The following is a 42631-nucleotide window of genomic DNA, read 5'->3' on the forward strand; positions in this document are numbered from 1 at the left end:
GGGCAACGGCCGCAAGTCGATGCGGGCCTGGCTGCTGTCCGCGCATCTCGGCTAGCGGCGAGGTTTCGGAGCGCGGGATTCGGGAGACCCTGACTGGAGCGACATCACCGGTCAGAGGAGCTCACGTGGACCAGCAAGTCAATCTCGACCCGCCGCCCGCGCCCGACGACGCCCGACAGGCGACCGAAGAACAGCGCAAGCTGCAGGAACAACTCGAGCATCAGAACGATGACCCCGACGCGCCCGGGTTGCAGCAGTCCCGCCATGACACGGCCGATGAAAGCACGCGCTAGGTTGCGCAACGCCTGGCAAGTTGGCGGATCGGCGCTCGGCCGGTCAGCTATCGTGCGCGACTCGACGGCGACCCGCACGACGCGGGAGTTGACTGGGCACGATCGACGGCACCCGCACCGCCCGATCGGGTTCAATAGTCACCCCCGCCGCCCGGCGTGAGCGGGAAGCCCCGCTGTTGAGCCAGCAAGCGAATCCGCCCAGGACGAGGCCGACCCCGACACCGAGGTCGGGACGCTGGCCCAGGATGAGCCACGCCAGTACCGCGGCGACCGCGGGGATGACGGCGAACAGCATCGCGACCGCAGCCGCGCCGTGGGTGTTGATGGCCCGGACGTAGAGGCTCACCGCGAGCGTCGCGTTCAACAGCACCATGCCGGCGATCGCGATCGCGGCCTGCCGGACGTCGTGCACGGTGAACGGCGTGAGGAGCGCCAGCGCCGCGGCGGGAACGAGCGCGACCGCGTTCTGCAGCGCGCTCATCGTGCGAAAGTCGACGCCGGTGCAGAACCGTTGCTGGTAGACGCCGCCTGCTGAAAGCCCGAGCAGGGCAACGCCAAGCAGCACGATGACCGGGTCCACGCCGTGGGTGGTCGCCAACCGTTTGGCGCACGCGGCGAGCACCGCGAGGACACCGAGGGCGAGCGCGAGCAGTCGCTGGGGGCCGAGCGGCTCGCGCAGGAACAGCGAGGCCAGGATGGCCGTGGCGACGGGGTTCATCGCGACCACCACCGCGCACAGCACCGCGGGCGATCCGCGCTGAACGGCCTCGTAGAGGCAGCAGAACTGCACGGCCTGGATCAGCAGGCCGACCACCACGACATGACCGAACTGCGCGCCCCGCGGCCAGGGCGCCTTGGCCAGCACGGCCCATATCGCCAAAACCATTGCGGCCAAACCGAAGCGGAACACCAGCGCGGCCATGGGCGTCATGGCCGTCACCGCCAGCACCCCGATGGGATAACCGAGGGCGTAGAAGAACGTCACCGCCGACGCGGTGGTCAGCGGCATGCGCGGCAGGTCCATACGACCCATGCTGGCCTAGGCCCACCCGCGCAGTCCAACGATTATTGCTGATCGGGACTGATCGCGGTTGCTTATCAGTCCAGTGGGGCAGCGGCCGAGATTCGACTCAAGTAACTGGACTATTGATTAGCGGTACTGATCGGAATATGGTCGCTGCTATGCCCCAGGTGCTGGACATCGCGCCGTTGCGCAGCCTCGTCGCGGTGGCCGACTGTGGTGGATTTCACCGCGCCGCCGCCGCGCTGCACCTGAGCCAGTCCGCGGTCAGCCAACACCTGCGCCGGGTCGAGGCGGTCGTCGGCGAGCCGCTGATCCAGCGGTCCGGCCGCGGCATTGTGTTCACCGAGATCGGGCTGAGGGTGCTGCGGCATGCCCGCACGATCTTGGCCGCACATGACACGGCGCTCGACGACCTCGGCGCCACCGAGCCCAGGCTCCTGACGATCGGGGCCACCGAGCACGGCGCGGACGTGATGCTGGCGGGGCTCACCAGCCTGCTGCGTGAGCGGCTTCCCGACCGGCGCGTGCGCTTCCGGCTGGACCGCAACGTGTCGCTGGCCGACTCGATCGAACGCGGGCTCGTTGACTTGGCGATCATGCTCGACGGCGCCGGCCTGGACCGTGCCAACGCGTCCGGGTTGGTTCGCCTGCAATGGATTTCGGCGCGCTCGTTGGCGCTCCCGGCGCGCGAACCACTCCCTCTGGTGATCTTCTCCGAGCCGTGCACGTTGCGGGAACCCGCGTTCGCCATCCTCGAAAACCACGGCATCGACTATGAGATCGCCGCCGAATGCGGCGACCTGTCCGGGCTGTATGCGGCGGTACGGTCGGGGCTCGGGGTGGCGTTGCTGCCGATGATCGGCACGCTGCCCGACGGCGTGTGCCCGGCCGAGGGCCTACCGCCCACCAACCTCGCATCCATCCTGGTTCGCGGCCGTGCCGGCATCGACCCCGGGTTGCTGGGCACCGTGGACGAGGCGGTGCGTGAGGTGCTCGCCGCCGCGGACTAACGGCTGCCACCAGATAGTGCCGCCCAGTCGCGTTTTTCGCGTTCCGTCATGTCGTTTGACGTGATGGCGCCGAATCGCGCGGCCTCGCGCGCGAACCGATCCGGCGCGTCGGGCAGCGCATCGGGCCCCTCCAGCCGAAAGCAGCTCGGCGCCAGCGGGCCGAACAGCAGGGCGCGGCGCAGCTGCGGCCAGTTTTCCAGGCGCGGTTCCACGCCAGCGGCTCGGGCGAACGTGATGGCGGCGAGGTTCAATCGCGTTTTCTGGGACAACCCCCGACGAGCGCGGTAGGCATCGATTGCCGTTCGCTGGTCCGCTTCAGGTACATCGGGTATGACGCCGCCCCACGTGTAGGCGATCCACCTGGCCTGAAGTTCCAGCGGCACAAAGTATCCGCCCGCCTGGTCCCACATGCCCATGAGCGCAAGCCCCGGGAGGTCCGGATGAAAGGTAAACCGATCGGCGTCCAGGTGCATCGCGTCAAGGTCCAGAATCTGCTGGATTTCGTCGCTCAGGAACGGTAGACGCACATCGAAACCGGTACCGAACAGCATCCCGTCGAACTCCTCCGCTCGGTCGTCGGCGAAGGTGACCGTCGCGCCCGACACCGCTTTCATCCACGGCCGCACCGATATCCGGCCTTCGGCGACCAACGGAAGATAATGCTGGCTCAACGTCACCCCGGCCGCGAAGAGCGACGGGTCGGGCGCTGGGGCGCCATATTGCTCGGGGCTTCCCGCCGCGCCGACCACGATCTCTTTCAACTGGCGATCGATGTCTTCTGCTGGCAGGGTTTCTTCGGCTAACGCGCCGTAGCGCGTGTAGAGCAAGTGGTCGGTGGGGACGCCGCCAATGAACTTCGGGACGACGTATCGTTGTCGCCGCTGCGTCACGACGACGCGCGCCGCCCCGAGTTGCGCGAGTTCCGAAGCGATTTCGAGCGCACTGATTGCGCAACCGGCGACCAGAACGCGTTTGCCGCGATACGCTGCGGCATCTCGGTAGCCGAATGTGGGCCTGGCACCCGCGCATCCGGAGAACGTTTCCAGTCCGGCGACAGCGGGCACCGCCGGCGCAGTGAACCTGCCGCTGGCCACCACCACGCGCTCGAAGCGGTCGGTCCCATCGGAATGACTCACGAGCCACCCGGGCCCGTCGTCCCGGCTGACCAGCTCCACCCGGTTGCGGAGCCGGAGACGTGGCATCAACCCGAATTTGGCGGCGTAGCGACGCAGGTAGTCGAGAATCTCGTGGTTCGGTAGGTAGACAAGGTCGGTGTCGTGCTCGAGGTCGCTGAAGGCAGTCATCGTGCGACTGCTGTTGGTGTACATGCCCGGCCATACGCCACTCGACCCGGCCGACGCCGCCCACTGGCCGCCCAGCGCCGGACCCTGCTCGAAGAGCGTGGGCTCGAATCCTTGCGACAACAGCCAGCGGGCCGCCACCAGCCCGCCCGGTCCGGCGCCGATCACGGCGACGCTTGTCATCCGGTAACTCTCGCACGCCCGTGCCCGCGTGGGTGGCGGTTCACAGCGCGGCGGTAAGTCTCCATAATGCTGCGCGGTCCACAGACGCTGAGCGGTCGATCGGGCTGATCACCACGTCGGTGGCACCCGCATCGCGATAACGGCGTAGCTGACGCACGACACTTTCCTCGGGTCCGATGGCGGCGAGCTCGGTGACGCTGGCGACTTCTTCCCTGGCGATCACGTTGCGATAAGAGGGGATGCTCTCGTAGAAACTCAGATGTTGCGCGGCGATGGCCTGGGCGCCTTCGACATCTTCGGACAACAGCACCGGAACCGCGGCGATGATGCGCGGCGCAGGACGACCCGCATCGGCCGCCGCCTTGGTGATCTCCGGCACGATGAATTCGCCGATGGTCCGGGGCCCGGCCAGGTAGGGCAACGTCCCGTCCGCCAGTTCGCCGGTGACCCGCAGCGCCTTTGGGCCCATCGCCGCCACATACACCGGGACGGGCGTCCCGCCCGCGACCTGTACCGGCCAGGTGGGGCTCGCACTGAGTTCGCTGCCGTGGAAGTCGACGCCGCCGGTGTTGAACACGGACCCGAGGATCGTCAGATGTTCCCGTAACCGGGTGATCCCGTTGGACCAGTCGGTGCCGAAAGCCTGGCGCTCGATCTGGCGGGCGCCCAGACCGAGGCCGAGGCTGAAGTTGCCGTGCGCGGCGGCCTGTGCCGTCTGCGCCAGCGACGCGACGATCAGCGGGTGGCGCGGATTGATCGGCACCACGGACGTCCCGACGCCGAGTCCGGGCACCGCGGCGCCGACGAGGGCCGCCAGCGCGATCGCGTCATAGTTCTGCTGTTGGGGAAGCCACACCTGGGCCACGCCGTGCTCGTGAGCGTCTCGGGCTTGCGCGATCACGTCGTCGACAAGGTTGGCGGCATCGGGTCGCGCCATCAGGATGATTCCGGTAGCCATACCGACAAGCAACGGCGCCGTCCGCGCGAGCATTCCTGTCGCAATCAGCCTGATCGAAAGGTCACGCATGATGATGGCTCGCGGAGCGAACCGTTGACCACCTTGGATACGTACCGCGCCTGTTTCGTCAATCGCACTACGACACCGCCTATCCTGCCCGCCCAGTTCCCGCCCCCAAGTGGGATTTGAAGGTCTGAGGGGCCCTCCGGGCAGGTGCGGCTCTCAGCCTGATGTTTAGCCGGCCGGCGTCGGCTCAAGAAACGGCCGGTTAAAAATTGCTGCCCGGCTGACTAATTCAGGTTGATGTCAGATTCCCTTTTTATCGTCACGGCGTCCGTCCAGTTCGAGACCATCAAGGAGGAAAGCCATGCCGTTCACGGCGAGCCGGCCAGTGGCATCGGCGGCAGCATCCGGCAGCCTGCAGCAGGATGGGGCGACGCCGGCCGTGCACAACGCCCTCGCGGTCGACCCGGCTCAGCGGGTCGACCCGGCTGGCGGCGACGTGGTATCAGCCTTGGTCGCAATGCATTTCAACAACCACGTGAATACGTATCACACTGCGGCGGCCCAAACAGCGGTTGTCCTGGACATGCTGGCACGAATCTTCAACACCAATGCCGCTTCCCGCTTGCGGAACGGCGGCATCGACGCGTCCGTTGCGGAATAAGGGGGATCACGATGGTGGACTATGGTTCGCTCTCGCCGGAGATCAATTCAGCGCGAATGTATTCCGGCCCAGGCTCGACATCGCTGACCACGGCCGCCTCCGCGTGGAATGCGCTTGCCGCCGAGTTGAATGCGGCTGCTCTGAGCTATCAGAACGTAGTGACCCAGTTGTCCAGCGAGGACTGGCTGGGTTCCGCGTCATCGGCAATGGCCGATGCGGCCGGCCCGTACGTCGAATGGATGAGCACGACCGCCACCCAGGCGGAGCAGGCTGCCAGCCAGGCCAGTGCGGCTGCGGCGGCATACGAGGCGGCCTTTGCCTCGACGGTGCCACCAACCTCGATTGCCGCAAATCGCGCCCTGCTGGCACAGTTGGTGTCGACCAACGTGGTGGGTCAAAACACGGCCGCTATTGCGGCCAATGAAGCCGAATACAGCGAGATGTGGGCGCAGGACGCGAGCGCGATGTATTCCTACGCAGCACAATCGGCGTCTGCGACCAAAGTGACCGCATTCACCGATGCGCCCCAGACGACGAGCTCCAGCGGCCAGGCCACCCAGAGTGCAGCGGTCACTTCGGGGACGGCCAGCTCGACGAGCAGCTCAACGCAGTCGACGCTGTCGCAGGTGCCCAGCACGCTGCAAAGTCTTGCCTCCCCGGCGTCTTCGGCCACCTCATCAGGAACATCATCGAGCAGCTCCTCGACCACGTCGTCAAGCAGCTCCTCGTCGACCACGTCCTCAACCAGCTCCTCAAGCAGCTCCTCAAGCAGCTCCTCGTCGAGTTTGGCCAGTGAGATCTGGTACCTGCTGACCGGGCAGAGCACCCTGCCCACCAACCTCGGGACGTTCCTCAACGGCTATAGCCCCTACGCCAGCTTCCTTTACAACACCGAGGGTTTGCCGTATTTCAGTGTCGGTATGGGCAACTTCGGGGTGCAAATGGCCAAGACCCTGGGGGTGATCGGCGGAACGGCCGCTGCCGCGGCCAAGGCACTGCCAGGGCTCGGTGGGCTGGGCGGCCTCCTGGGTGGCGGTGCGCACGTCGCGGCGAGTTTCGGCAACGCCGCTGCGGTCGGCCCACTTTCGGTGCCGCCCGTATGGGCTGGGGCCGGGACGGCGCCGGCGATCACCCACGCCGTACCCGTCAGCAGCATCAGCGCGGCGCCCGAGGCTGCTCCCGGCAACCTGCTCGGTGGCCTGCCCCTTGCCGGTACGGGCGCCGAGGCAGCCGGTCGCGGTCCCCGCTACGGCTTCCGCCCCACTGTCATGGCCCGCCCACCCTTCGGCGGGTGACCGGCCGAGGGCGCGTTTCTGGCGCCGGCGGTGGTACGGCATCTCCGCCCGCGCTGAAGAGCATCGGGCTCGCTCATGTCGCATCAGGGTGCAGCGGCAGTGTGAGTTTGAAGCGCGCCCCGGGGTGGTGGGGAACGCACGTGAGCTCCCCATCGTGGGCGCGCGCCAGTGCGCGAGCGATGGGCAAGCCGAGTCCCGCGCCCCCCTGGTCCTGGTCTCGGGCGGTATCGAGGCGGACTAGCCGGTCGAAAATCCGCTCGCGTTCGGTGTCTGGGATGCCCGGGCCTGAATCGGTGACGGTGAGCTCCGCGTGGGCTGCGGAGCCGCCCCGTGGATCGCTGCGTGGGCTGCGGCGCACGTCGATCACAATGTGGCCACCGTCTGGGGTGTGCCGACGGGCGTTGTCGACAAGATTGGACACGACCTGCTCGATACGCGCTCGGTCGGCGCGGATGAGCACCGCCGGCTCGCCAACGCGGGTGACGGTGATTCCCGGTGAAAGCAAAGTCGCTCGTTCACATTGGCCTTGGGCGATCTCTACCAGGTCAGCATCTGAAAGATCCAGCGCCACACCGGAATCGATGCGACTGAGATCGAGCATATCGGAGACCAGTCGAGCGGCTCGGCGTGATTCATCCAGCAGCAGCGCGGCGCGCCGGTGCTGGGAATATACACTTGCCTCGCCATTCTGTTCAGTTGGCGCACAGAGGATTTGTTCTGCAGCGGCACTGATACCGGTGATCGGTGTGCGAAGTTCGTGCGCGGCATCGGCAAGAAATTGGCGAATGCGTTGTTCGGAGGCTTCCAAGGCGTCGAGCATGTCATCGAACGCCGCCGCCGCGCGCCCCAGTTCGGTCCCAGAACGATCAGGCCGTAACCGCTGGCCGCGGTCGCCGACGGCGATCGATCGCGCCAGGGCGGTAAGCCGATCCAGCGGGTGCAATGCAGTGCGGGTAGCGACGGTCAGCAGCAACGCCGCGACGGCCAGGGTGACCACACCGCACGCGACCATGACTTCGCGCAACCGCCGGATCAACGTTGTGGTTGGGGTGGTGTCGGCGACCAGAATCACGCGCCCGCCCGACATCAGCGGGTGCACCACCACGGTGGCGGTGCCCTCCGCCGATCCCGGCGGTGGCGGTGGGGGCCACCCCGGCGGTATCGGCGGAGGTGACGGCCAACCAGGCGGAGGCGACGGCAGGGGCGGCGGGACCGTAGGTCCGGTTACCGTCTCGGGGCGGATGGCTTGGTCACCGTGGGTGGTCCCGTCCGCCGCAACGAGCAGCGCACGGATTCCGGCGCCGCCCAACAGCGCCGCAAGCTGATCAGAGGGGGTCTTCGCGGCGGCCAACGCGTCGGCGCGTCCGGCGGTGACCATCAGCCGACTGTGGACATCGCGATACGTCTGCGCGCGTAACAGCGCATCAATCGTGATGCCCAGCACCACCAGAAGGACGGTCAGCATCCCGAGGACCATGAGGACCACCCGTCGATGCAACGAAGGGGTGGCGGTAGCCGGCACAGCCGCCGTGCGACGACGGCTCACGACCGGATCGGCTGCAGCCGGTAACCGATGCCACGCACCGTGTGGAGAATCCGGGGCCCGTGTGCTTCCAGTTTGCGGCGCAGCCTCTTGATGTGAACGTGGACCACGTTGACGTTGTAGGAGCTGTAACCCCACACGACGCGCAGGATCTGCGCTGAACTGACGATGCGGCCGCGCTGCTCGACCAAGAACGCAAGGAGGCGAAGTTCGGTGCCAGTCAGGTCCAACGGCGATCCGGCCCGGGCGACCACCCCGGCCTCGAGGTCCAACGTCAGGTCACCGTATTGGACCACCGCCGGCAACCGCCCGCGACGGCGAAGCACAGCCCCGACCCGAGAGATCAGCTCGGCCAGTTCGAAAGGCTTCACCACATAGTCGTCAGCACCGCCGTCCAAGCCACGCACCCGGTCGGGCAACCCGTCGCGAGCGGTCAACACCACGATTCCGGCTTCACCCCAATCGCGCACCACATCGATCAACTCGAACCCATTACGTCCGGGCAGCATGACGTCCAAGATCACCAAATCGGGCCGGAAGCCCTCCAGCACCTCTTCCAACCGCGTCCCATCCGTACGCACGGCGGTCAGATACCCGACCCCGGTCAGGGCTTCGCCGAGCATGTCACGGATCGCTTTGGTGTCCTCCACCACCAAGATCCGCGCCCCACCCGCGGTGACGGTTCCCCGCCGACCCAAGGGCCGCACGTGCCGCGGGCGCTCGAGTTTCGAGCCGATCACCTGAGTAGTTGTTGGACGACAAACGGCGGCAATGGTCCCCATCCACCACGCGACCTTCGCGGACGACTTATGTGTTTCGTTCCAACTCGGGGTTCGGTGATGGTGGGCACGGCGTCCTCCGTTCCGGGATATCCCAAGCGCCTAGCGGGTTCCGGCCCCAGCGCTGGCGCCGGCGAACCCGAAAGCCGATTGGCTCATCATACGAACGAACTAGTACGTCTGTCTAGCCGTAGCGTCCCAGGCCCGCGGCGTCTTCCAGAAGATCGGCAGCATTCGCTACGCTCTCGGCGGGTTGGATCATCTGACCGGCCACCTCACGAGCTGCCGTAGCGTAGTGGGGACTCAAGACGCGCCGCAGATCCGTCACCAGCAATTGCTGGCTGATGTCCGAGAATCGGCGCGCTGTGCCCACTTTGAGTCGCTCCACCACCTCCCCCCAAATCGGCTGGTCGACCCAAAGCCACAGGATCAGTGCGGGAATTCCGGCGCGCAGGCCTGCGGCTGTGGTGCCGGCACCACCATGGTGGACTAGCGCGCGGCACGCCGGGAACACCACCGAGTGGTTGACCGCGGGGACAACCTTCACGTTGTCGAACTGGGGGACGCTGGTGAAATCATTTGTCCCGGAACACACCAGTGCCCGGAGGCCAACTTGAGCGCAGGCGGCGCTGATCAGGGCGACCGTTTGAGCGGCAAACCCGATCCGTACGTTACTGCCGAAACCGAAGTAGATGGGCGGGCTGTCCTCGGCAATCCACGCCAAGACGTCGCCATCCGCAGCCGTCGGCAAGCCCAGCGTCAGCGCCCCGATGAAAGGCCGGGTGACGCCGCACCTCGCCCATTCGTCTGCCAATCCCGGAAAACACATCTGGTCATAGGCCTGGATTTCCAGCGCTCCATGTGCAGCAGACCCAACCGCGTGCGGTAGACCCAGCACACGACGCTGAGCATCCTCCGCCTCCCGGATCGCTTGCCCCACCACGCCGCCGGGCTCGCCCACAGGGCTAGGGAAGAAGTTGAGGGTCGCCCGTGGAACCTCATGACGCTCCGCAACGTTGGCGGCCAGTCCCTGCGCGCTCGCGTCCGTCAGGAGCAGGTCCGCTCCGTCGGTCAGCGACGTCAGCGTCTCACTCAGGTGGGGCCAGAACCGGTTGATCCGGTAGATCACTTCGCATACCACGTTCAACGGATGCGGTGCGCCGCTCAAGAAGTTGCGGACGTGGTCTGCGGTTTGCAGCTCTCGGCTGCTCGGGCCGTATTCGACGGCCGCGAGGCCGGCCGACCTCACGAAGGCAACCAGATTGGGCGGAACGGCGATGTGGACCTCATGGCCCCGCCGCACCAGTTCGCGGCCAACAGCGGTAAAGGGCTCGACATCGCCCCGACTTCCCAGGGTCGCCAACGCAAACTTCATCGGAGGAACCTCATTCGGCCGTAGCCCCTCGCCCGACCGGCGCGAGCCGCCGTGCAACGACACTCGAGCGATTCAGACCGCATTTTTCGAAGTTCCGAGCTCAACCCGAAAGGCTCGTTGCGCAGACCGGTAGCCCAGCCGGTAGGACTCCCCGACGCGCGTCTTCCATGTCAGAAGTGCGCGTGTCCTTCGTGAAATTGCCGGCCGAGAAACAGTGCGGATGAGCGCTCTGCCGAAGCGACCGTCGAAGTCCTGGAACAGCGCGCGGAAGTCCTGCGCGCTGGCCCGGTATGCCTCGAACACCTGATCCAGTGCAGTCTCCGCCACCGGCTCGTCGCGCGCTGCCGAGCCCAGTTCTTCATATACGGACGACATCCAGTCCGTGCCGAAGAGGTCGGTCACCGGACCACAGTGCTGCTGGCGCCGCAGACTGTGGGTGAGGAATTCGTCTATGACGCGCTGGTCCGGTATGTCGAAATCGATTGCAAGCGCGGTGGAAACACGCGCGATTTCCCAGCGCCAGTCACTCAGAAGGTTCGCGTAGTCGACGAATACGCGTGGGACACCACGGGTATTCCGCTCGGCCAGCAGGTTGTATTTGAGCCACAAGGCGCTCGCCAGGTGAGGCGAGACTCGACCGTGCTTCACCAGTGACGCGACGACCTCCTGCGGGTGACGCAGGGCCACCACGACAGCGACGTCGAGTCCGACCGAGCGAGCCGCTTTGAACCAGAGGCCGGATACGATCGTTATTCGCGGTTCCTTGATGATCAGCAGAGGTGCGGCGGGGAGCCCGGCAAGAAAATTCCCGATCTGGGCGGTGTAGGTGGCGCTCTGATCAGGGTCGAACGCCGGTTGATCTTGCAGGCGCAGTGTGGGATCGGCCCATCCACTGCCGAGGCGGTACAGGATTGCTTCGTTGAGATCGATCGCCTCGCGTGGCTCCCAATAACCGGCAGGATTGGACTGGTCGGCGCCCAACAACGCGCCCGGGAGCGTACCGCCACACAGCGCAAGGGTGCGGGCCGTCGCCGATGTTCCAGACCGCTGCGCCCCCAGCACAAATAGCGCGAGTGGACGCTTCACCATCGCCCCCCGTCCGGCTGTTCCGCGCAGTGGCGCCGGGTCCATCGGTGTCCGCGCGCTATCTGGGCTGACCCGACCCGTGACCATCCGACGCGCGCGCACCCACGAGTGATTGCCGTCATGGCGACTGAGTTCCGCCATTGGCTGCTGTTCCTCCAAGGACGTCCTCCGTCTGCACCACTGCTGCTTCCATGCCGTCGGCGCTGGCGACATTAGGCCGCATATCTGACATCGACCTGACCGCCGGATCGAACGGCGACATTCCGACAGAATCTACCAGACGAACTCGTTCGTTTTGGTAGTATGAGACTGTGCGAAATACCACCGAGCTGCGCCAGGAGATCCTCGCTGCGGCTAGAAGCGAGTTCGCGGCATACGGGCTCGCGGGTGCCCGTATCGACCGGATCGCCCGAACCGCGCAGGCCAGTAAGGAACGGCTCTACGCCCATTTCGGTGACAAAGAGACGCTGTTTCGCGAAGTCGTCGTCACCGACGCCGCCGAATTCTTTCGCTCGTTTCAGCTGCGCCCGGAGGCCATTCCCGAGTTCGTCGGTGATGTCTACGACGTGGCATGCAGCCATCCCGAATTCCACCGCATGATCACGTGGTCGCGACTGGAAGGCGTCACACTCGAAGAACCACCCGTCCTCGAAAATGATCTGGCGACGATCGCAGCCGCCCAGGCGGGTGGCCACGTGGATCCCGCATGGCAACCCATGGATCTCATGGTGCTGCTTTTCGGCATCGCCCTCGCGTGGGCTAATTCGCCACTTGCCAACGTGCCAGAAGGCGCCCGCGTCATTGCGCGCCGCCGCGCCGCCGCCGTGGAAGCCGCCGCGCGTTTGATCGCTCCCCGCGCCACCTAGGCCGCCCTCGCATCTGTACGGCCACGCAGTCACCTGAATGCCCTGGGGTGGTTGGCATTCGAACTCCGACCGGATCGGTTCGCCGATCGCACGAACCCCGAGCCCACCGCACGCCACTCGCGTCGTCGCACCTCACCGCTTCGACGGCGATACGCGCAAGAGGCGCCGCAATAACCCGACGATCAACAGGACGGCGCCGAGCAGCGGACCGATCGTCATCAACACGTCCCTGGCACAGTACATCAGCCACACGTTGACGCTGGACCATAGCGTTGCCGAAACCAGCGCGACGACAACGAAATTGCGGAACGGGAACTGCAGCGCGCCGACCACCGCAGGAACAAGTCCCCGGGCTGGGGGAAACCATCGTTGCATGACCATCGAAGACATACCGCGCCGGCGTACGGCACCCAGAGTCGTGACCAGCCTTGCACGGTGCCTACGTAACGGTCTGTACCTCAAGATATCTGGACCCCATAAGCGGCCGACGAGATAGCTCAAGACGTCACCGAGCGTCGCACCCGCGGTGGAAAGAGCGATCAGAATCCACAGCGAGATTCGACCGGCGGAGACCAACATAGTCGCCACCATGAGCACCGGCTCTGCCGCGATGACTACTGCCACGATCGGCATACCAGACAGCACGACAACAACGGATAAGACGACATACACCAGTGCCGAAGGCAGTTCTGCGAGGTGATGGACTACAGCCTCCATCGGCCGATTGTGCGCCTCATGCCGACGGGTTCAGGTGGGCGGGGTCCGCCCATCACATCTCCTTCGCTTGGGCACGACACGCCTTTCCGCTTCACCGGCCCCTGCCCGACGCCGACCGTCAGCGAAATTCGGTTGTCCAGAATGACTGTCGGCATCAAACGATGAGCTGCTTTGGCATGACGACCGGCTTGAACCCGTACCGCGGCGCAGCACCGTAGGCGCCCGCGCCCTTCCCCGCCGCCGCCATCCCCGGCATCCCGGGCATAGCCGCGACGGGCTCCTCCGCACCTACGGTCCATCCCGACCCTTCAAGCGGCGCGGCGGCAGAAGCCAATGTCGTAGCTGGAGCGGCAGCAGACCAGCTACCCGGGACGGACAGACCGCCGACCGCGGATGCCTCACCAAGCGTCGCCGATGCCGCCGCGCCAGACACCGACCCAACCATCGTCCCCGGCGTTACGGCAGCCGCACCGGCAACGGGGGCAACCGAGTCGGTGAGAGCGAAGGGGACCGCCGGCACGGCACCCAGGGTGTGACCCAGTGATACCGCTGTCGGGATGGTATTCATGACAAACCAAGCCGCTGTGTTCACCGCACCGTTGACGCCGTTCTCCACAAAGCCCGTGCCCAGCAAGTCGTTGAGGGCGCTCAAGATTGTCGTCGAACTTGAGGTCGAACTACTGCTCGCGGAAGTGGTTGCCGACGACACCGAGCTCGACAGGTTGGACAGCGTGTTGTTCAGGGTTGAGGTCGTCGAATTGCTCGCGACCGCCGCGGAAACGGCGGATCCCTGCGCGCTGACGCCGCTAGCATTGGTGGTCTCGGTGGGAGACGTCAGCCCCGCCAGCTGTGTCGAGGCCATCGACGCGGCGGCGTACGTGTACATCGCGGTGGAGTCTTGTGCCCACATCTCCCCGTATTGCGTCTCGGTGGCCGCGATCGCCGCGGTGTTGACGCCCAGGACGTTCGTGGCTACGAGCGTCGCCAGCTGCGCACGGTTGGCGGCAACCTCCGCCGGGGGTACTGTCGCCGCGAAAGCCGCTTCGTAAGCGGCAGCCGATGCAGTGGCCTGAGACGCGGCCTCCTGCAGCTCGGTGGAGGTGGTGCTGAGCCAAGAGATGAAGGGCTCAACCGCTGCGGACATCGCCGCCGATGAAGAACCCAGCCAATCCGATCCCGTGAGCTGTGAAACCACGGATTGATAGGAAGACGCCGTAGAACTCAGCTCCGAGCTGAGATTGCTGAACGTCGTGGCGGCTGCCATCAACGGACCGGCGCCGGCGCCGGCGTACATACGCGCGGAATTGATTTCCGGCGGTAGAGCTCCCCAATCAGGCATTGTTATCCCATCCCTCGATTAGATCCGGTTTGACTGACTGCATTGCAACTTCGCTGTTGCACGCGGGCGCCATTGCCGCTTGCGTGCTAGATGACGGTTTTCTTCGGCATGACAATGGGTTTCACCCCGTAGCGGGGAGCACCGAAACCGGCGCGGGCGCGGGCGCCCAAACCAGGCATGCCCGGCACGAGCGTTCCGGGGCCGGCCTGCGGTTGCGCCGCGGTCCAGCCGGTGGTCTCGACCGCAGCAACACTGCCAGTCTCCGGCGCCGCCGCGCTGATCCAACTCGGTGGCACGGATAGCTTGTTCGCGACCAAGGTGGACTGGCCCAATGCGGCCGCGGGCATCGCCCCCAGGCCCATTCCCGAGGCGGCGGGCGCCGTATCACCCACGAGGCCTGCGGCGGCGGCTGCGTCACCGGCAGCGTCCGCGGCAGAGGTGTCCAGGAGGCCGCCGCCCGCCATGCCGAGCAGATCGGAAGCGGCCGACGCCCAGTTGCCGCCCCCGATGTTGAGGATGTTGGCGAAGCTGCTGGAAAGTCCCGTTGAGCTGTTGTTGCCCAGGAAGTTAGCCAGGTCTTCGATGAGCCCTGCAATCCCGCCGCTACTGCTGCTCGTACTGCTGGTTGCGCTCGCCGTCGCATTGCTGACGCTGGATGCCGCGGTCCCAACCTGGTTGGCCGCCTCGGTCTCACTGTATGAGTTCGAGGAGGATCCGAGCACACTTATCAGCTGTTGCTGAATGGCGTTGGCCTCGGCGCTGATTGACTGATACAACAGCCCGTAGGTCGAGAAGACCCCTGCCGTCAACGCCGAAACCTCATCTGCAGCTGCTGGCGCCAGAGCTGTGGTAGAACCGGCGGCGCCCGCACTCTCAGCCGCAAACGAATTGGCAAGCGCCTCCAGCTGGGCGGCCGCCGCAGCGATCGCCTCCGGTGCCGTCGTCAAGTACGACATCTGTTCTCCTTTTGGTTCTCTCGTGTTTCGATGGCGCAGGCCAACAGGCGAGATCGGCCTCTTTGATTCGCGAAAAGTAGGGCGCGAATCTGACACCGACCTGACGAAATCGCTCAGCAGTGGAGGATGCTTTGGATAAGGAGACGGCGACGATGCCGACGGTTCTGAGGCTGCTCTGTCGACCGGTGCCACGTCTCAACTCCGCACCGCGCACGGCGGACGGCGGAGTGTACGCACGATTGGGGCGAGTGGCGCAGAGCGCGAAATCCACTCGGCCGCAGCGGTTTATCCAGCTTGTCCCGTCGATGCAGGCCCAGCGGCACTAACCGCCATTCCCCCGGTAGGCGAAGCAAGGCAGGCCGTGTTCGTCAGTCGTTACGGCGTTTGCCCGATGATCTTCGGTACGCAGCGCAGGGCCCGATCGTGGGCTTGCAGGCAATGCCAAACTTCATACAGACGTCACAAGTCAGGGCCTATGTCATCCCGATTTCACAAATTGAGCTTCGGATTTCACACGGTTCTACCGCAGCCCGGCCCATTCAGAAGGCGTGCGCCAGGGCGCTTCCCGGCCCCGATACGGCTCGGCGACCTCCGTAGCAGCACAACGGATTTCCGCCTATTGTGTGGAGTCGGCCATGGTGGTTCCCGGCGCGATTCCCTTCAGCGTGGGGCGTATCAGGGCCGGCCACCGTCGAGAGTTGCCGTCGGTGTTGGGCGACGCCGTCGGTTCATTAGGGTGCGGTAGCGCGATGGCGCGCGAAGGGGTTGAGATTTCGAAAGGGATCGGAGGTGCGCAGCCGCTGCAGGTCGGCCAGGATGTCTTCCAGCGCCTGACGGGTTTGCTGCTTGACGATGTCCACCCACTCCTCGTCGGTCACCCCCAGCGGTCTACTCGTGTCGATGGGAGGCCCGAACCGCAAGTACATGCGTTGGGGACGCGGGATCAGGCTGGGACCTACGCCCCGCATCAACGGCATGGCCATGTCGGGGCGGCCACTGAACGTGCGGGCCAGAGCTTCGCTGAACCTCCCGTATGCACTGTCGCGAGTCGTCAAGCTCCGATAAACGTCGTCACCGCCGACGAGGCCGGCAGGCACTATCGGATAGCCGTTCTCAACCGATAGGCGCGCAAACCCGGCACGTCCCTCCCAGCGCAGTGTGTATTCTTCACCCTTGAATTTCGGGATCTCGCGGCCACCACCCGGGAACACCAGGATGGTCTGGTCGTTGCGCATCAGTGCGCGCGCTGTCTCTGGGGCGCCGACCACGGCCCCGAATGCGGCCACCAGGTCGCCGGGTAACCCGCGCAGGCGCCCAATGCCCCGTTCTGCCAATGGGCGCACTCGGCTACCGATCGAACGTCGTACGGTATCGCAGATCAAGAAGACCTCCGATCCCGACTGGGTGTGGTTGGCCACCAACAGGAATCGCCCATCGACTGGCAGGTTCTCAAGGCCATCGATGAAGGGCTGCTGTAAGTCGACCAGCGGCCGCATCCGGTCACTCACTGCGTCAAGAACGCGGCGCAATCGGAGCACCCGCCTGCCGGGCTCCATGATCGTGGCCGCGTCGATGCCCTCAGCCACGGACGCTGGCCCGGGGACGAGAGAAGACGACGCTTTGGGATGCCGGTCCGAATCGCCTTGCGGTGGATAGCATCTCGATGCCCATCTGCGGGTCCGCGGCGCGACCGAGCGCCCGGAGCGCCGACGGGCTGTAGGCCCGCAGGGCGCTGATCAGCCCGTCGTGGAGCCCCGGTTGGATCCACGACCATGGCACGAGCGTCATCATCGTCGGCAGCATCAACACCGGTTGCAGCACCGTTGCCAACGGGTGCTGCCGTTTGAGGTCTATGACCAGAAACCGCTTTGCCACCCGAGTGGCCTCCGCGATGGCGCGGCACGCGACGGCCGGGGGAAGGTGGTGAAAAGCCAACGCGAACACCACCAAGTCGTAGCTGTTGTCGGCAGCCTCGATCGCGGTGGCGTCAATTACCTGGATCCTGGCGCGTGGGTGGCGCCCCAGCTCACCCGCAGCGATGTTGGCCACAGATGCCGGGTTCAGATCACTGACCGTGACAGTGGCGGTTGGATGGAGTTCCAGGATCTGTGCGGAGAGCTTCCCGTGGCCCGCACCGAGCTCGAGGATGCGCGGATTGGGGATGTCGGCGACGACATCGAGGGCAGTCCGTGCGAATTCCTCATGCTGTTTGGTCCGCGTGCCCACCCGATCGAGCATCCCGATGACCTTTTGCTTGACCTCGTCGGACACGTCATCACGGTCGAGGTACTCGAGGGCGTCCGTCTCGATCAGCCGGTCCAGCCACGATGCGTCGGGGCCACCCCGGGGCATCGTCGCAACGGACCCGTCTGACACTTTTTCCTTTGCCATATCGTCTTTCCCTTCTCAAACGGAACTTTCTTAAACAGACATTGTTTTGTCGCTCTTGGGCTTTGTAGTGGCCCGCACCCGGCCACGAGTCGGCCTGGCGACTTTGCGAGGCGTCCAGGCCGGGCCCGAGCGGGTTCCAGACCATGATACCAAACGAACTAGTTCGTATTGTACGCACGAGCGCGAGGGGACGTCGCACTCCATCAGGCAGTCACTCAGGCCCGGCTGAAACTATTGGAAGACGGTCGGCCTACGGTCACGACGGTAGTGGGAGCGCGGGGGGAAGCGGCGCGCTGGCGGGTTGTCCCAACTCCGGGTTTCCAACACCCGCCGTGCAACGTCGACGGCCGTCGCCCTAATCGTGATCGCGGGGTTGCGCCAGGCCCGCGATAAACAGGTCGATCATGCCGTGAACGTCGTAGTCGGGATCGGCTTCGACACCGATGCACAGGTTGCCGACGCCGTGTAGGAAGTCCAGCGGACGGACGTCACCGCGCGGAAGACCGCTGGCCGCAGCAGCTTTCAGCAATCGATCGCACACGGGCAACAGGCGTTCAAGGAATTCGGCATGCAAAGTGTCGAAGCCGGCCTGGTCTGAGCGCAACGCCCGGGCCAACCCGTGCTTGGTGACCAGGAAGTCGGCGAACCGGTGAACCCACGACCGCAACGCTGCATACGGGTTCTCGTCGGGTGCCGGGACGATCGCCTCGAGCGAGGACAGCGCATCGAGTTGATGGCGAAAGACCGCCACGACGAGATCGGCGCGGGTGGGAAAGTGCCGATAGATGGTGCCCACCCCGACACCGGCCTCGGCCGCGATCTCACGCACAGGAGCATCGACCCCGGCGCGCACGAACACCGCTGCGGCGGCATCCAAAAGCGCTTGTTCGTTGCGGCGAGCGTCCGCGCGCTTGGCGGGGCGCGCCCGAGCGGCCGGAGCCCGAGGCGTCACACTTCATCCTCTTTCGATCAAAGTTGAAAAGCGGAGCACTGTTCCGATACGCTAGCGGAGCGGCGTTCCGGTTCCATCGTAGACCGCCGTTCCCCGCCTCACCGAATGACTCAGAAGAGGTTTGACTCCATGAGCGCCACTCTCGCGACCGCCGACAACGACATCGATCGAACGACGCCGGTCATCTCAGTTCGACCGGTGACCCTGGCCGCGCCGGGCCGTGGCCACGACCTGCAGGTACGCGTCTCCGCACCCGCGCGCGGCCGAGGGCTACCGGTCATCGTCTTCTCCCACGGCATGACGCTGACGATGGACGATTACGTCCCTTTGAGCGAATTCTGGGCCTCCAGTGGGTTCATCGTGATCCAGCCAACCCACCTCGATTCGCTAGGCCTCGCCCCAGATGACCCTCGCACCCCTGACATCTGGCGGATTCGGGTCCAGGACCTCACACACATCCTCGACCAACTCGACCGGGTCGAAGCGGCCGTGCCCGGCCTGACCGGGCGCATCGACCGCGGGCTCGTGGTCGCGGCCGGACATTCATGGGGAGCGCAGACCGCCAGCATGCTCGCCGGCGCGCGCGTCGTCGAAGGCGGCCGGGCGCCGGGGCAAAGCATGGCCGACCCGCGGGTGAAGGCCGCGCTGCTGCTCTGCTTGCCCGGAACTGGGGGCACCGATCTGACCCCATTGGCCACCGAGTACTTCCCTTTTATGAACCCCGATTTCACCGATCTGACGACCCCGAGCCTCATGGTTTCCGGCGACCACGACCAGTCCCCCCTCAGCACGCGCGGTCCGGACTGGTTTACCGACGGCTACCGGCTCAGCCCGGGCGCACGCGACCTGCTTGTGCTGGCAGGCGGAGAACATGGCCTCGGCGGCATTCAGGGTTACAACGACACCCGCACCACCGACGAGAGTCCAGAGCGTGTCGCGATCGTCCAGCACGCCACGGTGGCCTGGCTGCGCACCGCGCTCGGTATCGATGACAGTGCATGGCCTTCCCAGCGACAAAGACTCGCCGCCAACCCCGAGCAGCTGGCAAGAGTCGACTCGAAGTAAACGATTCCCTACTTCACCCACGCTCCAAGTGCAGCGAGCATGCGTGCCTGGCACAAGAACGGCGACCACGGGTAGCCACTAGGGCTCGGTACGCTCCGCACACCGATCCCCAGGTCGTTACGGTCGCGGGCGATCAACGCCGACGACGGCCATAGTCTGCAAGTCACGCCGCATATCCCGGAACTTCCGGCAGCGACGCACACAAGTTAAACCTTGCATTCGCGACGACAGCGTTACTATACTAACTATGCAGTTAACTATACGGAGGCTTGAAGGGCGTGAAATTCTATGCTTACCAGTGACATTCCCCCTTACCTGAAGTCATTTCTAGAAGCTATGCATGCCCGCGATGCAACGGGCGCCGCTCGGCACCTGGCAGAGAATGTGACGCTCAAGAGCCCAATCGTGGTTGAGCCGTTCGTCGGTCGTGATCAGGCGGCAGGCATCTTGACGTACTTACTCGACATCATCGATGAGTTCACCGTTGTCGATTTCCTGTCCAGCAACACACATTTCGCTGCAGTGTTCAACATCAGAGCCGGCTCGACAAACATCGAGGGGATGGATTACATCCACCTCGACGATGCCGGGAAGGTCGACTCGATGACGATCAGCTGGCGCCCGCTGCCAGCCGTTGTCGCCGTGCAAAATCGCTTGGCGCCCGCCATCGGAGTTCCGCCGCTGGCCCTGGTGCCGGTTTTGGACTCGCCCACGCGGACTTAGCCCTTTGGGCGACAGCGGTCCGATCGGTGGTCGCCACAAGGCGAATCGCCATGGTGTCGAGCCGTCATCGCACCGGCAGTCCCATGGGACCACTGACCACCCGAAATTCCACTGCTCCGGGTCATCGGCGCATACATAGTTACGAGCGCCGCCGCTCGCAAGCCCCCTACTGCGGCCACGCGAGCCTCGAAAGCCGATACAGGTCAGCGCATCCGAATCATTTTCCCGCAAAGCCATGTAGGTGCCCCGATGTTTGAGTCTGTGCTAACAATCGCTGTCTTCCTTATGGCAGTCCTGGCGCCGGTACTGGTTCCAGCGGCCCTCCACGCTGTCCACTTCATCGGCCATTGGCCGCCGAGCTCCAGTCGGTCGCAGCGACTTGTCTTCGGCGGCTCGCTGTATCCCGTCCGCCGGATCCTTCCCACGCGTAGCTTGAGGCAAGTTTCAGCCAGGACGATCCAGCGTCCTGACGAGATCGGCGCCCCCGACATGTCGCCCGATGCTCACACAGCTGTCGCCGTGAGCCGGACCGCGCGAATCGATCACCGCCGCACCGCCCTACCCGCGGAAGGCTAGCTCTGGGCCTTTGTCGATGGGCAGCGAAGTACTGCCGTCGCCGTTCTCGGGGGGCGTAAATGTAGTTGAGATAGGCCCGATTCGGGTTCAGGTTGAGGTTGTCACCGAGGATGAGCGCGCCGGGCGGCCAGCACGGGTTCGAGGATCTTCACCACCTCCAGGCCAGATCCGGCCACCCGTCGAGGAGCGCGAACTGCACTGGGCCTTCCACTGTCTCGAGGGTGTTCCGGGCGTCACCTTCGAGGATGGTGATCAGGTCAGCGACACCAACCTCGGCGAATGTTGCGCGGGCCGCCACCAACTTCTGAGAGCTCATCTCCGTGGTGATGATGTGCCCCGTACCATTGTCACGGACGGCCGCCGCCAGGTGCAGCGTCGAGATTCCATACGACATACCGTATTCCACGATCGTCGTCGGCTTGACTGCACGAACAAGGCTGTACAGCAGTCGACCCGAGTCGGGGGCCACGGAGACGTAACAGTCTTGGGACGCCTCCAGCCGTTCGTCTATGGCGTAGTCACCGGGCGAGGTCCCTGCCTCCGTTTGCTATCGAGGTGCGTACCGGCGAATAGGCGATTGGTACGATCGAGGCTTCGGGGCCGCTACGTCAACGATCAAGAGATTCGAGTCCCAAAGCCGTTCGTGTGGAATCAGTCTCGCGGTGCCGTACTGCGCCACACCGATGTGTCCGCCGCCGGCGGAGGGGCTCGTCGCGCCGATTCACCACCGGGTAATCGCGACGGGCAAAATGGTCTCACCGCGAGCTCACTACAAATCACCACAGGTCGATGCGGTGGGCACGCCGTTGAATCGGTCGGAGATCCAGGCCATACTCCTCTCGCCATCGACAAACGCGGGCACCAGCGAGTTGATATCGAGTTTGTTCAAGAACGGCGGCTCATCGTTGGTCCAGAACGTGACGTCGGCGCCTTTGGCGCACCAGTCCGCCGCCGTCCGGCGTGCCGACTCGTAGGGCCCGAACGAATCCCACCGATTGTGCTCGAAGTATGCCGGCCCCGTGGGTTTGATGTTGCCGATGCGCTGGGCTGCGAGAAGGCTTTTGAACGGGTCCGCTTTGACCGCTTCGTAGATGTCATTCTTGAACCACCCGTCGAGATGACGAAACATGTAGTCGATCCCGGTCTGGATGAGGCACTGGCGTCCGGTGTTATCCAGCATTTCCAGACCCCGCGGGGTCATGGTCTGACGGAGTGGTTGCTCGATTTGCGGGTAGGAGGAGATGAGGCCCCTCAACACATACCCCGTCGAACCCGCCAAGAAGTTGCCGTCCACTGGCGCTATCAGATCGGCGATGTCAGTGAACGCCGCCGCTGCGTAAGTTCCCACTACGTTGAGCTCATGCCCGTACGATCCCGCCAGCTCGGCTGCTGACAGCGCGGCGTGCCCACCGGCCAGCCAACCCCAAAAAGCTACGGGACCGTGCGGATCTAGCGACGTGCCGGGCAGTTTCATCGCCGCACGCGCCGCATCGATCAGTGCCGTGCCCCCGGCCACCCGGTTGAGGAACTGCGGCGACATCGGACTGTGGATGCCCATGCCGACGCCGTCGGTAACCACGACGGCGAATCCGCGGGCCAATAACGTCGCTATCCAACCCTCTTCGACGTTGAACATCAGATCGAAGCCGGTCTGCAGGGAGGCGTGGATGCCCTGATTGAACAACCGTGATGGCGCACACTGCTCCCCCATCCCGTACGGGATGGTGGCGTAAGCGAGCAATGGGCGCGGGCCCTTGCCTGTCCACGGATTGTCCGGCTCGATGTAGGTGCCCGTTACCGCGATCGGCTTTCCCTGCGCATCGGTGCTGCGGTACATGATCCGTGTCCCGATCCCCACGAACGCTCCCAGCTGGCCGGATGGCTCCAACACCAGCCGCGATGGCTCGGTGCGAATCACATCACCGTTGTCGCCCGGCGGAAGTGGGTCGGGCGGGGTATAGAACTCCAGGTATTGCGTCTCGTCGGCGTGCGCGGATGGAGGCGGCGAGAATACTGCCGCGCTGACTACCAGCGCGGCAGCGGCCGCGCGGGCAAGCACGCACAGGATGTTAGACGGTCGTGACCAGCCGGGTCGGTTGGCTGTCGGGAAGGCGGCGGTGGCGGCAGCCGATGCTTTCGTGCAGTGGGCTTCGGCATCACTGATCGAAGTTGTCATGGTTTTCCTTTTTGTTGGCGTTCAATGGGACGTATCTCGCGAAACGAGCGGCGTGCCGGCCGGATTGGTGGCTCCGATGTATAGGACCCTCGCCGTTGCAAGCGGGGTGGTGGCGCAGATGACGTTCGGCTACCTCGCGCAGTTGCGGGTCCGACTGATGCTGTGCTGGAAAGACTTTGGCGCGCTCAGCGCGCACCTTCCCGCCTAGCACAGATCCATGCGGGTGGACAGCACGTGCTCGCGGGGGTTAGTGTCAAAGGCCTATCCGAATGGGTTGGGAATCGTGCATTCGTCCTCTGGAGATGCTCAGACCTGCTGTCAGCCCTAACCGGAAGAAGTGATAGGTGGCACACCACCGCTGCGGATCACACGGTGCGCGACGGGGCGCATGCGCCATCCAGAAGCACAGCGCTCGACCCGCGATTCTCGCCGGCACTCCGGAAGCGGCATGCGATGTTGTTGCGGCGTCGGAAGTTTAGTCATCCTCGCCTTGGAGGCATGTGGTTGTACTGCGCTCAGGAAGATGCGCCGAGACACCACAAGGGATAGAGCTGCCCGAACTGCCGCGATGATCCTTTACATCGCTCAAGTTGGAGGTGACCGCTCCGTGGATGAGGCGTGCGACGTCATTCGTTGATCAGGCCGGGCCGCAGAGCTTTTCCGCGGTCTGGCCAAAGCGTCGGAAGTACTGCGATTGGGCTTCATGCCGGCATGACCGTTGTCGCGTGAGACGTCCGCAGGTCGGCGCACAAGCCGCCATCGACGGTCAGGGTAATCCCAGTCACCCATCGTGATCGGGGGCTCGCCAGATGGAGCACTGCTTCACCGACATCCCAAGCGGTTCCTCCGGCCCGAAGCGGCAGCATCGCCGAGCGCGACACACGAGTCTCCTCGGCGAGAGCTTCTGCCTGCACCACCATCGGTGTACGCACGGAACCAGGCGCAACTGCGTTGACCTGAATGCCCTCCGGCCCATGTCGGCTGGCCATCGACCGAGTCAGGCTTAACAACGCTCCGTTCGTCATTGCGTACGCGGGACGTGAGTGGGTGTGCACACCGGCAATCGACGAGACGACAACGATGGATCCGCCTCCGGCGGACTGCATTGGGGGGATACAGTACTTCGACATCAGCATCGTCGATGTCACATTGAGGCGAAAAACGCTGTCCCACTCAGCGATGTCGATGTCGACCACCGATTCAGGTGGCCCCACGACGCCGACGTTGTTCACCAGCACGTCGATCCTGCCCCACTGGCGCATGACGGAGTCGACGACCATTCGACAACCCGTCTCGGTGGCGACGTCGGCGGTCAGCGATAAGAAGTCGGCACCGGCGGCGCCGACCATGTTCTCCGTTTGTGTCAGCCGGTCTGCATCGGCGTCGACGAGGGCCACCTTGGCGCCTGCTCGTGCCAGCAACACGGCGCAGGCCCGGCCGTCGCCGCTTCCATCGCCCTGCGACCCGGCCCCGGTCACGATGGCGACGAGTCCGGCGAGTTCTCTGCCGTCGGTCATTGCTGCTCCTGGTGGTCGTGAAATCTCCAAATTCCGGTGCTATTTCAGCAGCGCCCGTGACATGACCACGCGCTGGATTTGGTTGGTGCCTTCGTAGATCTGGGTGATCTTGGCGTCGCGCATCATCCGCTCGACCGGGAAGTCCACGGTGTAGCCGGCGCCGCCGAACAGCTGCACCGCGTCGGTGGTCACCTCCATCGCCACATCAGAGGCCCAGCACTTCGACGCCGCGGAGATGAACCCCAGGTTGGATTCGCCACGCTCGGCGCGCGCCGCCGCGTGATACACCATCAGCCGGGCGGATTCCAGCTTCATCGCCATGTCGGCCAGCATGAACTGCACGCCCTGGTTATCACTGATCGGGCGGCCGAACTGCTTGCGATCCTTGGTGTAGGCGATCGCGGCGTCCAACGCACCCTGAGCGATCCCCACCGCCTGGGCGCCGATCGTGGGCCGGGTGTGGTCCAGCGTCGCCAGCGCGGTCTTGAAGCCGGTGCCCGGCTCGCCGATGATCCGGTCGCCGGGGATGCGGCAATTGTCGAAATACAGCTCGGTGGTCGGTGAGCCCTTGATGCCCAGCTTGCGTTCCTTGGGACCGACGGTGAAACCCTCGTCGTCGGCGTGCACCATGAACGACGAGATGCCGCCTGAGCCCTTGTCCGGGTCAGTCACCGCCATCACCGTGTACCACGACGACTTGCCGCCGTTGGTGATCCAGCACTTCGCGCCGTTGAGGATCCAGCCATCCCCATCGGCCCTGGCCCGGGTACGCATCGACGCCGCATCACTGCCGGCCTCCCGCTCGCTCAGCGCGTAGGACGCCATCGCCGAACCGTCGGCGATCGAGGGCAACACCTGCTTCTTCAGCTCGTCCGACCCCCGCAGGATCAGCCCCATGGTGCCCAGCTTGTTCACCGCGGGAATCAGCGACGCCGACGCATCAACCCGGGCGACCTCCTCGATCACGATGCACGCCGCCACCGAGTCCGCACCCTGCCCGCCGTACTCCTCGGGCACGTGCACCGCGTTGAAGCCCGACGCGTTCAACGCCGCCAGCGCCTCATCCGGGAACCGCGAGTTCTCATCGACATCGGCGGCGTGCGGGGCGATCTCCTTCTCCGCCAACGCACGGATCGCCGCCCGCAATTCCTGGTGTTCCTCGGGCAACTGGAACAGATCGAACGACGGGCGCTCAGGCACCGATCCTCTCCTCTGCGGGAGTCTCGTCAACGCGGACAGCACCTTGCCGAATTGCGATTTCAGATTTCGCAAGAGCGTTCTTGTGAACTTCGTCGGGGCCGTCGGCAAAGCGCAGGGTGCGAATGCTGGCGAAGGCGGCGGCGAGGGGAAGGTCTTGGCTGAGGCCAGCGGCGCCGTGTACCTGGATAGCCTTGTCCAACACCCATTCCACGGTTCGGGGGGTGGCGATCTTGATTGCCTGAATTTCGCGGTGCGCTCCGCGGTTTCCGACCTGGTCCATCAGCCACGCCGTTTTGAGGACTAGCAGCCGGAGCTGTTCGATCCGCACCCGTGCCTCGGCGATCCAGTCCCGGACTATTCCTTGTTCGGCTAACGGTCGACCGAAGGCGACACGGTCTGAGGCTCGCTGGCAGGTGAGTTCGAAGGCGAGTTCGGCAACCCCAATTGCGCGCATGCAATGGTGGATTCGGCCCGGCCCGAGCCGCGCCTGGGCGATAGCGAAGCCGTCGCCTTCGGTGCCGATGAGGTTGTCGGCCGGCACGCGGACGTCGCGGAATTCGATCTCCGCGTGTCCGCCGTGGTCGTGGTCGTCGTAGCCGAAGACATCCATCCCCCGCGTGACGCTGACCCCTGGGGTGTCTCGAGGAACGAGGATCTGGCTGTGCTGTCGGTGTCGGGCCGCCGTGGGGTCGGTCTTTCCCATCACGATGAAAACGGCGGCATCGGGGTTCATCGCACCGGTGATCCACCATTTGCGGCCGTTGATGACGTAGTCGTCGCCGTCGCGCTCGATCCGGGTGGCGATGTTGGTGGCATCGGAGGAAGCGACGGCCGGTTCGGTCATGGCGAAGGACGAGCGGATCTCGGCGGCCAGCAGCGGGTGGAGCCATTGCTCTTTCTGCGCGTTGGTGCCGAACATCGACAGCACCTCCATGTTGCCGGTGTCCGGCGCCGAGCAGTTCAGCGCCGGAGGGGCCAAAGCCAGGCTGCGCCCGGTGATTTCGGCCAGCGGCGCGTATTGCAGGTTGGTCAGGCCCCCGCCGTCGGTGCCGGGTAGAAACAGGTTCCACAATCCCTGCGCGCGGGCCTGCTCGCGCAGGCGGTGGATCGTGGGGGTCTGAGACCAGGCCCAGGGATCACTCAGCGCACGCAGGTCATCACGGAACTGTTTCTCGGCGGGGTGCACGTTCTCGGCCATGAAGGCGGTCAGCCGGGCTCGCAGCTCCAAGGTTACGGCATCGAAAGCGAAGTCCATCAGAAATCCCTTGCAGGTGTGGTCAATTCATGAATCCCGGCCTCGAGGAGCGGCGGGACAGCCGCGCCGATCGACTCGAATCCCGCACCGACGGTGTGGCCCTGGGCGTGCCGGTAGTGGATGCCCTCGAGGATCACCGCGAGCTTGAAGCAGGCCAGGGCGAGGTGAAAGGCCATCGACTGCAGCTGCCGGCCGGTGCTCGCGGCGTAGCGGCTCAGCAGTTCTGACTCAGAGGGGTAGCCCGGTGCGCAACTCACATCGGGCAGGGCGGGCGTTTTCACCAGCGCGGGCAACCGACCATAGATGATCAGCAGTGCCAAATCTGTGAGTGGATCGCCCAAAGTGGCCATCTCCCAATCGATGACCGCGCGCACCGTGGTGCCCGAGATCAGCAGGTTGTCCAGACGGAAGTCACCGTGCACCAGGGCGGTCTGGTGGTCAGCGGGCAGGTGGCGTTGCAGCAGCTCGATCAACTGATCGGCGTGCGGCAAGGGTCTACTGCGTGATGCCTGCAGCTGGCAGACCCAGCGGTTGACCTGGCGTTGTAGATAGCCGTGGGGCCGGCCCAGATCGGCCAGACCGACCCGGTCGATGTCGACGCGGTGCAGATCGGCCAGCGTGGTCACCATGTTCGCGGCGATCGCCGACACGCCGGCGGGGCCGGCGGCGGCGAGTTGATCGGCGTCGCGGTAGACCGTGCCGTCGATGAACTCCATCACGTAGAACGGGGCGCCGATCACCGCGGTGTCGTCGCAGTGGAGGTGCACCGTGGGGACGGGCACCGCGGTGTCGTGCAGGGCGGCTATCACCCGGTATTCGCGGTGCATATCGTGTGCGGTGGCCAGGACATGGCCTAGCGGCGGGCGGCGCAGCACCCAACGGTGCTGCTGGTCTTCGATGAGGTAGGTCAGGTTCGACCGACCCCCGGCCAGCAGCGTGGCAGTCAGCGGGCCGGCGAGCTGGCCGGGCAGCGCGCCGTCGAGCCAACGCTGCAACGAATCCAGGTCCAGACCCGGCGGCCGGTCGCCGCTGGCAGTGTCGGTCATGCGTCACCACCGGCCAGCGTCACGCCGCCATCGATGGTCAGTGTCTGCCCAGTGATCCATCCGGCGTCATCGGAGAGCAAAAACGCCACTGCCGCACTGACATCGGTGGGCGTGCCCAGCCGTCGCAGTGGGTAGTGGCTGGCGACTTCCTCTTCTCGGTTCTCATAGAGGGCGGCGGCGAACTGGGTCTTGACCACCGCGGGAGCAACCGCGTTGACCCGCGTCTGCGGCGCCATCTCGAAGGCCAGTTGTTTGGTCAGGTGCATGAGCATTGCCTTGGTTGCTCCGTAGAAACCGACTCCGGGTGCGGCGATCAGTCCGGCGATCGAGGCGACATTGACGACGGCGCCGCCGTTGTGAGCCATCCAGCGGGTGTGTACCCGTTGGGTCCACGACAGCGCTGCCAGGCAGTTCACCTCGACGGTGCGGCGTGCGGCGACCAGGTCCAGGTCGGCCAGCGCACCGAAGATGGGGTTGATGCCGGTATTGTTGACCAGCAGGTCGATACGGCCGAAGCTTTCCATCACCGTGTCGATGACGCGACGTTGATGGTCAGGGTCATCGGCGTGACCGGCGACGGCGAGGGCGTGTGTGGAGCCGAGCTGTTCGACGGCACGCCGCAGGTCGGCTTCTTTGCGGCCGGTGATGCACACGGTGGCCCCGTCATCGACGAGGCGTTGCGCGATCGCCAGGCCGATGCCGCGGCTGGCGCCGGTCACGACGGCGACGCGTCCCGCTTGAGCGTTCACGCGACGGCACCATGGGGTCGGAGTGCGATCTTGCCGACGCCTGCGGTGCGCTCGGCGAGCATCGCGTAGGCTGCCGGGGCTTCTGCCAATGCCAGGTGATGGGACACCACGACCGCCGGGTCGAGGCGGCCCGCCGCGGTCAACGCGAGCAGGGTCGGCAGTTCGCGCTGCGCGGAGCACAACCCGGCGCTGAACTGGAGCTCCTTTGTTTGCACCGCTTGCATCCGGAAGGGGAACGCGTCGTTCTGGCTGACGCCGATGACGCTGACGCGGCCCGCTCGGCGGGCGGCGCTGATTGCCAGCGCGATCGTTTCGTCCCGGCCGACCGCCTCGATGACCGCGTCCGCACCCTCCCCCGCGGTGAGCTCGCGGATGTGCGCCTTGGGGTCGGTCGCTTCGATCGGCTCGGCGCCGAGCGACTCGGCCGCCTTGCGGCGGTGATCGACAGGCTCGGCGATCAGTACCCGCGCCGCGCCTTGCAGGAAGGCTGACTGCACCGCCAACTGACCGACGGGGCCGCCGCCGATCACCACGACGGTGTCACCGGGGCACACCCCGGCGCGGCGTGCGCCGTACCACGCGGTTGGCGCGTTGTCGGTCAGTGCCAGGGCGGCGTCGTCGGACACCGAGGGGGCAACGGTGAACAGGTTTCGGTCGGCGTGCGGGACCGCGACGAATTCCGCCTGGCTACCGGGCAGCCGGTGACTCATGCCGTAGCAGGACTCTTTCCACGGTTGACGCCGATGCTCGCAGGCGGTGACGTGGCCGGTGGCGCACGCCGCGCAGAATACGCAGCCGACCGAGGCTGGGACGAGGACTCGGTCGTCAACAGCGAACCTCGTTACCCGGGAGCCGATTTCGACGACTTCACCGACCGCCTCGTGTCCGAGCGCGTACCCGATGTCATCGCTGAAGCCGTGGCCGTGATAGATATGCAGGTCGCTGCCGCAGATCCCCGCTGCAGTAACCCGCACGACGGCGCCCAGGTCGTCGGGCAGTCGCGCATCCTTGACCTGCTCGAGCCCCACGGTGTCCGGGCCTTGATAAGTGATCGCCTGCACTCAGGCGTCCTCACCGAAAGTCACCGCGAACTTCGCCGTCGATGACTTCAGCCGGATGGGTTTGACCGCGGCGTATTGGTCGCTGTCGAACCACTTGCGGAACTCGCGGTCGTCGGCGAACTCGAGCAGCACCACTGTGGTGGCGTCGAATTCGCCTTCCTGGACGTTGATGTCGTCACTGACCGCAAGCACTTTGACGTCGAGTCCCGAGAGAAGCTCCACATTGGCCTTGGAGTAGTCGGCGTAGCGCTGCCGGTCATGCTTGTCGACGACCGCAAGGAAGTAGCAAGGCACCTATGCCTCCCGCACGCTGATGTCGGCGCTGATCAGTTCGCCGGTGACCGGGTCGGCGACTTCGACAAGCTCGATGCCCTGGCGCGGCTGGCACCACTGGCCCAGCTCAGCCAGACGGTCGGCGGCCAGCGTGCGCCGCACCGCATGGCCGTTCTCGATGGGCCAGGACCGGCGTTCGGCGCGGATGGCGTCGCGGCGCTGCTGGGTCGCCGCACGGTCGAGTTCCCCGTCGTCGGTGAGGATCACACCGTAGGCGTTGGCCGCCGCATGCCGGTCGATCTTGCCCCACCGGGCGTCGAGGGCCACCTCGTCGGCGGGCCGCTCGAGCGGGTCACCGTAGCCGGCACCGCCCCCGGAGCGCAGGCGAAGGACATCGCCGGCCTGGATCGAGAAGCCGAACTGTTTGCCGGAGAGCAACTCTGGCGCGGCGGAGAAATCGTCCAAAGATGTCGGCATTCGGCCTGCGGCCAGCATGGCATCGGCGCGTGCACCGGATACCAGCGTGAAACCGCTTGTCGACGCGGGGTATCCGCCGGCCTGGCCCGTCGGCGCGACCTGCCAGCAGGGGGTCATGACATGCTGTTGACCGCCCGGCGTGTACCAGGGGGTCCACGCCAGTTCCAGGCCGTTGCCGCCGCGGAACCTTCCCGGGCCGCCCGAGTTCTGGTACAGCTTGCGCCAAAGATACAGGATCGGATAGGCCAGCTCGTTGATCTCGATGTCAGGCAAGCTGTTTGACGGCTGGGCGAGTGCTCCAGCGACGTCCATGCCGTCGGCCACGGGCTGCGCACCGCCCCCGCCGCTGCCGCCGTTCATGTCCGGGAAAGGCACCAGTTCGCCGTCCTCGTTGGGCGCGTAGAAGAAGCCGGCATTCCACGAGTCCTGCCATTGCGCCATCAGATGTTCACGTACAAATAGGCTTTTGCTCTGGGACTGGATTTTGGCCAGCATCCGAGTCACCAGCCGGCCGAGCCGCAGTCCGGTTTCGAGATGCCCACCGGAGACCGGCGCGGGCATCTGCACGTCGCAGATCGTGCCGGGCTTGGTGATCACCCGGATGGGACGCAGCGTGCCCTGGTTGATCGGCAGGTCGGGAAACAGCATGAACAAGGCTGGGCTGAAGGCACAGCCCAGGGTGATGGCCGCGCTGCAGTTGACGAAACCGTCTGTCTGGGGCGATGACTCGCTGAAATCCATGGTGATGGTGCCGTCGTCGACGGTCATGGTGCAGCGGATCGGGTAGATGTCGTTGGTATGGCCGTTGTGCTCTTCGTAGTCGACGTCGGTGTAGACGCCGCTGGGCAACTCGGCGATCCGGTCTCGGACCGCCTTTTCGGCGAGGTCCTTGGCGATTTCGACGTAGCGCTGGAACGCGTCGGTGCCGTAGTTGTCGATGAGCACCTGCAGTCGGTCGTCGCAGCGGTTGCAGGCGGCGATGAAGCAGCGGATGTCGTTCATGACCACGCTGGGCACGCGGATGTTGGTTTCGATGATCCGCCAGATGTCGTCCACCGGCCGGCCCCGGTCGACGATTTTGACGCCCGGCAGGCGAAGCGCCTCGCCGTAGGTCTCGGTCGCCATCGGCGCCATGCTCCCCGGCGCGAAGCCGCCAAAGTCGTTGACGTGGGCTTCGGCCCAACACCAGGCGACCAGTTCGTCCCCGTAGAAGATGGGACGCACCACCCCGACGTCGACCTGGTGGGCGTTGCCGGTGGTGAACGGGTCGTTGCAAATGAACAGGTCGCCGGGTCGGATCTGGTCGCGCGGCACGGTGGCCAGAATGTGCTTGACGGCCTGACGAGCGGTGCCGATGTAGATGGTGATGTAGCCGGCGTAGCAGATGATGTCGCCGTCGGCGTCGGCGATGAACGTCGAGAAGTCGACGGCTTCGGCGATCACCGGGCTGCCCGAGGCGCGCATCATGACCACGCCCATTTCGTGGGCGACGTTCTCGAGGGCCTTCGAGAAGATCTCGATGGTGACGGGGTCGACGGGCAATTCGGTTGGTGCGGCGCTGCGTGGCATGGTCGGGGTGCTCATTGCTCGTTCTCCTGGTCGGTGGATGACGCCTGGTCGGTGAGGATGAAGTTGCCCCACTCGTCGATGCGGGCGGTCCAGCCCGGCGGGATCTGCAGGGTGGTTAGCGGATGCTCGAGAATCGCCGGGCCGCTGACCTCGTGGCCCGCGCGTGCGCTGCCTGAGTCGTAGACCGCCACGTCGGTCTCCCGCCCCTCCAGGGCTAAGAAGACGCGCCGGGTTCCGGTGGGGGCCAGCTGCCGTTCGGATTCCGGGACGGGTTGGACGGGTATGGGTTCCAGCGCCGAGACCCGTCCGGTGGCGGTGACCCGCACGGCGACCAGGACCACCGGGCTGCCCACCCAGGCGCTGCCTGAGCCGTACTCGGCTTCGTAGAGCGCGCCGTAGCGGCGTTGGGCGTCGGTGAGATCGTCTTCGCCGAGGTGACGGTTGCGTGGCAGCGAGACCGGCAATTCCCATTGCTGCCCGGCGTATTTGAACTCGCCCTCCCACGCCACGTCGATGGCTTCGTCGGAGTAACCGGCGGCGCGCAGCGTGGCGGTCAGTTCGTCGTCGAGTTCGCCGAGCGCTGCGGCGATGAACCCGGCGTCGCCGCCGACCCACATCGCTGACCGGGATCGGGTGCGTACGTCGTCGCTGTTGAGCAGACCGGTGGCGGAGAAGACCGCGGCATCGGCGGGGATGACGACTTGGCGTATGCCGACTTCACGGGCGATGTCAGCGGCGAAGATCCCCAGGGCACCGCCGTAGGCGACCATGCTGAAGATACGCGGATCATGCCCACGCTCCACGGTCACCGTGCGCACCGCGTTGCTCATGTTCGCGGTGACCATCCGGTAGACCGCCGCGGCGGCGTGCACGGCGTCCACGTCGAGCGGCTTGCCGATTTCGCTCTCCATCGCCTGCCGGGCCGGCTCAAGCGCCAGTTCGCGGCGCCCGCCCAGGAATGCCTGGGGCGCAAGCAGTCCCAGGACAGCCGAAGCGTCGGTGACCGTGGGCACCACCCCGCCCTTGCCGTAGCAGACCGGGCCCGGATCGGCGCCTGCGCTGCGCGGGCCAACCTGCGGGATTCCGCGCGCGTCGACCCAGGCGATGCTGCCGCCGCCGGCACCGATGGGCAGCACGTCGATTTTGGGCAGGGCGGTCAGAAATTGGTCGCGCAGCATCACGCGCTGGGTCACCAACGGCTTGTTGCCTTGCAGCACCGACACGTCGAAGGAGGTGCCGCCCATGTCGGCGGTGACCACGTTGTGGATTCCGAGGCGGGCGGCCAACGCCTGGGCGCCGATCACCCCACCTGCCGGGCCGCTGTCGACCAGGGTGATCGGACGTTCGCGTGCCTCCTCGGCGGTCAGCGTCCCGCCGAAACCCTGCATGAATCCGATGGGGACGCGCAGGCCGCGGTCGCCGAGTTCCTTCTCGATGCGCCCCGTGTACTCCGCGACCCGGATTCCGGTGAACGCGTTGAGAACAGTGGTCATGGTCCGTTCGTATTCCCGGATCACCGGGTGCAGCCGGGACGAGACGCTGACGAACAGTCCCGGCGCCTCCTCGGCGGCGGCGGCGGCGAGCTGCTCTTCGTGGTGGGGATTGGCGAAACTCCACAGCAGCGAGATGGCGATGGCCTCCACACCCATGTCGACGAGCCTTCGCACGGCCGCGCGGGCCTCGGTGTCGCTCAGCGGGACGACGACTGCGCCTTTGCGGTCGGTGCGTTCGTTGACCTCGACGACGCGTTCGCGGGGAACGATCTGGGGGATGTTGAGCTGGCGATGGTGATCCCGCTCGGCGCTGCGGGCCGAGCGGGCAATGAGGAGGTTGTCGCCGAAGCCCCGGGTGGTCAGCAGACCGACGCGCGCGCCCCGCAGTTCGGCGATTGAGTTGGTCACGGCGGTGGTGCCATTGACGAAGCGGGTGGTGTGCGTCAAGACCTGCTCGAGCGGCACGCCGATCCGCTCGGCGAGGTTTTCCAGTGCGGCGATCAAGCCGACGCTCAGGTCGTCGGGGGTGGTGTCGGACTTATCGGAGTAGACGTTGCCGCGGCTGTCCACGGCGGTGACGTCGGTGAACGTGCCGCCGATATCGCAGCCGATCTGATACTGAACCTGCTCGGTCATTGCCGCTTCCTATCTTTCGAATTGTGTTTGGGCGCAGTCTGACCGCCTGGCCGAGGGCGTAGCGCCACGGCGTGGTCTTGCCGGCCAGACGGGTCCCGCCCTGGGGTCATGTGTGGATCAGCCGGTCACGGCATCGCGGCCGATGACGTCTCGCGCGATGATCATTTTTTGGATTTGCGGTGTGCCGTCGCCGATCTGGTAACCGGAGATGTCGCGCAACATGGCCTGCAGTGGCATCTCGTTCGACCAGCCGACCTGCCCGTGCAGAACGACGGACTCCTGAATGGCATTGAACGCGACCCTCGGCGCCCACCATTTCAGCATCGCCGCCTCCTTGGTGTGCGGCAGTCCAGCCGCGCGCAGCCCCAGGGTGTGATAGGCCAACGCTCGTACGGCGGCGAGGTAGGTGGTGTGCTCGGCGATGTCGAATGAAACGCCCTGGTGAGCCGCTAGTGGTTTGCCGAAGCTTCGACGGTCTCGCGCGTAGGCCGTCGCCATGTCGATGGCGTGCTGGGCGGTGCCGACGGCGAGCAGCCCGATCAGGGTGCGGCTCAAGTCGAATTCGGCCATGATGGCGCCGAATCCTGCGCCCGGAGCGCTGATGACACAGTCGTCGGCGACGAAAACGCTGTCCATCGTCACCGATCCGCGCCCGAGCGGTTTGAATCCCGGGTCGTCGAAGCTCTGCGACGACACCGCGTCGGATGCCATGTCGACCAGGAAGCAGCCGATTCCTTTGGCGCCCTTGGCCGGGTCGGTCTGCGCGAGAACGATGGCGATGCCGGCGTGGGGGGCCTGGGTCACGGAGGTCTTCTCTCCGCTCAGCAACCATCCCCCGTCGACGCGCACCGCTTTGGTGGTCATCGCCGCGGCGTCGGATCCGGCGCCGGGCTCGGTGACCGCCCAGCAGCCCAGCGTCTGCCCGCCGGCGACCGCGGCAGCGTGCGCGGCAACGGTCGGGGACGGGTGCCCGGCCAGCAGGGTCACCAGGCTGTTGGTGCTGAACAGGATGTAGCCCATGTTCGGGTCGGCGTAGGCGATTTCCTCGCACGCGATGCCGACGGCGAGCAGGTCTGCTCCCTGACCGCCCAACTCTTCCGAGAGCGACAGCGTGGTCAGATTCGCCTGGGCGAGCCGGGCGAGTTCGGCGTGGGGGAATTCGGTGCTGTTCGCGCGGTCGAGATAGCCGGGCAGAAATTCGCGCCGGGCGAACTTGCGGACATCTTGCTGGAAGGCGAGATGGTCCTCGTCGAGGATGAAGGACGAAGGCGACACAGAGGATTCCTCCCGAAGCGTTGGGTTGTCGGTAGCGTTGGTGGTCAATTGATTTGGCGCGAGCGGTCTGCCCAGTGCCGGGCACGAAGCGCCTTCTTGTCGATCTTTCCGACCGCGGTCATCGGCAGGTCGGTGACGATTTCCAGCCGCTTGGGTGCTTGGTGTGGGCCCTTGTGGGCGCGCACCGATGCGATCAGCTCATCCGCATCGATGGTCGCGTCGGGCCGGGCCACGACGAAGGCGGTGATCGCCTCGCCCCACTTTTCGTCGGGGACGCCGATCACCGCGACGGCGGACACGTTGGCGTGCGCGGCGATGGCGTCTTCAACTTCTTTGGCGAACACGTTGAAACCGCCGGTGACGATCATGTCCTTTTTGCGGTCGACGATGTAGAAGAATCCATCGTCGGCTTTGCGGGCCATGTCGCCGGTGTGCAGCCAGCCGCCGCGCAAGGCGGCGGCGGTTTCGTCGGGGCGTTTCCAGTAGCCGTTCATCACGTTTCGCGAGCGGACGGCGATCTCTCCGATCTCCCCGTCGGCTACCGGCGACCCGGCGTCGTCGAGCAGTTGGACTTCCACGCCCGGTACCGGGCGGCCGCAGGAGGCGAGCAATTCGGGCCGGTGGATCGGATCGTGTTCGTCTTTGCGCAGGCTCGTCGTCATGCCCATGCATTCGGTTTGCCCGTATACCTGCAGCAGGATCGGACCGAAGACTTCTTGGGCCTCCCTGATGCGGGCCGCCGACATCGGTGCCGCACCGTAGACGAGGCTTTCCAGTGAGGACGTGTCGGCCGCGGTCGGGTCGGTCCGGTCCAGCAGTGTGTAGAGCATGGTCGGCACGAGGAAGGTGTAGTTGACCCTTTCGGTCTCGACGGCACGCAGCCATGCATCGGGGTCAAAGCCCTGCTGCAGCACCACCGTCCCGCCACGCAGCAGCGTCGGCAGCAACGGCAGCACGGCAGCGTGGGTGATTGGCGACGCGGCCAGGTAGCGCGGGTTCTCGGGCAGGCCCCAGGCGGCGGTCAGACTTTGGACCTCTTGAACCAGGGCACGGTGGGACAGCATGGCCCCCTTCGGTTTGCCGGTCGTCCCGCCGGTGTATTGCAGCCAGCCGACCTCCTCCTCGTCGACCCGAAGCGCCCGCAGCGCGCCCGGCGCGACGCGGCCGGCGAGTTCCAGCAGGTTCGGGAAGCCGACGGTCGGCCCGATCGTCAGCACGTGGCGCACCGATGCGGCGCGCTCCGCGATGGCCGCGCCGGCTTCGGCAAACTTGGGGTGCACCACCAGCAGTTCGATTTCGGCGTCATCACACAGGAACACGTGGTCGTCGATCGACCCCATCGGATGCAGTCCGCTGTAGCGAGCGCCGGACAGGAAGGTGGCGGCCTGGGTCATGAAGACTTCGGGCGCGTTGGGGCTGAGTACCCCGACGCCGCATCCGCGCCCGACGCGGTGGTCGTGCATGACCCGCTGGATGCGAGCGGTGGTGTCGGCGGTTTCGGCATAGGTGACGCGTCGATCTCCCAGGACGAACGCCTCCCGGGTGGGATACCGGGTCAGCGCCTCGACGATCAGGCTGCTGTAGCTCGGCCCGATAGCCGCTGTCGTGGTCACACATTGCTCCTCTGCAGTCTCGTGACATCCACCTCACAGATTGCCGGTCGCTGTGACGCGGGTCTCCGCTCACGCAATCTTGACTTATCAGTTAGTATTTCGCAATAGTGAATATCTACTGAATACAAACTGGCAGTTCGGAGGCCGTATGGACACCGTGAGCATCGTCGGCGTGGGGATGACGCCATTCGGCAAGTTCCCCGACCGGTCGCTGCGCGATCTCGGCACGGCGGCAATCGCCGAGGCTCTCACCGACGCCGGCGTGGCCGAGAAGGACATCGACCTTGTCGTCCACGCCAACGCCGTCGGGGGGTTGCTGACGGGGCAGGAAATGACCCGTGGACAGGTGGTCGTCTCCGGGACCGCGCTGGCCGGGACGCCCTTGATCAACGTCGAAAACGCGTGCGCAAGCAGCTCGACGGCTCTGCACGTGGCCACGGCCGCGATCCTGTCGGGCATGTACCGCACCGTCCTGGTCGTCGGGAACGAGAAGATGAGCGGGCGCGGCACTCGCGCGGTGCTGGATGCGCTGGCCACGGCGGCGGACGTGGACCGGATCGGGGAGTTCAATCGGGAGCTGACCGGCCGAACGGACGGCGCCGAGTCCTTCTTCATGGAGGTCTACGCGCAGGAGACCCGCGACTACATGGGCCGCTCCGGGGCCACCTCCCTGGACTTCGCATCGATCGCCGCCAAGAACTCCGATCATGCCGCGCTGAACCCGCACGCGCAGTACCGAACTCGCCGGACCCCCGAGGAGGTGTTGACCAGCCGGCTCATCGCCGACCCACTGACCATGCTGATGTGCTCACCGATCGCCGACGGCGCCGCGGCGCTGGTGCTGTGCGCGACCGACGACACCGACTCCCCCGACGCCGTGCGGGTGCGGGCGTCGGTGGTACGCACGGGAATACCCGGTGGCGCCGGCCTGACGCTGGAACGCCGGACCGCTGAGGCCGCCTACGAGCAAGCGGGTTTCGGGCCCGACGAACTGGACGTGGTCGAGCTCCACGACGCCGCCTCGCCGAACGAATTGATCCTCTACGAAGAGCTTGGTCTGTGCGCTCCCGGCGAAGGTCCGAAACTGGCCCGCAGCGGCGCGACCGCCCTCGGCGGGGACCTGCCGGTCAACACCAGCGGTGGGCTGGTGTCGAAGGGACATCCGGTCGGGGCCACCGGTGCCGCGCAAATCGTCGAACTCGTGACCCAGCTGCGTGGGCGTGCCGGCGCACGCCAGGTCAGCGGCGCGCGCCGGGCCCTCGCCGAAAACGCCGGCGGCTACAGCCATCCCGAAGCCGCGGCCTGCGCGGTCACCATCTTGAGCAGGGATTGACATGGCTACTGGCAGTGATGCGGTTCTGGTCGAACGGCGCGACAGCGCGCTATGGCTGCGGTTGAATCGGCCCGCCGCGATGAACGGGCTGAATCAGGAAATTCTCGACGGGTTGCACCGCGGTCTGGATCAAGCCGCCGGCGACCCCGAAACCCGCTGCATCGTCATCGCGGCAACGGGACGCGCGTTCTGCGCGGGTGCCGACCTGGCGTACGCGCAGTCCCTGGCTGCCCAAGAGCGGCCGCCCGGTCGTTACAGCCCCGGTCAACTCTTTCTGCGCCGCGTCCGTGAGCTGTTCGACCGGCTCGAGTCCGTCGACATGCCGACCATCGCGGCCATCCAGGGGATTACCGTCGGAGGTGGCCTGGAACTGGTCCTGTGCTGCGACATGGCGCTCGCCTCCCGCTCCGCACGCATTGGCGACGGCCATGCCACCTACGGCCAGATTCCCGGCGGCGGCGCCTCGGTTCGCCTGACACGTCGACTCGGGCTGTCGCGGACCAAACATCTCATGTTCACCGGGCAGCTCCATCCCGCGGAAAGGTTTGAGGGCACCGATCTGTTGGTCGCTGTCGTCGACGACGACCGGCTCGAACACGAGATCGACGCGATCGCCGCGCAGATCGCGACAAAGAGCCCCGCGGGCCTGGCCCGGATGAAGATGCTCGCCAATGCCGCCCTGCAGGTGCCACCGGACGTCGGCCTGACCTTCGAGCTCGAACAGTCCGCCTTGCACGAGACCTCCGCCGACTGGCGCGAAGGCCTTGCGGCATTCAACGAGAAGCGCGCACCGAAATACGTTGGACGATAACGGAAAGAGAGCCACATCATGACGGACGAAAACTTCCTGAGCTTGTCGGGGCGCGTCGTGCTCGTCACCGGGGCCGGACAGGGCGTCGGGCGTGCGGTCGCGCTGCACTGCGCCAAACAGGGCGCGGCGGTGGTGGTCAACGACTTCCACGAGGAACGCGCGAAGTCGGTCGCCGCGGAGATCGAGTTCGGTGGCGGCACCGCACTGCCGATCCAGTGCGACGTGACCCGATTCGACGCGGTGATGGCAATGACGCGCAGGGCCTCCGACGAGTTGGGGGCCATCGATGTCCTGGTCAACAACGCGGGAAACGCGGGGCCGGCCGAAGACCCGATGGCACCCGCGCCCCCCTTCTGGGAAACCGGCCCCGAGGACTGGGGGCCGTGGATCGGGACGAACTTCTTCGGCGTGCTCAACGCGTCCCGCGCGGTCCTGCCCGGCATGGTCGACAGGGAGTACGGGCGCATCGTCAACGTCATCTCCGACGCGGGCCGCATCGGTGAACCCAACCTCGTGGTGTACGGCGGCGCCAAGGCCGGCGCCGCGGGCTTCTCCCGCGGCCTCGCCAAGGCCGTGGGCCGCTACGGCATCACGGTGAATTGCGTTGCCCTGTCTGGAATCAATACCCCCGGGGTGGCGACGGCCCTGGAAAATCCCGATGTGGCCAAGAAGGCGTTGCGTTCCTACGTGATCAGGCGCTTCGGCGAGCCCGACGATCCCGCGCGCCTGGTGGTGTTCCTCGCTTCGTCCGCCGGCGAATGGATCACCGGACAGACCTACCCCGTCAACGGCGGCTACGCCGTCTCGGCATGACCACCCCCGACACGCCCCTGGCGGGCATCCGCGTCGTCAGCCTCGCCGAGCAGTTTCCCGGCCCGTTCGCCACGCTGCTGCTGAGCGACCTCGGCGCTGACGTCATCCAGGTCGAACGCCCGAACGGGGGTGACCCCTCGCGCGCGTTCCCCGGGCACTACGAAGCACTCAACCGCGGCAAGCGCTCGGTAGCCTTGGATCTCAAGGACGCCGACGGCGCGGACGCATTCCGCAGGCTCATCAGTGATGCTGACGTATTACTCGAGGGCTTCCGGCCGGGTGTGCTCTCCCGGCTCGGCTTCGGACCCGACGAACTCCTGACCCGGCATCCCCGCCTGGTCTACGTCTCGGTCTCCGGTTTCGGCCAGCACAGCCCGTTGCGGAACCATCCCGCCCACGACCTGACTTTCCAGGCGATGGCCGGATTGCTCGATTCCGTTGAGGCCCAACCGCATCCGCCGGCGTTGGCACTGGCGGACCTGAGCGCTGGAATGTTCGCCGCATTCGCTGCGCTCACCGGTGTGGTCGCGGCCATGAACACCGGTCGTGGCGGCCACTACGACGTCGCGATGTTGGACACGCTGTTGACGTTGGCGGCGACACGGTTGGTTCCGGCGGCCAACGGCCATCCCCCCGACACGTTGGGCCTGGACCCGGGTTACGGCCTGTTCGCCACGGCCGACGGCGAATGGATCTCGTTGAGCATCGCCTTCGAGGACCACTTCTGGAAAGCCCTCTGTGTGACGCTGGACCTGCCTGAGATCGGTGGCATTTCAGCCGCGGAGCGCATCGAGGAACGCGAGCGCCTGCGCGGCCGGATCGCCGCACGGATCGTCACGTCACCGGCCGGGCACTGGGACAAGGTTCTGATCGGAGCCGGCGTGCCCTACGGCCGGGTGAGCACGCTAGCCGATGTGCTCGGCGACCCGAATACCCTGGCCCGGAACATGATTCAGTCCATTGCGACCCCGGACGGTGAGAAGTCTTTCGTCCGACAACCCTTGATGGTCGACGGTGTGCCCCATGGCCCCAGACGAGGGACCCCCCGCCTCGGGGAGCACACCGCCGAGGTTCTCCGGGAGGCCGGTGTGCCACCGGAAGTGATCGAGCGACTCGCCGCGACACCCTAAAGACCGATCCAAGCTCTATATTGACTGAGTAATATTACCGGTCCGATGCATCGGAGGTCCGATGGCCAGGGAACGCGCAACCGATACGCAAGCGCTGGTGTCAGCCGCTGCGAAGACATTCCGGGAAAAGGGCTATCGCAACTCCACCATCGACGACATCGCCCTGGCCGCGGGCATATCCCGGCCGACGGTCTACAAGTACACCCGCACCAAGCAGCAGCTTCTCGATCTCATGGTCGACGAGATGACCAGGAAGCTGGAAGAGGAGCTGCGCAGCGTCCAGTCCTCCGCCGACGATCCTGTGGAACGCCTCCAGAAGACGATCATGGCGCACATTCAGGCGTCGTCGGCGAACAGGACTTTCTACGCGATCGTGTTCAGCGAGGAGGCCGAACTTTCCGACGCGGCACGAAAGACGTTCCGCAGCTGGGCCCATCAGCAAACGAAGGAATTCGCCTCGCTGCTCGACGAATGCCTTGCCGCGCGCGCCGGTTCCCGACGGAAGCGCCAGGACGTCGACACCCGGATCGCGGCCAACCTGCTCGAATCGATGCTGGCGACGCTGTACCGGTGGTATGACCCGGAGGGCAGCACCTCGCCCGAACACCTGGCAGACCAGATCTGGTTACTGTTCGGGAGCGTCTTCGAATAACCGCTGCGCCTCGGGGCGATCGGCGGCCGAAAGTTGTCGTACCGGGCTGCGATGATGCAGGTATGACTTCGGCGGCCTCGGTGGATTCTGCGCCAATGCTCCCCAAGGAGCGCTTGGCGGTGTTGTTCGCCGAGTTGTCGGAGTTGGCCGGTCAGCGCAACGCCATCGATGGGCGCATCGTGGACATCGTCGCCGAGATGGAGCGTGACGAATTGTGCGGGATCACCGGCGCGCGCTCGGTGGCGCAGTTGGTGGCCTGGAAGCTGGGCACCTCCTCGACCAATGCTCACACCTTCACCACGGTGGCGCGGCGGGTCCAGGAGTTTCCGCGCTGCGCCCAGGGTCTGCGGGAGGGCCGGCTGTCGTTGGATCAGGTCGGGGTGATCGCCGCGCGCGCGAGCGACGGCTCCGATGCGCACTACGAGCAGTTGGCGCGCTCGGCCTCGGTCAGCG

At 65.8% G+C, this 42631-nt stretch carries 40 protein-coding genes; 14 read left to right on the forward strand and 26 right to left on the reverse strand.

The features are described from left to right. Positions 1-125 precede the first annotated feature (125 nt). Positions 126-293, forward strand: coding sequence for a hypothetical protein (locus A5713_RS28820; RefSeq protein ID WP_197516419.1), 168 nt, complete (start codon positions 126-128; stop codon positions 291-293). 43 nt (positions 294-336) lie between these two features. Here A5713_RS28820 and A5713_RS19925 read toward each other — a convergent pair whose 3' ends face one another. After that, positions 337-1302: a DMT family transporter gene (locus A5713_RS19925; RefSeq protein ID WP_082973057.1), complete on the reverse strand. Its 966-nt coding sequence runs from the start codon at positions 1300-1302 to the stop codon at positions 337-339. Positions 1303-1475: 173 nt separating this feature from the next. Between A5713_RS19925 and A5713_RS19930 the strand changes: the two genes are divergently transcribed. After that, on the forward strand, positions 1476-2327 hold the full coding sequence (locus A5713_RS19930) for a LysR family transcriptional regulator (protein ID WP_068098095.1): 852 nt from the start codon (positions 1476-1478) through the stop codon (positions 2325-2327). Here the strand turns inward: A5713_RS19930 and A5713_RS19935 are convergent. Further along, positions 2324-3811: an NAD(P)/FAD-dependent oxidoreductase gene (locus A5713_RS19935; RefSeq protein ID WP_068098096.1), complete on the reverse strand. Its 1488-nt coding sequence runs from the start codon at positions 3809-3811 to the stop codon at positions 2324-2326. The two genes, A5713_RS19930 and A5713_RS19935, sit on opposite strands and share 4 nt — an antisense overlap. A gap of 40 nt (positions 3812-3851) precedes the next feature. Then, positions 3852-4769, reverse strand: a complete 918-nt coding sequence (locus tag A5713_RS19940; protein ID WP_068098125.1) for an LLM class F420-dependent oxidoreductase — start codon at positions 4767-4769, stop codon at positions 3852-3854. Positions 4770-5136: 367 nt separating this feature from the next. Between A5713_RS19940 and A5713_RS19945 the strand changes: the two genes are divergently transcribed. Together A5713_RS19945 and A5713_RS19950 are read left to right on the forward strand one after the other, a co-directional pair. Beyond that, on the forward strand, positions 5137-5436 hold the full coding sequence (locus A5713_RS19945) for a PE family protein (RefSeq protein ID WP_068098097.1): 300 nt from the start codon (positions 5137-5139) through the stop codon (positions 5434-5436). Between the two features lie 11 nt (positions 5437-5447). Continuing rightward, a complete protein-coding gene (locus tag A5713_RS19950; protein WP_068098098.1) occupies positions 5448-6731 on the forward strand; it encodes a PPE family protein in 1284 nt (427 codons plus the stop codon). Positions 6732-6804: 73 nt separating this feature from the next. On the opposite strand, the gene A5713_RS19955 is transcribed toward A5713_RS19950, so the two are convergent. The 4 genes from A5713_RS19955 to A5713_RS19970 form a co-directional block, all read right to left on the reverse strand. Next, positions 6805-8208: a cell wall metabolism sensor histidine kinase WalK gene (locus A5713_RS19955; RefSeq protein ID WP_068098126.1), complete on the reverse strand. Its 1404-nt coding sequence runs from the start codon at positions 8206-8208 to the stop codon at positions 6805-6807. A 65-nt stretch (positions 8209-8273) separates the two neighbouring features. Further along, positions 8274-8972: a response regulator transcription factor gene (locus A5713_RS19960; RefSeq protein ID WP_231980546.1), complete on the reverse strand. Its 699-nt coding sequence runs from the start codon at positions 8970-8972 to the stop codon at positions 8274-8276. Positions 8973-9237: 265 nt separating this feature from the next. After that, complete coding sequence (locus A5713_RS19965) at positions 9238-10428, reverse strand: glycosyltransferase (RefSeq protein ID WP_068098099.1); 1191 nt, start codon at positions 10426-10428, stop codon at positions 9238-9240. Between the two features lie 72 nt (positions 10429-10500). Continuing rightward, positions 10501-11517, reverse strand: coding sequence for a sulfotransferase family protein (locus A5713_RS19970; RefSeq protein ID WP_369804505.1), 1017 nt, complete (start codon positions 11515-11517; stop codon positions 10501-10503). Between the two features lie 308 nt (positions 11518-11825). Here A5713_RS19970 and A5713_RS19975 point away from each other — a divergent pair, with 308 nt between their 5' ends. Then, the gene (locus A5713_RS19975) at positions 11826-12380 is read left to right on the forward strand and encodes a TetR family transcriptional regulator (protein WP_068098101.1); all 555 of its coding nucleotides are present in this window, start codon (positions 11826-11828) and stop codon (positions 12378-12380) included. A 132-nt stretch (positions 12381-12512) separates the two neighbouring features. Here the strand turns inward: A5713_RS19975 and A5713_RS19980 are convergent, their stop codons facing one another. From A5713_RS19980 to A5713_RS20005, 6 genes are all read right to left on the reverse strand, one after another. Next, on the reverse strand, positions 12513-13097 hold the full coding sequence (locus A5713_RS19980; RefSeq protein WP_068098102.1) for a DedA family protein: 585 nt from the start codon (positions 13095-13097) through the stop codon (positions 12513-12515). A gap of 154 nt (positions 13098-13251) precedes the next feature. Next, positions 13252-14436, reverse strand: a complete 1185-nt coding sequence (locus A5713_RS19985; protein ID WP_068098103.1) for a PPE family protein — start codon at positions 14434-14436, stop codon at positions 13252-13254. A gap of 86 nt (positions 14437-14522) precedes the next feature. Continuing rightward, the gene (locus tag A5713_RS19990) at positions 14523-15392 is read right to left on the reverse strand and encodes a PE domain-containing protein (RefSeq protein ID WP_068098104.1); all 870 of its coding nucleotides are present in this window, start codon (positions 15390-15392) and stop codon (positions 14523-14525) included. A gap of 731 nt (positions 15393-16123) precedes the next feature. Beyond that, entirely contained in the window at positions 16124-16978 is an 855-nt protein-coding gene (locus tag A5713_RS19995) for a lysophospholipid acyltransferase family protein (RefSeq protein ID WP_082973051.1), read from the reverse strand. After that, entirely contained in the window at positions 16971-17783 is an 813-nt protein-coding gene (locus A5713_RS20000; RefSeq protein ID WP_068098105.1) for a class I SAM-dependent methyltransferase, read from the reverse strand. The genes A5713_RS19995 and A5713_RS20000 overlap by 8 nt, the downstream gene beginning before the upstream one ends. Positions 17784-18138: 355 nt before the next feature. Continuing rightward, entirely contained in the window at positions 18139-18735 is a 597-nt protein-coding gene (locus A5713_RS20005) for a TetR/AcrR family transcriptional regulator (protein ID WP_068098106.1), read from the reverse strand. Positions 18736-18864: 129 nt separating this feature from the next. Between A5713_RS20005 and A5713_RS20010 the strand changes: the two genes are divergently transcribed. Both A5713_RS20010 and A5713_RS20015 read left to right on the forward strand, forming a co-directional pair. Continuing rightward, a complete protein-coding gene (locus A5713_RS20010; RefSeq protein ID WP_068098107.1) occupies positions 18865-19800 on the forward strand; it encodes an alpha/beta fold hydrolase in 936 nt (311 codons plus the stop codon). Between the two features lie 288 nt (positions 19801-20088). After that, the gene (locus tag A5713_RS20015; RefSeq protein WP_068098108.1) at positions 20089-20523 is read left to right on the forward strand and encodes a nuclear transport factor 2 family protein; all 435 of its coding nucleotides are present in this window, start codon (positions 20089-20091) and stop codon (positions 20521-20523) included. A 724-nt stretch (positions 20524-21247) separates the two neighbouring features. Here the strand turns inward: A5713_RS20015 and A5713_RS20020 are convergent. Both A5713_RS20020 and A5713_RS20025 read right to left on the reverse strand, forming a co-directional pair. Beyond that, a complete protein-coding gene (locus tag A5713_RS20020; protein ID WP_068098109.1) occupies positions 21248-21568 on the reverse strand; it encodes an O-methyltransferase in 321 nt (106 codons plus the stop codon). Positions 21569-21868: 300 nt separating this feature from the next. Next, a complete protein-coding gene (locus A5713_RS20025) occupies positions 21869-23275 on the reverse strand; it encodes a lipase family protein (RefSeq protein ID WP_082973054.1) in 1407 nt (468 codons plus the stop codon). 76 nt (positions 23276-23351) lie between these two features. Between A5713_RS20025 and A5713_RS29485 the strand changes: the two genes are divergently transcribed. Then, complete coding sequence (locus tag A5713_RS29485) at positions 23352-23483, forward strand: hypothetical protein (protein ID WP_255398427.1); 132 nt, start codon at positions 23352-23354, stop codon at positions 23481-23483. Positions 23484-23976: 493 nt separating this feature from the next. Here A5713_RS29485 and A5713_RS20035 read toward each other — a convergent pair whose 3' ends face one another. The 11 genes from A5713_RS20035 to A5713_RS20085 all read right to left on the reverse strand — a co-directional run bounded on the left by A5713_RS20035 (position 23977) and on the right by A5713_RS20085 (position 37439). After that, complete coding sequence (locus tag A5713_RS20035; protein WP_068098111.1) at positions 23977-24792, reverse strand: SDR family NAD(P)-dependent oxidoreductase; 816 nt, start codon at positions 24790-24792, stop codon at positions 23977-23979. Between the two features lie 39 nt (positions 24793-24831). Continuing rightward, positions 24832-25992 (reverse strand): acyl-CoA dehydrogenase, encoded by a 1161-nt coding sequence (locus A5713_RS20040; RefSeq protein ID WP_068098112.1) that lies wholly within the window; start codon positions 25990-25992, stop codon positions 24832-24834. After that, the gene (locus A5713_RS20045; RefSeq protein WP_068098113.1) at positions 25985-27247 is read right to left on the reverse strand and encodes an acyl-CoA dehydrogenase family protein; all 1263 of its coding nucleotides are present in this window, start codon (positions 27245-27247) and stop codon (positions 25985-25987) included. The genes A5713_RS20040 and A5713_RS20045 overlap by 8 nt, the downstream gene beginning before the upstream one ends. After that, positions 27247-28293 (reverse strand): phosphotransferase family protein, encoded by a 1047-nt coding sequence (locus A5713_RS20050; RefSeq protein ID WP_068098114.1) that lies wholly within the window; start codon positions 28291-28293, stop codon positions 27247-27249. Before A5713_RS20050 ends, A5713_RS20045 begins: the two co-directional genes overlap by 1 nt. Next, positions 28290-29042: an SDR family oxidoreductase gene (locus tag A5713_RS20055; RefSeq protein ID WP_068098115.1), complete on the reverse strand. Its 753-nt coding sequence runs from the start codon at positions 29040-29042 to the stop codon at positions 28290-28292. The genes A5713_RS20050 and A5713_RS20055 overlap by 4 nt, the downstream gene beginning before the upstream one ends. Next, positions 29039-30103, reverse strand: coding sequence for an alcohol dehydrogenase catalytic domain-containing protein (locus A5713_RS20060; RefSeq protein ID WP_068098116.1), 1065 nt, complete (start codon positions 30101-30103; stop codon positions 29039-29041). The genes A5713_RS20055 and A5713_RS20060 overlap by 4 nt, the downstream gene beginning before the upstream one ends. Further along, the gene (locus tag A5713_RS20065) at positions 30104-30397 is read right to left on the reverse strand and encodes a DUF1330 domain-containing protein (RefSeq protein ID WP_068098117.1); all 294 of its coding nucleotides are present in this window, start codon (positions 30395-30397) and stop codon (positions 30104-30106) included. Next, complete coding sequence (locus A5713_RS20070; RefSeq protein ID WP_068098118.1) at positions 30398-32437, reverse strand: hydantoinase B/oxoprolinase family protein; 2040 nt, start codon at positions 32435-32437, stop codon at positions 30398-30400. After that, on the reverse strand, positions 32434-34551 hold the full coding sequence (locus tag A5713_RS20075; RefSeq protein ID WP_068098119.1) for a hydantoinase/oxoprolinase family protein: 2118 nt from the start codon (positions 34549-34551) through the stop codon (positions 32434-32436). The genes A5713_RS20070 and A5713_RS20075 overlap by 4 nt, the downstream gene beginning before the upstream one ends. Positions 34552-34668: 117 nt before the next feature. Further along, on the reverse strand, positions 34669-35826 hold the full coding sequence (locus tag A5713_RS20080; RefSeq protein ID WP_068098120.1) for an acyl-CoA dehydrogenase family protein: 1158 nt from the start codon (positions 35824-35826) through the stop codon (positions 34669-34671). Positions 35827-35870: 44 nt separating this feature from the next. Further along, positions 35871-37439, reverse strand: coding sequence for an AMP-binding protein (locus A5713_RS20085; RefSeq protein ID WP_068098121.1), 1569 nt, complete (start codon positions 37437-37439; stop codon positions 35871-35873). Positions 37440-37587: 148 nt separating this feature from the next. Between A5713_RS20085 and A5713_RS20090 the strand changes: the two genes are divergently transcribed. The 6 genes from A5713_RS20090 to A5713_RS20115 form a co-directional block, all read left to right on the forward strand. Then, positions 37588-38772 carry a thiolase family protein gene (locus tag A5713_RS20090; protein ID WP_068098122.1) on the forward strand — a complete coding sequence of 395 codons (1185 nt, stop codon included), beginning with the start codon at positions 37588-37590 and terminating at the stop codon, positions 38770-38772. A gap of 1 nt (position 38773) precedes the next feature. Next, a complete protein-coding gene (locus A5713_RS20095) occupies positions 38774-39583 on the forward strand; it encodes an enoyl-CoA hydratase/isomerase family protein (protein ID WP_068098123.1) in 810 nt (269 codons plus the stop codon). An 18-nt stretch (positions 39584-39601) separates the two neighbouring features. Further along, complete coding sequence (locus A5713_RS20100) at positions 39602-40396, forward strand: SDR family NAD(P)-dependent oxidoreductase (protein WP_068098124.1); 795 nt, start codon at positions 39602-39604, stop codon at positions 40394-40396. Further along, the gene (locus A5713_RS20105; RefSeq protein ID WP_067926204.1) at positions 40393-41526 is read left to right on the forward strand and encodes a CaiB/BaiF CoA-transferase family protein; all 1134 of its coding nucleotides are present in this window, start codon (positions 40393-40395) and stop codon (positions 41524-41526) included. Before A5713_RS20100 ends, A5713_RS20105 begins: the two co-directional genes overlap by 4 nt. 97 nt (positions 41527-41623) lie before the next feature. Continuing rightward, positions 41624-42178 carry a TetR/AcrR family transcriptional regulator gene (locus A5713_RS20110; protein ID WP_158243983.1) on the forward strand — a complete coding sequence of 185 codons (555 nt, stop codon included), beginning with the start codon at positions 41624-41626 and terminating at the stop codon, positions 42176-42178. Positions 42179-42240: 62 nt separating this feature from the next. Continuing rightward, the coding region (locus A5713_RS20115) for a DUF222 domain-containing protein (protein WP_156751958.1) at positions 42241-42631 on the forward strand (391 nt) is incomplete at its 3' end.

The organism is Mycobacterium sp. E2497 (genome assembly GCF_001668695.1).
Classification (GTDB): Bacteria; Actinomycetota; Actinomycetes; order Mycobacteriales; family Mycobacteriaceae; genus Mycobacterium.

Coding starts and splice junctions, on each gene's coding strand:
- A5713_RS19925 (WP_082973057.1), bottom strand. CDS start 1,302: ATGCCGCTGACCACCGCGTCGGCGGTGACGTTCTTCTACGCCCTCGGT.
- A5713_RS19930 (WP_068098095.1), top strand. CDS start 1,476: ATGCCCCAGGTGCTGGACATCGCGCCGTTGCGCAGCCTCGTCGCGGTG.
- A5713_RS19935 (WP_068098096.1), bottom strand. CDS start 3,811: ATGACAAGCGTCGCCGTGATCGGCGCCGGACCGGGCGGGCTGGTGGCG.
- A5713_RS19940 (WP_068098125.1), bottom strand. CDS start 4,769: ATGGCTACCGGAATCATCCTGATGGCGCGACCCGATGCCGCCAACCTT.
- A5713_RS19945 (WP_068098097.1), top strand. CDS start 5,137: ATGCCGTTCACGGCGAGCCGGCCAGTGGCATCGGCGGCAGCATCCGGC.
- A5713_RS19950 (WP_068098098.1), top strand. CDS start 5,448: ATGGTGGACTATGGTTCGCTCTCGCCGGAGATCAATTCAGCGCGAATG.
- A5713_RS19955 (WP_068098126.1), bottom strand. CDS start 8,208: ATGGTCCTCGGGATGCTGACCGTCCTTCTGGTGGTGCTGGGCATCACG.
- A5713_RS19965 (WP_068098099.1), bottom strand. CDS start 10,428: ATGAAGTTTGCGTTGGCGACCCTGGGAAGTCGGGGCGATGTCGAGCCC.
- A5713_RS19970 (WP_369804505.1), bottom strand. CDS start 11,517: ATGGTGAAGCGTCCACTCGCGCTATTTGTGCTGGGGGCGCAGCGGTCT.
- A5713_RS19980 (WP_068098102.1), bottom strand. CDS start 13,097: ATGGAGGCTGTAGTCCATCACCTCGCAGAACTGCCTTCGGCACTGGTG.
- A5713_RS19985 (WP_068098103.1), bottom strand. CDS start 14,436: ATGCCTGATTGGGGAGCTCTACCGCCGGAAATCAATTCCGCGCGTATG.
- A5713_RS19990 (WP_068098104.1), bottom strand. CDS start 15,392: ATGTCGTACTTGACGACGGCACCGGAGGCGATCGCTGCGGCGGCCGCC.
- A5713_RS20000 (WP_068098105.1), bottom strand. CDS start 17,783: ATGGCAAAGGAAAAAGTGTCAGACGGGTCCGTTGCGACGATGCCCCGG.
- A5713_RS20010 (WP_068098107.1), top strand. CDS start 18,865: ATGAGCGCCACTCTCGCGACCGCCGACAACGACATCGATCGAACGACG.
- A5713_RS20015 (WP_068098108.1), top strand. CDS start 20,089: ATGCTTACCAGTGACATTCCCCCTTACCTGAAGTCATTTCTAGAAGCT.
- A5713_RS20025 (WP_082973054.1), bottom strand. CDS start 23,275: ATGACAACTTCGATCAGTGATGCCGAAGCCCACTGCACGAAAGCATCG.
- A5713_RS29485 (WP_255398427.1), top strand. CDS start 23,352: ATGTATAGGACCCTCGCCGTTGCAAGCGGGGTGGTGGCGCAGATGACG.
- A5713_RS20035 (WP_068098111.1), bottom strand. CDS start 24,792: ATGACCGACGGCAGAGAACTCGCCGGACTCGTCGCCATCGTGACCGGG.
- A5713_RS20045 (WP_068098113.1), bottom strand. CDS start 27,247: ATGGACTTCGCTTTCGATGCCGTAACCTTGGAGCTGCGAGCCCGGCTG.
- A5713_RS20050 (WP_068098114.1), bottom strand. CDS start 28,293: ATGACCGACACTGCCAGCGGCGACCGGCCGCCGGGTCTGGACCTGGAT.
- A5713_RS20070 (WP_068098118.1), bottom strand. CDS start 32,437: ATGAGCACCCCGACCATGCCACGCAGCGCCGCACCAACCGAATTGCCC.
- A5713_RS20075 (WP_068098119.1), bottom strand. CDS start 34,551: ATGACCGAGCAGGTTCAGTATCAGATCGGCTGCGATATCGGCGGCACG.
- A5713_RS20090 (WP_068098122.1), top strand. CDS start 37,588: ATGGACACCGTGAGCATCGTCGGCGTGGGGATGACGCCATTCGGCAAG.
- A5713_RS20095 (WP_068098123.1), top strand. CDS start 38,774: ATGGCTACTGGCAGTGATGCGGTTCTGGTCGAACGGCGCGACAGCGCG.
- A5713_RS20100 (WP_068098124.1), top strand. CDS start 39,602: ATGACGGACGAAAACTTCCTGAGCTTGTCGGGGCGCGTCGTGCTCGTC.
- A5713_RS20105 (WP_067926204.1), top strand. CDS start 40,393: ATGACCACCCCCGACACGCCCCTGGCGGGCATCCGCGTCGTCAGCCTC.